Source organism: Allorhizobium undicola ORS 992 = ATCC 700741, from assembly GCF_000621665.1.
Lineage (GTDB): Bacteria > Pseudomonadota > Alphaproteobacteria > Rhizobiales > Rhizobiaceae > Allorhizobium > Allorhizobium undicola.
On sequence record NZ_JHXQ01000016.1, the window covers coordinates 1 to 56,355 of the forward strand.

Genomic DNA, 56,355 nt, shown 5'->3' on the forward strand with positions numbered 1-56,355 from the left:
GCCCGACGGGCGCAAGACCCACCATCTCAGACATTTCCTGCTCTCCAGGGAAATCAGTGCCGAGGCTTTCCTGCGGGTAGTCAGGGCGCACTGGACGATCGAAAACCAGTTACACTGGGTACTCGACGTAGCCTTCTGTGAAGATGCGGCCCGTAATCGCAAAGACAACGGCCCGCAAAACCTCTCTATCTTGCGAAAACTCGCACTCAACATCATCCGCCAGCACCCAGACAAAGCATCCATCCGACGAAAAATCAAAAAAGCGGGATGGGACGATCAGTTCCTCATCTCAATGATCGCTCATATGCAATAGCCCTGCCTCCAGGGGGGAGATCGGCAAGATCAAGGCCCTGCCTGAATTCCTGAAAAGGCCTTCATCACAAATAGTCGTTGAAGAATGGCGCTTTGTCCGCATTGCAATCTCCCCCCTTGAGGGGGAGATGCCTGGCAAGGCAGAGGGGGTAGGCCACGCCGCATTCTTCAGCGTCGTGTACTGTGCCCGCTTTTCCTGGAACCGCTCTAACTTTTTGTTTTTACGCATTTTCAGACGGAAAACCGGCTTCCACTTTTCCTGAAAATGCTCTAGCGGAAGCGGGCGAGCAGCCGGGTAAGGCCGGGCAGCGCCACCTGAAACAGAATGGCCCCCATGATGATGGCGCAGCCAATGGTCTGTGAAAAGGTGAGGCTTGCGCCAAGAAAGCTCATGGCGAAGATCAACGCCCAGACCGGTTCCAGGCACATGATGACACCGGCGCGTGCTGCTCCTGCCAGAACATTTCCGCGCAATTGCGCCACGAAACGCAGGCATGTTGCAAAGACCACGCTTGCCGCAAACCAGAACAGGCCGGAAAGCGGGATCATTTCCTGTGGCATCCTGTCCAGGGCAAAGGCGAAGGGCAGGCAGATGAGGCCTGTCATGGTGAGCTGGATGGCGCTGACGGCAATGGCGCCGTGATCGGCGGAATAGCGCCTGCCCAGCGTGACGCTGATGGCCCAGCACGCCGAGGCTATGGCAAACCAGATATGGCCGGGATCGACATGCGAATCAGGATTGAGAAACAGAAAGCCCAGACCGAACATGGCCAGCGCGATGGACCCCCACATGGCGCGGCTGACCGGCCAGCGATAGATGGCAAGCCCGAATACCGGCGCCAGAAGATTGCCGCAGGCGGTGATGAAGGCGCCAACGCCGGCATTATGCGTATGCTCAAGGCCAGTGATCCAGGCCATCATCGACAGCGACAACACCATGGCGGCGGGCAGAAGCGTGCGGGCGGCGCGCAAAAGCTGGCGTGAGGGGTGAATGCCGCCGAAAATGCCGAGAATGAGCCCGGCAGACAGAAACCTGAGTGCGATGAACAGGATGGGCGGCAGGCTGAGCACGGCCTTGGCGGAAAACAGCCAGCCCGTTCCCGCCAGAAAGGCGGCGGCCAGCATGAGAAGATCGCCCTTTCTCTGGGCAGATTTGGGCAAGGCGGGGGTCGCTGGCGGCATGGTTTCAAATCATGGGAGAGGGGCGCGCAAGCGCGCATGAACGTCTCTCATAAGCGGATTTGACCGGCGTTTCGCCCCTCATTCTTGCAGGGCTCGTAGGCACGAAATGCAAGGCTTGTTGTTTGCCCATGCGTTTTGGGGCTTGCGGGGCTGCCTCAGGCGCTTTATAGCGAGGGAATGAACAACAAGAGCGCATCCTTTGCTGGCTTCTATCCGTGCCTGCCGGTTTCGGCGGGTCGCGATGCCATGGCTCTTTCCTCGCTTCTTCTTCTCGGCCTTACTGGCGGTTGCCGGGTCCGTTGAGGAGCGCCCGGCGGCCGTTTTGCCGTCAGGCCATGTGCTCCTCGAAAGCCACCCCAAAAATCCGATAATGCCCATGGATGGGCGAGATTCGTCATTCGCAACGCGCTTTGCATCGGCTATAAGCCGGACGGATTTCAGTACGAGAAGAGACGCACCGATGAGCAGCACCAACGCGCCCGCAGCATCCGCCGCAAAGAGCAATGCCGGTATCAAGGGCATGGCCGATGCCAGCCTGAAATACCGCCCTTATCCGCAGGTGGATATTGCCGACCGCACCTGGCCTTCCAAAACCATTACCCAGGCGCCGATCTGGTGTTCTGTGGACCTGCGCGACGGCAACCAGTCGCTGGTCAACCCCATGGGGCATGATCGCAAGGCGCGCATGTTCCAGCTTCTGCTGGAAATGGGCTTCAAGGAAATCGAGATCGGCTTTCCTTCCGCCTCGCAGACCGATTTCGATTTTGCCCGCTGGTGTGTGGAGCAGGGCAATGTGCCGGAAGATGTTTCGCTGCAAGTGCTGGTGCAATGCCGTCCCGAGCTGATTACCCGCACTTTCGAGGCGCTGGAAGGCGCACACCGGCCCATTATCCATTTCTACAATTCAACCTCTGAATTGCAGCGCCGCGTGGTGTTCGGCAAGGATGTGGCGGGCATTCGCCAGATTGCCGTGGATGCCGCAAAAATGATTACCGACATGGCCGCCAAGGCGGGGGGCGGCTACCGCTTCGAATATTCACCGGAAAGCTTCACCGGCACCGAACTGGAGGTGGCGCTGGAGATCTGCAATGCCGTGATTGCCGAAGTGAAACCGACGGCGGATAACAAGCTGATCCTCAACCTGCCCTCCACAGTGGAAATGGCAACGCCCAACATCTATGCCGACCAGATCGAGTGGATGTGCCGCAATATCGACAACCGCGAAAACGTCATCATTTCGCTGCATCCCCACAATGACCGTGGCACCGGCATTGCCGCCACGGAACTTGGCCTGATGGCGGGCGCTGACCGCGTGGAAGGCACGCTGTTCGGCAATGGCGAGCGCACCGGCAATGTGGATGTGGTGACGCTGGCGCTGAACATGTACACGCAGGGTCTCGATCCCAGGCTCGATTGCACGAATATCGAGCGGATCAAGGAGGTCTATGAATATGCCAATGAAATGGTCATCCCCGAGCGTCACCCCTATGTTGGCGAGCTGGTTTATACCGCCTTCTCCGGCTCGCATCAGGATGCGATCAACAAGGGCATGAAGGCGATCAAAAAGGCCAATTCACCCGTGTGGGAAGTGCCTTACCTGCCGATCGATCCGCAGGATGTGGGCCGTTCCTACGAGGCGATCATCCGCATCAATTCCCAATCCGGCAAGGGCGGCATCGCCTATGTGCTGCAACAGGATTACGGCCTGAACCTGCCGCGTCCCTTGCAGGTGGAATTCCGCGAGGATATTCAGCGCATTACCGATGAGGAAGGCGTGGAGCTGCCCTCGAAGCGCATCTATGAGCGTTTCATCGAGCGTTATGTCGAGCAGTCGGATGCACCGCTGAAATTCGTCGATCACCATACCTATCCCGATACGGCCGTGAAGGGCCAGCGCATCATCGCCGCCGAAATCACCGACAAGGGCGAGATCAAGCGCATCGAAGGCAAGGGCACCGGCCCGATCGATGGTTTCGTGGATGCACTCTCGGCCTATCTGGGCTTTGAAATCTCGGTGCGCGATTATTCCGAACACTCGTTGCAGCATGGCTCCAATGCGGCGGCCATCGCCTATGTACAGCTTGACCATCCCGGCGGAACGCTGTTTGGCGCGGGCATCAACAAGAATATCGTCACGGCATCGCTGGAGGCCATCGTCTCTGCCGCCAACCGGGTTCTTGAAGAGCGCAAGGCTAAGTAAAGCGAGACAGACGTAGAAGCAGTTCGGGCGGCGATTTGCCGCCCGATTCATTATGAGCGTATTTGGTGTCTGGGAGCCAGGTGTTGAAGAATTTCGAGGATTTCCGCGCGGCCTTGCTCGGTCAAGGCATTTCGCATGTCTGGCGCGGTTATGGTTCTGCCATTTTTCTGGAGATCGGCCTGCTGGTGGCCAGCAAACGGCGCAGTGGCGAGCCCGGCGAGCCGCATGGAACGCTGACCATCATGATCCAGGGCGATTGGCGCATCGAGGACCGCACCACCATTATCTGCGGCAGCGGCGGCGAGGAGAAGCTCTGGCTTCAGACCGTGAAAGGCTTTGTCGGACGCTCGATTGCCGATGTGGCGCTTTGCGGCCGGCTGCCGGAACTGGCCGTGGACCTCGATGACGGCTTGCGCCTGCATTCCTTCTCCACCGTGCAGGGCCAGCCGGAATGGACGATTTTCAACAATCGCAAAGGCCGCGAGAACGCCGACTGGCTGTCGGTGGAAAACGGCGCGCTCGTGTGTCAGAGCGCGTGAGTGTTCTTCACCCCAACAGCGCCTGCTTGTGGCTGATGGTCACAGCCGTTCCCTCGCGGGAAAGGGCGTGACGCTCCCAGTCCAGGCTCCAGTCTCCGGCGCTGCCGGAAATGTGGAAAAGATTATAGGCGGCAATCGGCTTTTTGCCGCCCGCGCCCTGACTGGCGGAGGCGATGCCGATCACCGGCACGCGCCTGCCGCCTTTCTCTATCCAGTTCAGGGTGTTCAGATGGGTGTGGCCATGCAGCACGAGTTCTGCTCCCCCCAGCGAGATCGCGGCGGCAAAGCGGCGGATGCCGATCATGCGTTTGTGCTGGGCAGTTGCGCCGCGAATGGGCGGGTGGTGGATCATCACCACGCGGAAAAGCCCCTCGTCACCGGCCTTTTTCAACAGCTCCGCCGTTTCGCGGGCCTGGCGGGCGCTGAAAAAGCCTGTGGCCGAAAAAGGCGGTGTGGCAACGGAGGTGGAGCAGCCGATCAGCGCCACCGGACCACGGCGGCGAAAGGTTGGCCATAGCTTGAAGCCGCGCCGCCATGCAGAGGGATCGTCGTCGCCGCGCACATAATCATACCAGGCCTGCATGGCCTTTTCATGCGCGCCGGGCACATAGGCATCGTGATTGCCCGGCACAACGGAGGTGTCCAGCGGGCTGCCAAGATCATGCAGCCATTCCGCCGCCTTGGCGATTTCCAGCCCGGAGGCAAGATTGACGAGATCGCCCGTGACAGCAGTATGGTCGGGCGTCCTGGCCTTCATGTCGGCCACCAGCGTTTCCAGCGTGTTGGAGGCCATATGCTTGCGCCGGTGCCGGTGCCAGTTCACATAGCCGGTGATGCGCTTGGATGCCAGTTCGCGAAAGGTCAGCGACGGCAGGGGGCCAAGATGAATGTCGGAGATATGCGCAAGTGTGAACATTCGGCCCTTTGCCTTGGAGAGCATCTTGAAATCGCCCTGCTGGCGGGCAATCAGAACTGCGATATAAGCTTCAGCGAAAGAGCCAGCAAGCCGGATGAACACCCAATACAAAGATGAACCTTTAGGTTCCCTCAAAAAGCGCATGGTAAAGTTGCTGCACCTGTATTTTTCCGTGTCGCGGGGCATGACGCTGGGCGTGCGGGCCGCCTGTTTCGATGCATCGGGGCAGATTTTTCTGGTGCGCCATACCTATCTGCCCGGCTGGTATCTGCCCGGCGGCGGCGTGGAGCGCGGTGAAACGGTGGCTGAGGCGCTTGTCAAGGAATTGCGCGAGGAGGGCAATCTCGAAGCCCTCAACCCGCCGCAGCTTTTGAACATCTACCTCAACAGCCGTGCAACCAATCGCGATCACGTCGCCTTCTTTCGCGTCGAGGTGCGGCAGAGCGAACCCCGCCGCCCTGATCGGGAAATTGCCGAAAGCGGCTTCTTCCGGCTCGATGCCCTGCCGGACGGTGTGACCGCAGCGACCCGCCGCCGACTGGCGGAGCTTGCTGCTGGCGGACCTTATGCTGACCTCTGGTGATTAGAGCGTCTCCCGCCCATGCGGACTTTCCAGATCAAGCACCGGGCCAACGGGAATGATCCCGGTGGGGTTTATGGTCTTGTGGCTACCGTAATAATGCATCTTGATATGGGTGAAGTTGACCGTCTCCGCCACGCCCTTATGCTGATAGAGATCGCGCAGATAGGCGGAAAGCGCCGGATAGTCGGCAATGCGGCGGATATTGCATTTGAAGTGGCCGACATAGACGGCATCGAAGCGAATGAGCGTGGTGAAGAGCCGCCAGTCCGCTTCCGTCAGAGCTTTGCCGAAAAGGTAACGGCGGGTGGAAAGCCGGGTTTCCAGCTCGTCCAGCAGGGCGAAAAGCGGCGTTACAGCGCTTTCATAGGCGTCCTGCGTGGTGGCGAAGCCTGCCTTGTAGACGCCGTTGTTGACGCCATCATAGATGCGGGCATTCAGCGCGTCGATCTCCTCGCGCAGCGGTTCGGGGTAGAAATCGTCCCCGGAGCCGGTCAGGTGGTCGAAGGCGCTGTTGAACATGCGGATGATTTCCGCCGATTCATTGGAAACGATGGTGGCTTGCGCCTTGTCCCATAGCACCGGCACCGTCACGCGCCCTGAATAGAGCGGATCGGCCTTGGTATAGACCTGCCACAGGGTATCCAGGCCAGAGACATCATCGCCGGTTGCACCTTCGAAAGCGTCGAAGGTCCAGCCATGTTCCAGCATCAGCGGGTGAACCACCGAGACCGAAATCAACCTCTCCAGCTTTTTCAGCTTGCGGAAAATCAGCGTGCGATGCGCCCAGGGGCAGGCAAGCGACACATAGAGATGGTAACGGTCCGCCTCTGCCTTGAACCCGGCCTTGCCGCTTAGACCGGCACTGCCATCCGCCGTCAGCCAGTTGCGGAACTGCGAAGCGGAGCGCTGGAAATGCCCCTTGCTCGCCTTGGTGTCGTACCAGACATCCGTCCAGACGCCATCCACCAACATGCCCATCGTCCGATCCTTTCGCTTTTTTTTGAGCGCCGTGCGTTTTATCAAACGCACAAAGGACGCTGTAACGCTTTAAATCTGCTGCATAATTTTCACCTTAACTCGATTCCGATTTAAGGAATTATGCAGTAGAGCGCGGCTTGTCAGCCTCATGCAACGTGCTTGACGTTCTTGTATTAACGCATGTCGTTCTCGCAAAACCGCTGCACACTTTTGCACGACATGCTTCATTCCTGGAACTGCTTCATTTTACATACGATCAATGGTGCAAAAGGCGAGGGCGTATTTTCTGAACACTGCGTTTTTGCCGTAGACGCCGGAAAAATTTGTTGCTAAGCAAATCGCCAATCGATTTTGAGGCCTATTTCGCCATGATCATCCGGACCCTGCGACGACGCTGATGCTGAAAAGCCACTTTTCCGTGGCCGTTTACGCTCGCTCATCTCGCATAAGGTTCTGGCTTTCATGAACAAGCACGATCTGGTCTACCTCACCGAGGATGCGTCGCACGACGCCATTATCGAACTCATCAACGAAGAAGCCTTTGGTCCGGGCCGGTTCACCCGCTCTTCCGCCCGCATTCGCGAGCAGGGGCCGCATGACCGGTCGCTTTCCTTCATCTGCGCCGATGATGGTGAAACCATCGCCTCCGTACGGCTCACGCCGGTTACGGCAGGGTCCGTCAAGGGCCATCTGCTCGGTCCGCTGGCGGTGCGGCCCTCGCACAAGAACAAGGGCATTGGCCGGGAACTGGTGCGCATCGCCGTGGAGGCTGCGCGGCGCGCGGGCTCGCAAGCCGTGATCCTGGTGGGCGATCCGCCTTATTACAGCCAGCTCGGCTTCGAGAAGGTCGCCTGGAAGGCGCTTTCCTTTCCCGGCCCGACCGATCCCGGCCGGATACTGGTCTATCCCTTGGCGCCGGATGTCCATGCCCGCATCCACGGCGTCATTGGCTGGCGTGACCCGGCCGATGTGTCCGTCTTCGACGCCGTTGACGAAGACGAGGACTATGAGCCGATGCTACGTGTGGCCAATGGCTGATCGCATTCGTGTAATACTCGAAGATGCTGCTGCATAGTTCCTTGAACCGGAATCGATTCAAGGAACTATGCAGTAAATTTCCACAGCTTCACCGCCCCTCGCGCCACCACATGGCGGAAACGGCGAAGAGCAGAATGGCAAGCCCGCCGAAGCCCGCAAACAGCGGCAGGGTTTCAATGCCTTTCAGCACGCTTTCATTGGTCAGGCGAATGGTCAGGCGCTCATTGTCGGTGCTGCGCACCTCGCCGCGCACCGGCAGAATGTCGGGCAGGCGAAGGCTGCCGCTGCCATTGTCCAGCCGGGCGATCATGCCATGGGTGGCATCGGCCACCGGCTTCATCCTGTCCGCTGTCGAAATCATGCCCTTGAATTCCGGCGCATTGATCGTGCCGATATGGACGAGGGTGGAAAATTCGCCATTGGCGATGGTGAAAAGGCCGGTTTCGCTCATCTGCCGTTCCGCGGTAAAGCGGCCCGGCGCGCTCTGCGTCAGTGCAATTTCTTCACGCTTTCCGGAAGGGGAGGTCACGGTGGCGGGTCCGGGATTGTCGCCGATCGTCTGGCGGGTGATGATGAGGTTGCGGCCGGAGGCGCGCGCCGTCAGCGCTTCTTCCTCCAGTTCCGGCTCCTTCATCAGCCAATGGGCAATGCGGCGGTAAAGCGCCACATGCGGACCGCCGCCCTCGAAGCCGCGCGCCCACAGCCAGCCCTGATCGGACAACAGCATGGCGACGCGGCCCTTTTCCACCCGGTTCAGGATGAGAAGCGGATGGCCATCGGCGGCATTCATCACCGTTTCGCCCTGCGGCTGTTCCACATCGACGCTGCGGAACCAGCGGCCCCAATGCGGCGGCTCGCTGCCGGAGCCGTCGAGGTCGCGGGTCACGGGGTGTTTTTTGCCGATTTCCGACAGGCGCGGATAAAAGGCGCCTTCCAGCATATTGCCGGTGGGGGCGGCGGGCAGCACCTGTTCCAGCGGCGTCAGCGCAATCGAATCCTCGCCCGCATGTTCGGGACCGGCGGCAATCAGCAGTGCGCCGCCGTTTTTCACATATTCGGAGATGTAATCGTAATAGAGAATGGGCAGTACGCCGCGATGCTGGTAGCGGTCGAAAATGATCAGGTCGAAATCATTGATCTTTTCCACGAAGAGTTCGCGGGTGGGAAAGGCAATCAGCGACAATTCGTTGATCGGCGTGCCATCCTGCTTTTCCGGCGGGCGCAGAATGGTGAAATGCACGAGATCCACCGAGGCATCGGATTTCAGCAGATTGCGCCAGGCGCGTTCCCCGGCATGGGGTTCGCCCGATACCAGCAGCACGCGCAGGTTCTGGCGAATGCCGTCGATCTGGTGAATGGCCTTGTTGTTGATCGCGGTGATCTCGCCGGGCAGGGCAGAGACGGCAAATTCGAGAATATTGTTGCCACCACGCGGCACGGTGAAGCTGTAAGCCACATCGCGTCCCGGCACGGCCTGAATCGTGCCGTCATCCTCGCCGTTGATGCGCACCTGAATGGTGGCGGGCTGGGTGGAGGTGGCGACGCCTTCGTCAATCACCCTCAACGTCACCTGCTGGTCCTGCCCGACAATGCCGAAGCGCGGCCCGCGCACCACCTCGATGCGGCGGTCCACTTCGCCCGCCTTGCCGGTCAGCAGCGTATGGACGGGGGCATTGAAGCCCAGCGTGTTCACATTGCCCGGCACATCATGCACCTGACCGTCGGTGATGAAGATCGCCCCGCCGATGCGGGCGGGCGGCACATCGGAAATAGCCGAAGACAGCGCCTCGAACAGGCGGGTCGAAGGCGTGTCGCTGTCTTCCGGCGTCTTCGCCTCGACGATGCGCGGTTCGATGCCGGGAAATCTGGAGAGCCGGTCGCGGATGCCAGCCAGCGCCGCATCGGTTGTCGCGGTGCGGCCCGCCACGTCCTGCTGGCTCTGGCTGCGGTCCACTACCACCGGAACGATGGTGGAAAGCGCATCGCGATCTTCCATCTGAAACTGCGGATTGGCGAGTGCCGCAATCAGCGCCGCAAAGGCGGCAAGCCGAATGGCCGCGCCGCGCACGCCGCGCGACAAGCCGATAAAGGCAATGGCCAGCGCCAGAACCGCCAAAATCGCCAGCGCCCACCAGGGCAGGAAAGGGGAAAAGGACAGGGTCATTGGCCAAGCCTTTCCAGGAGCGCAGGCACATGCACCTGATCGGCCTTGTAGTTGCCGGTCAGCATATACATCATGATATTGACCCCGGCGCGGTAGGACATTTCCCGCTGGGTTTCATCCGGCGGCACGGTGGGCATTACCGGCAGGCCATTGCCATCCACCGCCCAGGCGGCCAGAAGATCGTTGCCGGTAATCATGATCGGCGTCACACCATCGCCTGAGGAGGAAACACCGCTCTTGCTGTTGCGCGCTTCCTGCCGCGCCTCGACCCACAGCGGACTGCCGCTATAGCGGCCCGGAAAGCTGCTGAGCAGATAGAAGGAGCGCGTCAGCACATGGTCCTTCGGCACCGGCTCCAGCGGCGGAATGTCGATATTGGCAAGGATTTGCCGCAGCCGCTCGCCATTGGCGCTCGCTCCGCCGCCGCCGCCAAAGCCCTGCAACTGGTCGCGCGTGTCGAACAACACTGTGCCGCCCGCACGCATATAGGCATCGATGCGGCTGATGGCGGCGGCACCCGGCATGGGGGCGCTCGCCGAAATCGGCCAGAAAATGATCGGATAAAGCGATAGCTCATCGCGGGAAATATCCACGCCCACAGGCGCGCCGGGCTCCAGCGTGGTGCGGAAGGTCAGAAATTCCGTCAGCCCTTGCAGGCCGCGCTCCGACAATTGATCGACATCGGCTTCCCCCGTCTTCACATAGGCAAGATGGGTGGTGTCGAGCCGGGAGAGAAGCTGGTCGTCACCGGGTCTGGCGTCATTGGCGCGGGCGTTGTCGGCGGGAGCGGCAAGCACCAGGCCAAGGCCGATCATGGCTGCCGTTGCGCCCCGCCTGCCGAGGCGGGCAAAGGCGCCACCCATGAAAAGCACGATCAGGCTGTCCAGTAACAGCAGCAACAGCGCAACGGTCAGAAGCGGCGGCTTCATCTCTACGGCAGTCTGGCCGGAAAGCGCCTCGCGCAGCAGGGGAACGCTGCCGCCATCGGTGGAAAGCGGTTTCAGTTCGGCATTGCGCGGCAAGAGGTTCAGGGCGGAATAGCCATCCTCGGAGCCATAAAGACCGGGGGGATTGTCGAAGCTTGCGGCCTGTGGCCGGCGGGGGCCAAGCTCCATGGGGCGAGCCATGGCGGTTTGCGCCGTCAAGGCGCCCTCTGCCGTCAAAAGCCGATAGGGCGGCAGGCTCGGCGCACTGACACCATTATTTTGCGCCACCGCGCCACCGGCATTGGCAAGCTGCACCACCCGGCGCAGCATTTCCACGAAATCACCGGTGATCGGCAGGTTCGACCATGTGGCCTCGGCGCTGACATGAAACAACACGATGCGCCCCGCGCCGGTGGTCTTTTCCGTCACCAGCGGCGTGCCATCGGCAAGGCTTGCCCAGGTGCGTTCGGCAAGGTCCGGCGTCGGTTCGGCCAAAACCTGCCGCTTGACCAGCACGTCCTTCGGCGCGGAAAGCCCGGCAAACGGGCCATTGGCCGGAAAATCCGCCAGCGGCTGCGGCTCGGCCCAGGAAAGCGCGCCGCCCAGTTCCCGTTCGCCCTGCCGCAGCGTCACCGGCACCAGCGGATCGCCTGCGGGGGCCGCCGCAAGGCGGGGGCCTGCGAAACGGATCAACATGCCGCCCTTGTTCAGCCATTGCTGCATGGGTTCATACATATCCTGCGGCAGGCGGCCAATATCGGCCATGATGATGGCCGAGGGGTTTTGCTGCAAAAGCTCCGGCAGGGAAATGGCCAGATCCTTCTCCTGCGGCTTGATGATGTCCGCATAGGGCTGCAATGCCCGCTCGATATAATAGAGCGGGGAAAGCAGCGGCTGGAATTCATTGCTGGCATCGCCGCTCAGCAGCGCCACGCGGCGGCGGCGGAAACCGTCATCCAGCAGATGCACGGTGCCCGCATTGGCAAGGCCGGGAATGCGGAGCCGGGCAAAATCATTGCGCAGTTCGAAGGGGGCGGCAATCTCCGCCGTCGCCGTTGTCGCTTCGGGCGCAAAGCTTGCCACGCCGGAGGCAAGCGGCCGTCCCTGCTGGTCCTGCGCGTCCACCGTTATCTGCTGCGGTATGCCTGCCGCAAGGCGGGAGACCTTGACGCTCAGGCTGTCGGCCTTGTTTTCGGCGCCGGTCAGCGCCAGCATCCTGCTGCCATCCTCGGCAATCAGCCGTATATCCTGCGGTGAAAGCTCCGAAAAATGCACCATCACCCGTTCATCCTCGCCGGAGGCGATGCCGTCGCTGATGAAAGCGATGGTGCCCGGCCTCGTTCCGGCAAAGGCGGCCTGAAGCGCGGTGAGGGCGCGCTCCCGATCCGGCGTCAGCGGGCGGGGATTGGCAGCCTCCAGCTTTTCGCGGGCGCTGGCGGGCGTTCCCGGCACGGCATCCTGCTGCTGCTCGGCGGTGAAGGCGAGCGAGACGGCGACGTTCTGCTTTTCGGCCTCGTCGATCAGCGTTTCGGCCATGGCCTTGCGGTTTGGCCAGTCGTTTGCGCTGGCCCAGCCATTGTCGATAACGAGTGCCAGCGGCCCGCCCGTCGCGATCGTGGTGCTGCGCGGATTGAGAACCGGTTCGGCCAGCGCCAGGATCACCAATGTCGCCATCAGCATCCGCAACAATGTCAGCCACCAGGGGCTTTTGGCGGGCGTTTCTTCCCGTTTGATCACGCGCGCCAGAATTTTCAGCGGCGGAAAAACCTCCTGCTGCGGGCGCGGCGGGGTGAGTTTCAGCAGCCACCAGATGGCCGGGAGCAGAACGAGCGCACCGAGAAGGGCCGGGCTGGCAAAGGCGAAGGCTCCCATCACGCCCCTCCGCGATGGGCGCGCTGCGGTGCGCCGGAAAGATGCATATGGACTTTTACCAGCGCTTCGGAAGCCAGCCTGTCGGTGAGATGGTGGGTAAAGCTCCAGCCAAGCCGCCGCAGACTGTCGCTCAGCGCCTCGCGCCTTGCAAAATAGGCCTTGCGATAGGCGTCTCGCACCGTTTCGGCGCGGCCTGAGGTCAGCTTTTCGCCGGATTCGGGATCGGTGAATTCGGTGCGGCCCACATAGGGAAAATCCTCTTCCGCCGGATCGGCCACTTCAATGACATGGCCGCGCAGGCCGCGCCGCGCCAAAGGCGAAAGCCGCTGCATGATCGCATCGGCATCGTCGAGAAAATCGCCGATCAGCACGAGGTCGCTGGCATTGCGGATCATGCGCGTATCCGGCAGGCCGCTTGTCTCGGGCGCATGAATGAGCGCGGTGGCCAGCCGCTCGGCGGCATTGCGGGCGGAAACCGGCTCCATGATGCCGGGGCAGCCGATGCGCTCGCCGGACCGCGCCAGAATATCCGCCAGCGCCAGCATCAGCACCAGGGCGCGGCTTTCCTTGGAAACGTTGCCGAGTTTGGATTTGAACATCATGGATGGGGAAAGATCGGCAAAGAGCCAGACGGTATGGGCCGCCTCCCATTCCCGGTCGCGGATATAGAGATGATCGTCGCGGGCCGAGCGGCGCCAGTCGATGCGGGAAAAGCTTTCGCCTTCGGCATAGGGGCGGAACTGCCAGAAATTTTCGCCGATGCCACGCTTGCGCCTGCCATGCCAGCCGGCAATGACGGTATTGGCAATGCGGCGTGCCTCCACCATGCAATCGGGAACGAGGGCGGCGCGCTGGCGTGCGCGCGCCAGCACGTCGCCTGTCGGCGTCCGCTCAACGATCTGTCCCAGTGCCGCCACGCTGAAGCCTTTCCTCACGCCTTTGCCTGCCGCACCAGCGCGGCAATCACGTCACGCACGCTCATGCCTTCGGCGCGGGCGGCAAAGGTCAGCGCCATGCGGTGTTCCAGCACGGGTTCGGCGAGCGCGTGGACGTCATCGATGGAAGGCGCAAGGCGGCCCTGGTAAAGGGCGCGCGCCCGCACCGTCAGCATGAGCGCCTGACCGGCGCGCGGGCCGGGGCCCCAGGCCACATGCTTGTCGGTCTCGGAATTGCCCTGGCCCGGACGGGCCGCGCGCACCAGCGCCAGAATGGCGTCCACCACCTTTTCGGAAACCGGCATCTGGCGAATGAGCCGCTGGATGCCGATCAGCCGTCCGGCATCCAGCACCGCATCGGCGCTGGCATCGGAAAGGCCGGTGGTTTCGAGAAGGATCTGCCGTTCGGCGGCAAGGTCGGGATAGTCCACATCCACTTGCAGCAGAAAACGGTCGAGCTGGGCTTCCGGCAGCGGATAGGTGCCTTCCTGTTCCAGCGGGTTCTGCGTGGCCAGAACATGAAAGGGCTGCGGCATGTCATAGCGCTGGCCAGCGACCGTGATGTGATATTCCTGCATGGCCTGTAACAGCGCCGATTGCGTGCGCGGGCTGGCGCGGTTGATCTCGTCGGCCATCAGCAATTGGCCGAAGACCGGACCCTTGACGAAGCGGAAGGAACGGCGGCCATGCTCGTCCTGATCCATGACTTCGGTGCCGAGAATATCGGAGGGCATGAGGTCCGGGGTGAACTGGATGCGGTTGGCATCGAGCCCCAGTGCCGATCCCAGCGTTGTCACCAGCTTGGTCTTGGCCAGACCCGGCACGCCGACGAGCAGGGCATGGCCACCGGATAAAATCGCCAGAAGCGTGGTTTCCACCACTTTTTCCTGGCCGAAAATGACCTTGGACACCTGGGTTCGAATGGTGGCAATGTCGGCAAGCGCCTGTTCGGCGGCGGCGATCATGGCCTTTTCGTCCAGTCCGGTGTCCGGGGTATTCATCATGCCCATCAAGGTCTCCTCGGCCAATCTGTGCCTAATCCAGCGCATCGAATCGTGATGTCCGGAGACGACATTATCCTTCATTGTAACTTATTGCGCTGCTTATGGCTGACAAGCGCGTTTCAAATGACTATCTCGTGACGGTAAGGTTAAAGGTGAAGCGGGTCACAATCATGGCAGGCGACAAGGATGAACGGGCGGTGGAGACCGGCGATCTGGCCGCGCTGATTGCCCGCGCCGCCGACCAGAAGGCGGGCGGCAAGGACGGTCTGCCGCCGGTGGAGCGCTGGAATCCGCCCTTTTGCGGTGAGATCGACATGGAAATCAAACGCGATGGGCGGTGGTTCTATCAAGGCTCGCCCATTGGCCGCCAGCCGCTGGTGCGGCTGTTTTCCACGGTGCTGCGCCGGGATGAGGATGGCGAAACCTATCTGGTGACACCTGTGGAAAAACTGCGCATCCGCGTGGAGGACGCCCATTTTCTGGCGGTGGAAATGACGGTAAGCGCAAGGCAAGGCGAGCCGGTGCTGACATTCCGCACCAATGTGGGCGATGTGGTGGAGGCGGGGCGGGACCATGCCTTACGCTTTGTGGTGAGCGCCGGCGATCAGGCGGTAAAGCCTTATCTTGCCGTGCGCGGCGGGCTGGTGGCGCTTCTGTCGCGGGCTGTGGCCCATGAATTGCTGGAGCAGGGGGAGATCATGACGGTGGAGGGGGCGGATATGTTCGTGATCCGCTCGGCGGGCGCGGTTTTCCCGGTGATGGCTGCTGATGAACTGGAGCGTCTCAGCCAATGACCAGCCTTGCCCTGCCGCATTTCACTGCTGAGGAATTTCGCCGCCGCGCCGCCCACCAGAAGGGCGGCCCGCTCACCGAGGCATGGCGGGAGCATGGTGATCATCTGCTGAATACCGACATGTTGTTGCAGCTCGAAACCATGCGGCTACGCGATGCCGCCGTGCTGGTGCCGGTGGTGGATGACGGGGCGGATGCGCGTATCATCCTCACCCAGCGCACCATGACGTTGCGCAAGCATTCCGGCCAGATCGCCTTTCCCGGCGGCGGCATAGACGAGGAAGATGCCAGCGCCGAGGATGCGGCCCTGCGCGAGGCGGAAGAAGAGATCGGCCTTGAGCGCCGTTTCGTCGAGCCGGTAGGCCGCCTGCCGCAATATCTGGCGGGAACCGGCTTTCGCATCACGCCCATTCTGTCCGTGGTGCAGCCTGGCTTTACGCTGAGGCCCAACCCGGACGAGGTGGCGGATGTGTTCGAGGTGCCGCTTTCCTTCCTGATGGACCCAAAAAACCACCGGCAGGAATCCAAGGTGTGGAATGGCGTCGTCCGCCATTTCTATGTCATGCCCTATCGGGAGCGCACCATATGGGGCGTGACGGCGGGCATTTTGCGTACATTATATGAAAGGCTTTATGCATGATCTCCGTTGCCGATCAGCCGTGGTTTACCGATGCCGCCTTGCAGAAGGTGCTGGCGCTTTTGAACAGCGACGGTGGCGAGGGGCGCGTGGTGGGCGGCGCGGTGCGCAACAGCCTGCTGGGCGAGCCGGTGAGCGATGTGGATATTGCCACCACGCTGACGCCGGATGTGGTGACGGCGCGCGCCATGGCCGCTGGCATCAAGGCGGTTCCGACCGGCATCGATCATGGCACGGTAACGCTGGTGGTGGAGGGCAGACCCTTCGAGGTGACAACGCTGCGCCGCGATGTGACGACCAATGGCCGCCATGCGCAAGTTGCTTTCGGCACGGACTGGCAGGCCGATGCCGAGCGGCGGGATTTCACCATCAATGCGCTTTACGCCGATGCGCAAGGCCAAGTGATCGATCTTGCCGGCGGGCTTGCCGATATTGAGAGCGGCACGCTGCGCTTTATCGGCGAGGCGCGTCAGCGCATTGCCGAAGATCATCTGCGCATTCTGCGCTTTTTCCGCTTTTTTGCCTGGTACGGGCGCGGCAGGCCGGATGCGGAGGGCTTGCGGGCCTGTGCCGCGGCGAAGGGCGATCTTGCCAGATTATCGGCGGAACGTGTGTGGTCGGAAATGAAGAAGCTTCTGACGGCACCCGATCCGGGCCGGGCACTGTTGTGGATGCGGCAGGTGGGGGTACTGACGGCTATCCTGCCGGAAACCGAGAAATGGGGCATAGACGCCATTCCCGGCCTGATTGCCACAGAAGAGGCGCTTGGCTGGAAGCCCGATCCGCTGCTGCGGCTTGCTGCCATCGTGCCGGACGATGCCGCACGGCTGAAGGCCATGGGCGAGCGGCTGAAACTGTCGCGGGCTGAAAGCGATGCGCTGAAGCAATTTGCCGAAGCGCCCCGGCCTGCCGAAGACCTTTCGGACATGGCGCTGGACCGCCTGTTATATACCCAAGGGGTGGAGGGTGTCGTGGCCCGGTTGAAGCTTGCGCTTGCCTCTGCCCGTGCCAGAGCGCAAGGCGATGTGAAAGCCATGCAGGCCGCAGGCGGTTACACGCGGCTGCTGGCAAGGGCGCAAGGGTTTGAGCGGCCCGCCTTTCCCCTGACGGGCGGGGATGTGATTTCGCTGGGCATTGCGCCCGGCCCTCAGGTGGGCAAGCTGCTTGCGGAACTGGAAGGGGAATGGCTAAAGGCCAATTTTGCCCTCAGCCGCGAAACGCTTCTGGCGCGGCTGAAGGAGAGATTACAGCGACGTGCGTTTTAACAAACGCACGTCGCTGTAACACTTTAAATCTGCTGCATAATTTTCACCTTAAATCGATTCCGATTTAAGGAATTATGCAGTAGAATAGGCAAGCTCCGGCAAGGGTGCCGCAGCGGCTTTGCTGTCAAATATGCGATGCTCTCAAAGGTCAGGCGGCCCGCTCATCGCGGGTTTCGCTGATTCGAGCCTTGATATTGTCCACCATGTTTTCGCGAATAACGGTTTCGCCATGGGCGGTGCGCATATGTTCGACGGCACGGCGCACGACTTCCGCTTCCTCGTTGGCGCGGGTGTGCCACTCGCAGCCGGGCACCAGCGAACCACATTCAAACTGTTTCATCGTTTCCTCCTCGGGGATCGTTGCCCGTTTCCCTGTTTTCCCGCTTTCGGGAAAACAGGCCCTCATGCCGCATCCGCTTCGGATGCGGCAGACAGACCTTTATGGTCCTTGTTATCCAACGCGGGGCGAATACGGCTTGTTCCGCCGTCTTGCCCGGTGCACGGCCTATTCGGGCATTGCCCAGGCATAAAAGACCGACGAGCTGGCATGGGCCATATTCCGGGGCGCGGCATGAACCGCATCATTGGCGGCCTGTTTTTCCGGGCGGTGATTGCCTGAGAGCCGCAATTTGGCCTGCTCGACAAAGTAGCAATGCGGCAGGTCCGCATCGCTGGTGGCTTTCAGTTCGTGGGCAAGGCGGTCGATCAATTCGGCGGTGTCGAGGGCGCGGTCCTGATGTCGAGGGTCTGCGAGGGACATGCTATGAGTGGTCATTGCTTCCTCCATCCTTGTGTCAACAGGATAGCACTGACCGGTTTTAATCCAATCTTAATTTTTTCACATCTGCTCACAAAGGTGAGTTTTAATCGCTTTTTCCGGTCACATTTGTATCAGTTCGGATCGACTGTCCAAATTCAGGGCGATAAGTGCTCGCTGCCTGGGCATTTTCTCAGGGCCAGCGCACCAGCGGCGGCAGCGATGACAGGATCGACTCGACATTGCCGCCGGTCTTCAATCCGAAGATGGTGCCGCGATCGTAGAGGAGGTTGAACTCGACATAGCGCCCGCGCCGCACGAGCTGTTCTTCGCGGTCTGCCTCATTAAAGTCCAGGTTGAAATTGTTGCGCACCAGCTGCGGATAGACCTCTGCAAAACAGCGGCCCACATCCTGCACGAAGGCGAAGTTGGGTGCCCACTGGTCAAGCTTTTCGCCCGCGTGAAGCCAGTCGAAGAAGATGCCGCCAATGCCGCGGGGCTCGTTGCGGTGGGGCAGGAAGAAATACTCGTCGCACCAGGCCTTGTAGCGGGGGTAATCGGCAATGGCCGGATGCGCATCGCAGGCCTTTTTCATGGCGGCGTGAAAGGCCTGGCTGTCGGGATCGTCCTGGATGCGGCGCCGGTCGAGAACCGGGGTGAGGTCGGCGCCGCCGCCAAACCATTGGCTTGTCGTCACCACCATGCGGGTATTCATGTGGACGGCCGGCACATTGGGATTGCAGGGATGGGCAATCAGCGAAATGCCGGAAGCCCAGAAGCGCGGATCCTCCTCCGCGCCGGGCATCTGCCTGCGAAATTCGGGGGAGAATTCACCATGCACGGTGGAGGTATGCACGCCGACCTTTTCGAAAACCCGGCCCTGCATCATCGACATGCGCCCGCCGCCGCCCTGGCCCCCGTCGCGCAGCCAGTCCTTTGCTTCGAAACGTCCGGGCTTGCGGTCGCTCAAAGGGCCGGACAGCGCGTCTTCCAGAGCCTCGAAGCTTGAACAGATCTGGTCTCTCAGGCTTTCGAACCAGCTTCTGGCCGTTGCCTTTCTGGCTTCGATGTCGTCGGGCAGGCCCTTGGGCAGAACGGGTCTTTGCATGGCGCTCTCTTCCTTTTCAGCGCATGTTTTATCCGGTCGTGACGAACCGGTGCTGCGCTGCCTGTGTTTGCCCTCTGCCATAGCAGAGCGGTGCGGCATTGGCCATCAAGGGCCGTGTATTTCAGAAGGAGGAAAAACCACGACTCCACATTGCCGGAGGATTTGTTATTCTGGCCGTGTGAAGAGGGAGCGCCATGCCTGGAAGGTTTCCGCCACCACCGCTTGAAGGCCTGAAACGGCAACTTGACCGCTCCCGAAGTGGTGGGCCCGGCGCTTCTGGCTTTGTGCGCCAGACCTTTCGTCTCAGCCGTGAGGAGGCCCGCGCCAAGGCGCGGGAATGGTTCGACAGCTACCCCAAGGCCGCCTATTGGACCGAGGTGGAGAGCTGGCGGCAGCTTGAAGGCGACACGATAGAATTCACCATGCGCAGGCTTTCCAGCGCCGACTGAGATTACAGCGCCGTGCGTTTTATCAAACGCCACAGTACACGACGCTAAGGTTTTGCGTGTGGCTTACCCCCCTCTGTCCTGCCGGACATCTCCCCCTCAAGGGGGGAGATCGGCAAGATCAAGGCCCTGCCTGAATTCCTGAAAAGGCCGTCATCACAAATAGTCTTTGAAGAATGGCGCTTTGTCCGTATTGCAATCTCCCCCCTTGAGGGGGAGATGCCTGGCAAGGCAGAGGGGGGGTAGGCCACGCCACATGCCTAAGCGTCGTGTACTGTGATCAAACGCACGAAGGACGCTGTAACACTTTAAATCTGCTGCATACTTTTCACCTTAAATCGATTCCTATTTAAGGAATTATGCAGTAGTCCCCGGAGGCGTTACCGCTTGCGCACGAACTCGGTTCGCAGCACCAGTCCCTTGATGGTGTCGTGGCGGCAGTCGATTTCCTCGGGATTGTCGGTGAGGCGGATGGAGCGGATCACGGTTCCCTGCTTCAGGGTCTGGCCCGCGCCCTTGACCTTCAGATCCTTCACCAGCACCACGCTGTCGCCATCGGCCAGCAGGTTTCCCGAAGCGTCATAGGCCGAAGCGGCCTTGGCCTTTTCGGCTGCCAGTTCCGAGGCTGGACGCCATTCACCGCTTGCCTCGTCATAAATATAGTCGTCGTCGCTCATGGTTTTTCCCTGTCCGTCAAAGCCTGCCCATATCGCATTCCAGCAATAAGGCAAGCCTGCCTGATATCGCGAGGCAAAGGTGCCGCATTACAGCGCCGTGCGTTTTATCAAACGCACCAAGGACGCTGTAACACTTTAAGTCTGCTGCATAATTCCTTAAATCGATTCCGATTTAAGGAATTATGCAGTATCTCCGGTAATCGCTAAAATGCAGCCAATTCGGTAAAGCCGCCCGCAATAAATGGTGGATAGGGTGGGGGATGATCGGCGGCCATGGGGTCTGTGGGCGCGCTTGTCAGGATAGGTCTGCATGGTTTCGGTTTCCGGTAATTCCACGGCTTCGTCGGCGTTGGCTCTGATGCGCGGCACTTCGGCGGCGGAACAAACGACGCTTTCCCGCGTGGCAACCGGAAAGAAGGTCGATAAAGCGGCCGATAACGCAGCCTACTGGTCCATAGCCACGACAATGAAGGCGGCCAATCTGTCGCTGTCCAGCGCCGAGGATGCCACCGCCATGTCGGCGGCCGTCAGCGATACGGCAGCCCTTGGGCTGGATCAGGCCAACGGCATTCTTTCCGAAATTCAGTCCAAACTCATCATGGCCAAGGCGGTCGGTTCCAACAAGCAGGCGATCAACGGTGAGATCTCGCAGTTGAAGGAGCAACTGACGCAGGTCACGCAATCGGCAAGCTTCAGCGGTCAGAACTGGCTGGCGTTGGGCGCAGGCGAGCGGCCAAAGGTCACGTCCATGGTCTCTTCCGTGGGCAGCGATGCCGATGGCAATCTGGAGGTCAATGTCACCGATTTCGACACCGCGCAAAGCACGCTGACCAGTGCAAACGACGCCTCGGACGGCATTTTAACCCGCAGCTATCTGGGTGTGACGCGCACCGGCAATGCCTATGAATATTATCTGCTGGATAGAGGCTCCACCACGCCCGCATCCTCCACGGCGAAGGAAATTGGTCTCGACGACCAGACCAGCAACGACGAAATCGACGGCATGATCGCAGCCGTCAACACCATGCGGTCAGGCGTGACCAATGCCGCCGCCGCCGTTGGCGCCACCAGCCGCACGATTTCCGCCAATACCGAGTTTTTGAACGATTTGCAGGATGTGAACCAGATCAGCATTGGCCGTATGGTGGACGCCGACATGGAGGAGGAGGCAACCCGGCTCAGTGCCCAGCAGGTGCAGTCTCGTCTGCAAACCATCGGGCTGAACATTGCCAACAGCCAGCAGAAAAGTCTCTCGCAACTCTTCCTGTAGAGCATTTCCAGGAAAAGTGTGTTCCGGTTTTCCGTCCGGAAATGCGGGAAAGCAAAAACCTAGAGCGCGTCCGGTGAACCTTTGTTCACCGGACGCGCTCTAGCTCGCTCGGCCAATGCCGTTTCATGTGCCGCCACCTGGCAGCAGCAGTTCGGCCATCAGGCCGTAATGGTTGGAGCCCATGGCGGAGGGCAGTCGCTCCAGCTTTTCCGCAGCCAGCGGCTGGCGAATGAAGATGTGATCGATGGCCACGCCGAGACGCCCGGCGGCAATGGGCCATGTCGCCGGTTCGATGCCCGCCGTCGTCAGCCCTGTGCGGGCAAGCAGGTTCTGCATGTCGGGGGCGAGAATGGAGGCGTTGAAATCGCCCGCCAGCAGCAGAGGCCCGTCGAAATCCTCCAGCACGTCGGCCAGTTCGTCGGTTTCCTCAATGTGGTAATCGTCGAAATAGGGCTTGCTGAGATGGGCGGCGACCAGACGCAGCGGCGCGCCATGGACTGAAATTTTCGCCATGGCGAAGCGGTCGCGCCTGAGATCGCTCAAGGTGCCGACGTAAATGTTCGTTAGCGGATATTTCGACAGCAGCATCAGGTCGCAGGTATCGGTGTGGATGCCGCAGCCGATGCGATAAGGGTAAATGTCTGTCAGCCGGTCGAGATGCTGGCCCACCGGCTCGGCCTCCATGACATAGGCAATGTCGGCGCCCGAGGCACGGATCATTTCGGCAATCGCGCGGCCATTTTCCAGATTGTCGCCCAGAACGTTGAAGGACATGACCTTCAACCGCTGGTAGGCCACGCCCCCGCCATTTGCCGGGGCGGGCGGCAGGTATATTGCAATCATCAGCAGGGCATGGGCGGTGATGGCAAGCGCCCCTGCAAGGTTGGTCCATGCCACGGCCAGCCTGATTTTACCGGCCCGCTGCGCAAGAAGGAGCAGGAAAAGCGCCACGGCGACCAGAAAGGCGCCAAGGTGCAATTGCAGGCTATGGAGAAAACCCGGCGGCCACAGGCCGGGCAGGGCGCGCAGCGCCACGCAACCGTATCCGGCCAGCAAAACCAGCCATAACCAATGCCGCATGACATTCTTCATTGGAAATCTCTTGATTTGCGCGCATCGCGCAGGCGCGGGGCGGGTGAGAGGTGTCTTGTTGCGATGCAATACATCATGCTGTTTCGGGTTGAACTTGTCATATGGCAAATCCGTGGCAGGCGGGCCTTGCCCCTCCAATCGGGGGGAATCGCCGCAGCCGCAGGCCGCAGCACTTGTTGATGCAGCGCAACATGCCGGAAAATCGCGGGTTTTCCCATATGTCGAATATCTAAATTTTTCCGCGACATGTTGCCTCTCATTGCATTGCAAGGCTGGACAATTTCAATACCTTGCGTAGAAATTGTCTGATCGGCGGAGAATCTGTGGCGCAAACATGGCGTTCAGGCTTTCCCGCGCGAAGGAGGAGTGCATCGTTACGCTGCGCTGGCGCCTGGAGGGGCGAGGCCGCCGCCTAACTTCAAGAGACCGTATGATCCATGTCAAATCCTGACCGGCTTTGGCCCTTTATACGGTAACGGTTTATCGCATGTTGATGCGAAGAGGATGGTATGACCGTGAGCGAACAAGAGACACATAGTGAGAGCCTGGGCGGGCCAACTCGCCGCGATTTTCTGTATCTGGCCACCGGCATGGCCGGGGCAGTCGGCGCCGTTGCCGTTGCCTGGCCTTTCATCGACCAGATGCGCCCCGATGCCTCGACGCTTGCGTTGGCTTCCATCGAGGTGGATGTCTCGGCGCTGCAACCCGGCATGTCGCTGACGGTCAAGTGGCGCGGCAAGCCGGTCTTCATCCGCAACCGCACCGACAAGGAAGTGGAAGAGGCCAAGGCCGTGCCGATTGCCGAACTCAAGGATCCGGTGGCGCGCAATGCCAATGGCGAAGAGGCGGCCCAGGCCACCGACCTTGCAAGGTCGGCAGGGCAGGGCAAGGAAAACTGGATCGTCATGATCGGGTCCTGCACGCATCTGGGCTGTGTGCCGCTTGGGCAGGCGGGTGAATATGGCGGGTGGTTCTGTCCCTGCCATGGCTCGGTCTATGATACGGCGGGCCGTATCCGCAAAGGTCCGGCGCCGGAAAACCTGCATATTCCGAACTACGCATTCACGTCCGATACTGTCATCAAGATCGGCTGAGGGGGACTTTCATGAGTGGGCATTCTTCGTACCAGCCATCGAACGGCGTGACACGGTGGATCGATTCGCGGCTTCCCTTGCCGCGCATGGTCTATGACAGTTTCATCGCCTATCCGGTTCCCCGCAACCTCAACTACGCCTACACCTTCGGCGCCATGCTGGCCGTCATGCTGGTGGTGCAGATCCTGACCGGCGTGGTGCTGGCCATGCATTACGCCGCCGATACCACCGTTGCCTTCACCTCGGTCGAAAAGATCATGCGTGACGTCAATCACGGCTGGCTGCTGCGCTATCTTCACGCCAATGGCGCGTCCTTCTTCTTCATCGCCGTTTACCTGCACATTGCCCGCGGGCTCTATTACGGTTCCTACAAGGCGCCGCGCGAAATTCTGTGGATGCTGGGCGTGGTGATCTTCCTGCTGATGATGGCAACCGCCTTCATGGGCTACGTGCTGCCCTGGGGGCAGATGTCCTTCTGGGGCGCCACCGTCATCACCGGCTTCTTCTCGGCCTTCCCCTGGGTTGGCGAGTGGATACAGACCTTCCTGCTGGGCGGCTTTGCCGTGGACCAGCCGACGCTGAACCGCTTCTTCTCGCTGCATTACCTGCTGCCTTTCATGATTACCGGCGTGGTCATCCTGCATGTGTGGGCGCTGCATGTGACGGGCCAGACCAACCCCACCGGCGTCGAGGTGAAGACCAAGACCGACACGGTGCCTTTCACGCCCTATGCCACGCTGAAGGATGCCTTCGGTGTCGTGATCTTCCTGATCGCCTATGCCTGGTTCGTGTTCTACATGCCGAACTTCCTGGGCCATCCGGATAATTACATCATGGCCGACCCGCTGAAGACCCCGGCGCATATCGTGCCGGAATGGTACTTCCTGCCCTTCTACGCCATGCTGCGCGCCATCACCTTCAATATCGGCCCGATCGATTCCAAGCTCGGCGGCGTGTTGACGATGTTCGGCTCCATCATCGTGCTGTTCTTCCTGCCGTGGCTGGACACGTCCAAGGTGCGTTCGGCCGTCTACCGTCCCTGGTACAAGCTGTTCTTCTGGCTGTTCGTGGCCGATTGCATCCTGCTGGGCTGGCTGGGCTCGCGTCAGCCGACCGATCTCTACACCACCATGGCGCAGTTCGGCACGCTCTACTATTTCGGTTTCTTCATCGTGATCATGCCGCTTCTCGGCCTGTTCGAAACGCCCCGGCGCATTCCGAACTCGATCACCGAAGCCGTTCTGGAAAAAGCAGGCAAGCCTGCGGCGCATCAAGTCTGACACGGCCAAGGCAGAGGATTACAGTTATGAAAAAGCTTGCAACAAGCATCCTTTCGCTGGCCTTTGCCACGGGTCTCGGTATCACCGGGGCCCTGGCTCAGGAACATGCCGAAGGCGAAACGCCGCATTACCCCATCCACAAGCCAAAGAATGTGGAATGGAGCTTTGGCGGCCCGTTCGGCAAATATGACAAGGGCCAATTGCAGCGCGGCCTGAAGGTCTACAAGGAAGTCTGCTCGGCCTGTCATTCCATGAAGCTCGTGTCCTTCCGCACGCTGGAGGGGCTGGGCTATTCCGAGGAGCAGGTGAAGGCCTTCGCCTCCGAATATGAAGTGCAGGATGGGCCGAACGGTTCGGGCGAAATGTTCACCCGCAAGGCGGTTCCTTCCGACCACTTCCCGTCGCCTTTCCCCAATCAGGAAGCGGCGGCTGCGGCCAATAACGGCGCGGCACCGCCGGACATGTCGCTGCTGGCCAAGGCACGCGGCATAGAGCGCGGTTTCCCGACCTTCATCTTCGACATCTTCACGCAATATCAGCAGGGCGGGCCGGACTATATCTACTCGCTCATCACCGGCTATCAGGATCCGCCGGCTGGCGTGACGGTGGCGGAAGGCACGCATTACAACCCTTATTTCGCAAATGCCGCAGCCCTTGCCATGGCCCCGCCGCTCAGCGATGGGCAGGTGACTTATGACGACGGCAGCCCACAGACGCTGGACCAGTATGCCAAGGACGTTGCCGCCTTCCTGATGTGGGCCGCAGAGCCGCATCTGGAAGAGCGCAAGCGCACCGGCTTCATGGTCATGGTGTTCCTGCTGATCTTCGCGGCCCTGGTCTACCTCACCAAGAAATCGGTCTATGCCAACAAGGAGCATTGATCGCTCCGGTCATGACGGTTCCAGAAAAGGCGGCTTGCGGGCCGCCTTTTTCTTTGCGGACACCTTTGTCGCGGCTGGCGAGATTTTCCTGGAAATGCCCTTGTTACGGCGTCCTTTGTGCGTTTAATAAACCCCGCAGCGCTATAGGGTGTTTGGATATTCGAGCCCTGATAGAAGGTCCGGCGCAATTTTTTTGAGAGTTTCCATTCATGTCCAGCATCGCCCACGAGCTTGCCTCCGCCATCCGCTCGATCAATGATTACCCCAAGCCGGGTATCATCTTTCGCGACATCACCACGCTGCTCGGCAATCCGCGTGCCTTTCGCCGCGCCGTGGACGAGCTGGTGCAGCCCTATGCCGGGCTGAAGATCGACAAGATCGCGGGCATGGAAGCGCGCGGCTTCATTCTGGGCGGGGCGGTGGCCCACCAGCTTTCCGCCGGTTTCGTGCCGATCCGCAAGAAGGGCAAGCTGCCGCATGATACGGTGCGCATCGCCTATAGTCTGGAATATGGCGTGGACGAGATGGAAATGCATGTCGATGCCGTCCAGCCTGGCGAAAAGGTCATTCTGGTCGATGACCTGATTGCCACCGGCGGCACGGCTGTCGGGGCGGTGCAACTCTTGCGCCAGATCGGCGCGGATGTGGTATCGGCCTGCTTCGTCATCGATCTTCCCGATCTTGGCGGCCGCAAGAAGCTGGAGGCGCTGGGCGTGGACGTGCGCACGCTGGTGGCCTTCGACGGGCATTGAGGGTTTGCGTCTGGACGTGTGATCAGGCCGGTGAATTCGGATCGAGCTCCAGCCCGATCATCCCGCCCGATTGCCGGTTCCACAAATCGGCATAAAGCCCGCCCAGCGCCAGCAGTTCGGCATGGCTGCCTTCCTCGATGATGCGGCCCTGATCGATCACCACCAGCCTGTCCAGCGCGGCAATGGTGGAGAGCCGGTGGGCAATGGCCAGCACGGTCTTGCCATGCATCAACCGGTCGAGATTGGACTGGATGGCGGCTTCCACCTCCGAATCGAGCGCGGAGGTGGCCTCGTCCAGCACCAGGATCGGCGCGTCCTTCAGCATCACGCGGGCAATGGCGATGCGCTGACGCTGGCCACCCGACAGTTTCACGCCCCTTTCGCCCACATGCGCATCAAAGCCTGTTCGTCCGCGCTGGTCCGAGAGGCGTTTTATGAAATCCAGCGCTTCGGCGCGGGCGGCAGCCGCCTGAAGCTGGGCATCATCCGCATCGGTGCGGCCAAACAGGATATTGTCGCGGATCGAGCGGTGCAGCAGGGATGTATCCTGCGTGACCATACCAATCGAAGCACGAAGGCTTTCCTGCGTAACAGTGCGAATATCCTGACCGTCTATGGTGATGTGGCCATCCTCGACATCGTAGAAGCGCAACAGCAGATTGACCAGCGTGGTCTTGCCCGCGCCGGATCGTCCGACAATGCCAAGCTTTTCACCGGGGCGGATGGTGAGGGAAAGGCGGTCAATGGCGCCCTTGCCCCTGCCATAGTGGAAGGAAACGTTTTCAAAACGGATAAGCGGGCCGGTGACAGTGAGTTTCGTGGCATCATCGCGGTCCTTGAGACCGATAGGCCGGGCAATCATTTCGGCTGAATTCTGGATGGTGCCGATATTGCGCATGATGCCGTTCAGCTGCGTCATCATGCGGTTGAGCAGCATGGTCAGCCGCAGCACCAGGCCTAAGGTGAAGGCGATGGCGCCAGCCGTCATGGCATCGGCAAACCACAAATCCATGCAGACCACGGCGACAACGGCGATCATCAACCCGGAAAGCAGCGCCAGCGACGACCGCACCCCGGTAATGAGCCGGGCAAAGGGGGTGAGGGCGGCCTGATAACGCTCGAAGCCCTCGCGAATATAATGGTCGTTTTGCTGTTCGCGGCCAAAGAGCTTGAGGGTCTGGATGTTGGAATAGCTGTCTACCAGCCTGCCGTTCAGGGCGGATGCGGCCTCCGCCGTCTCGCGGGCGTGGCGGCGAATGCGCGGCACGAAAAACCGCGCCAGAACCGCAAAGCCTGCAATCCAGACGCCAATGATGGCAGCCAGCCGCCAATCGAGCTGCGCCACCAGGGCCATGGTGGAAAGGGTATAGATCACCATGAACCACACCACCTGCAAAAGCGAGGTCAGCAGATCCCCGACGGCCTGCCCGCCGGACCAGACTTTCGAGACGATGCGTCCGGCAAAATCGTTCTGAAAAAAACCCAGCGATTGCCGCGCCACGTGAACATGGCTTTGCCAGCGGGCGAGATTGTAGAAATTCAGCACCACGACCTGCTCTTCCACCAGCGCGCCAAGCGCAATGACGCCAAGGCGCAGCACCAGCACGAAGGCGGCCATGGCGGCAAGCTCAAGCCCATGGGCTGCCAGCAGGTCATGCCAGCCGCCAGCCTTCGGAACGGTGGACAGAAGATCGACGAGACGGCCCGCAAACCAGAACAGGCCAGCCTCCACCATGGCCACCGCACCGCCGCACAGCGCCATCAGCACAAAGGCGGCCTTGGCCTGCGAGACATAAAACCACACAAAGCCGCCGAGGCTGGAGGGTGGTTGCAGGTTCGCCTTTTCGGTAAAGGGGTCAAGCCAGCTTTCGAACAGGCGAGCGATGCGATGCGTTATCATGCGGCGGAGCTTTCCTCCTGATCGGCCAGGAACCCGCCGGACTGGCGGTTCCACAGATCGGCATAGATGCCGCCGGTGGCGACGAGTTCGGCGTGGCTGCCGGTCTGGATGATTCTGCCCTTGTCCAGCACGATCAGCCGGTCCATCTCGGTGAGGGTGGACAGGCGGTGGGCAATGGCAATCACGGTCTTGCCTTCCATCAGGGCAAAGAGGCTTTCCTGAATGGCGGCTTCCACTTCCGAATCGAGCGCCGATGTCGCCTCGTCGAGAATGAGGATGGGCGCGTTTTTCAAAAACACCCGCGCAATGGCAATGCGCTGGCGCTGGCCGCCGGAAAGCTTGACGCCGCGTTCGCCCACTTGCGCATCCAGTCCCTTGCGGCCCTGCATATCCACGAGGTTTTCGATGAAGTCCCAGGCATTGGCGCGTTTTGCCGCTTCGATCACCTCGGCATCGCTGGCCTCCGGCCTGCCATAGGCAATGTTGTCGCGCAGCGAACGGTGCAGAAGCGAGGTATCCTGCGTGACGACACCGACCAGCGAACGCAGGCTATCCTGCGAGACGGTGGCGATGTTTTGCCCGTCTATGGTGATTGCGCCCATTTCCACGTCGTAGAACCGCAGCAAAAGGTTCATCAACGTGGTCTTGCCCGCGCCGGAACGGCCAACCAGCCCGACCTTTTCGCCCGCCTTGATGGTGAGGGAGAAGTCTTCGATCACGCCCCTTGCCTTGCCATAATGGAAGCGCACGGCGTCATAGGTGATTTCGCCGCGCGGAGCGGTGAGGCGGCGGGCGGCAGGCGCATCGACAATGTCATGCGGCTTGGTCATCATCTCCATGCCGTCATAGACCGTGCCGATATTTTCGAACAGGGCAGACACTTCCCACATGATCCATTGCGACATGCCGTTCACCCGCATGGCAAGGCCGATGGCAACGGCGATGGAGCCGACCTCGATGGAGGCATTGAGCCAGAACCAGATGGAAAGCCCGCCCACGGCAAACAACAACAGGCAGTTATTGCCATAGACGAGGATCTGGAACAGCGTCACCAGCCGCATCTGGCCATGCACGGAACCGAGAAACTCATCCATGGCGCCACGGGCATAGGCCTCTTCCCGGCCGGTATGGGAGAAAAGCTTCACGGTGGCGATGTTGGTATAGCTGTCCACCACCCGGCCGGTCATGGAGGAGCGGGCATCGGCCTGTTCGGCGGAAACCTTGCGCAGGCGCGGCACGAAAAAGGCGACAATGCCAATATAAAGCGCCAGCCATATCACGATGGGCACCACGAGGCGCATATCCGCCACTGCGACGATCACGATCATCGAGGTAAAATAGGTGGCGACATAGACAAAGACGTCCAGCACCTTCATGGCGGTTTCGCGCACGGCCAGCGCCGTCTGCATGACCTTGGTGGAAACCCGGCCCGCAAACTCATTGGCAAAAAACGTCATGGAGTGGCGCAGCAGATAGCGATGCATCTGCCAGCGGGCGATCATCGGAAAATTACCCATCAGCGTCTGGTGCATGACCAGCGAATTGAAACCGGCCACCAGCGGCAGGGCAATCAGCACCACGAAACCCATGGCGAAGAGTTTCCAGCCATCCGTTTGCAGAAAGGTGGCGCGGTCTGCATGGGAAAGCCATTCGACGATGTCGCCGAGAAAGCGAAACAACATGACCTCGCCCAGCGCAATCAGCGCGCTCATGCTGGCCATCAGCACAAGCCAGAAGGCGACAGGCCGTGTATAGTGCCACATGAAGGCCACAAGACCGGCGGGCGGCGTTTGCGGCTCTTCCTGCGGATAGGGATTTACGCGGTTTTCGAACCAGGAAAACATGATTTGCTCCAAGGTGCTGCCGCGATGATACCGACCGGCAACATGGTCTTCGCCGCAGCGAGCATTGCTGAACCCGGCAACGGCGTGGATTGTTTATACCTGCGTGAACATGGCAGGCTTGCGAAAGGATGATGGAATGGACGATGCCGCCTTCGCCCGAAGGCGGATCAAGCGTGGCGATGCCCGCTCAGGCTCGTCGCTGTCCGTAAGGGAACACCACGGCGGCGGGGATGCGTGTCCGGAACTTTGTCTTCATGGCAGCCTCCCTGATTGCGTGGTTGATAGAGGTTGCTTTCTATCTGCTTTTTCATCGCGATAAAAGGCACAATCGAAGCGGGAGGTTGGCAGCCGCCTCTTGTGGCATTTCTGCAACGCAGGTGAGGGCGGCGCGTTCCTATGTGCTTGCTGCGGCAAGATGGGCTTTCGGGTTTCATTTGACATTTGCGTGTCGCAATGTTGCACAGGCTTGCCCTTGTCACGATCTGCCGCGGAAACCCCATCATGTCCGATATTCGCATCGCGCTTTACCAACCCGATATTCCGGGCAATACCGGCACGATCCTGCGGCTTGCCGCCTGCCTTGGTTTCAAGGTGGATATTATCGAACCCGCAGGCTTCGTGTTGTCCGACAAGAACCTGCGCCGCGCCGGCATGGATTATCTGGCAAGTGTCGCCATGACCCGCCATGTCAACTGGGAGCAGTTCGAAGCATGGCGGCGGGGCGAGGGCAGGCGGCTGGTGCTGGCTTCCACCCGTGCCGCCGTGTCCTATGTGACATTCGGCTTCCGGCCTGATGACATATTGCTGTTTGGCCGCGAAAGCGCCGGCGTGCCGGAGGCGGTGCATGAGGGCGCCGATGCGCGCCTGCTCATTCCCATGGTTGCGGGCCAGCGCTCCATCAATGTGGCCATGTCCGCCGCCATGATGGCCGGTGAGGCCCTGCGCCAGACGGCGGGCTTTGCCGCATTATAAGGGGACAGCGGCGTCCCTGTTGCCGCAGGCTGGATATGGCTGAGGCTTTGTGCGAAAATGCCGCAGAGTGTCTTTCAGAATTGTCTGATTTTCCGGTTGCATATCTAGGCGTGTAATTTTATGCTGCGATGCAACATTACGTGGGAGAGAAGCATGTTCGATACGGCCTTCACCTTCGGTTTGACGCAGTTTGCCCGAAGCCTGTCCTTTCCGGAGCGTCTTCAGAACCGGCCCTTTCGCAACACGGCGCTGGAGCCCTTGCGCTGGCGCAATGCCGGGCTGGATGCCTTGTTCTACGACATCAAGGCTTTGACGGCAGAGGAAACCTTTTACATCAGCGACAGCCTTGCCGCCGAGGGGCTGATCATGATCGTGCCGCCAGCCGGGCAGGGCATGTTGACCATTTGCGAAAGCGTGGACGAATATGTGCTGCGCGGTGGCCGGCAGGTGCGCGCCCTTACCATTGCGGGCATTGGTGGTTCGGCCATCGGCGCTGCCGCCTTTGCCCGCAACGTCGCCAATGCGGTTGGCGGGCCGGTTGCGGCGGTTGTGTCCGGCTACGGCCTGGGCGACGTGATGACCGAGGCCATGGGCGGGCTGTTCTTCTTCGGGCCGCTCGGTTTCCTGCGCGGCAGTTTCGAAATGATCGACGACATGGTCGGGCGCCCGCAATTCGGCGTAAAACGCCAGCAGGCGGCCAAGGCCAGACCGGCGCGTTCCTGCCTTGAGAGCGATACCGTGGCGGCATTGCTGGCGCATGGCGAGCTTGGTTTCGATGTGATCGCCACCCATTCAAAGGGTAGCCGCACCTTGTCCGAAGCCATCGGTTCTCTGGTGGCGGACAAGGGAGCAGAAAGCCTCAAACGGCTGGAAAACAGCCTTTTTGTTACCTTTGGCGCGCGGATTTCCCTGCCGCCCCCGCTGGATCCCGCCATCGCTGTCATGGGGGAACTGGACTGGTATGGGGAGGTTAATTCCGGTCTCGGTGCCGGTGATCGCGCCCGCATTGCCCTGTGCGGACATTCCACCAATACCGATATGCCCTGCTCGCTTCGGGTGACGGAGCTGTTGCAGCCGCTTCTGGCGGGCCGTGCAAAGGCCGAAACGCCAAAGGTGCAGGATGTTCCTTTGCCGAAGGCGCCCGCCATTGCCGTTGTCGAGAAGGCCGCTGACCTTATCGAGGCATCATCCGTTGCAACGGCCGAGACGGTACAGCCGCCCTTGATGCCGCAGCCCGAGCCTGAGGCGCCGATGGCGGAAATGCAGACCGCTCCCCTTGCTGCAAGCCCCGTAGAGGCCGAGCTTTCCGCCGAAGCTTCCCTTGTGCCAGTGGAAGAGCCGGTGGCCCCGCCCGCCGCTTTGCCGCAGACGGACAATGCCATCAAGCGGCTGCTGAAACCCAAGGGCTCGGGCGCGCGCCCGGGCCGGCGGCGCTAGAGCATTTTCAGGAAAAGTGGAAACCGGTTTTCCGTCTGAAAATGCGTAAAAACAAATAGTTAGAGCGGTTCAATGTTTCCGTGAAACAATGAACCGCTCTAGATGTGGAGCTTTCAGGAAAAGTGTCGTCACGGTTTTCCGTTCGGCATCACGTCGCCGGTTCCTGCTCCAGAACTGAACTGGTGAAACGCAGCACGGGTTCGCCGTGCTGGTTTTCCGCCTCGGCGAGGCACATATTCATGCGCCAGCCGGGGCGGGAGTTCAGGGGGCGGGCTTCAAGTCCGGTGAGAAAATAGGTCAACTCGTCGCCCGCGAAAACCGGCTTGATCCAGGCCAGATCCCGGAAGCCGGGGGAGGGGCCGAGAAGGGGCGGCGTGCCGCCCTCGGCACGGATGGCGGTGCAGCGTTCCGTCCAGAAATCCAGAAAAGTCCGCATCCAGCCTGAAGCCGAATGCCAGCCCGAAGCACAGAGCGCGCCGAACACATAGTTTTTCGCCGCCTCGGCATCCAGGTGAAAGGGCTGGGGGTCGAAGCGCTGCGCAAAGGCAATGATGTCATGGGCGGGGAAGGCGCGGGTGCCAAGCGTGATTTTCTGCCCGACAGGAAAAAGGTCGAGCATGTTCACGGCGCATTCTCCGGGGTGGATTTTTGTCGGATCATCGAGGCGTTGCGGGCAACCAGCACGGTTTCACCCCTCTGATTCACCAGTTCGTGGCGGCATGTCACCATGCCGATGCCTGGGCGGGATTTGAGCGGGCGGGCGGCTTCCACTTCGCTGAAACCGCTCAATATGTCGCCCGCCAGCACCGGCCTTTTCCATTCCATGCTGTCAATGCCCGGCGCGCCCTGTCCGCTGGAGCGGCTGATATAGCTGTCGAACATCATGCGCATCAGCATGGCGCATGTGTGCCAGCCGGAAGCAGCCAGCCCGCCCAGAATGCTTGCCTCTCCGGCCTCGCGGGAAAGATGCATGGGCTGCGGGTCGAATTGCCGGGCAAAGTCGATGATGTCTTGCGCCGTCACCTCGAAAGGCCCCAGCGGCAGGCGAAGCCCCGGCGGAAAATCCTCATAATATAATGTGGCTTCCGCCATGCCCTTCTCCCGTTTTCAAGGCAAGGATCGCGCAAACCTGTGCAGCGGTTTTGCGATAACGACATGCGACAAACAATGACTTAAAGCGTCAGGCGCGAATCTGAAAGATCGCGACAGGCTTTAGAAGATCAGGTGTTGAAGCGGAAGTGGATCACGTCGCCGTCATGCACGACATATTCCTTGCCTTCATCGCGCGCCTTGCCCGCTTCCTTGGCGCCGACTTCGCCGTTGAACTGCACGAAATCATCATAGGCAATGGTGTTGGCGCGAATGAAGCCGCGTTCGAAATCGGAGTGGATGACGCCTGCGGCCTGCGGGGCCTTGGTGCCGCGCTTGATGGTCCAGGCGCGGCATTCCTTGGGGCCGACGGTGAAATAGGTGATGAGGTCAAGCAGCTTGTAGCCAGCGCGGATCAGGCGGTCGAGACCTGCTTCCGAAAGGCCAAGCTCCGAGAGGAATTCGGCCGATTCGTCATCGGGAAGCTGTGCGACTTCAGCCTCGATGGCGGCGGAAATCACCACGGTTTCCGCCCCTTGGGCTTTCGCCATTTCAGCGACGGCGGCGGTGTGGCTGTTGCCGGTGGCTGCATCGCCTTCGGCGACGTTGCACACATAAAGAACGGGGTGGGCGGTCAGCAGGTTCAGGCCCTGCAAAATGCGGATTTCTTCCGCGTCCAGCGTTTGCAGCAGGGTGCGCACGGGCTTGCCTTCATGCAGAAGCTTCAGCGAGGCTTCCATGATGGGCAGTTGCGCCATGGATTCCTTGTCCTTGCCGGTGGCGCGCTTGCGCGTCTGCTCGGTGCGCCGCTCCAGGCTTTCCAGATCGGCCAGCATCAGCTCGGTTTCGATCGTCTCGGCATCGGCCACGGGGTCGATCCGGCCTTCGACATGGGTGATGTCGGTATCTTCGAAACAGCGCAGGACATGCACCACGGCATCCACCTCGCGGATATTGGCGAGGAACTGGTTGCCAAGTCCTTCACCCTTGGAGGCGCCGCGCACCAGACCGGCAATATCCACGAAGGAAATGCGGGTGGGGATGATTTCCTTCGACTTGGCAATGTCGGCCAGCATCTTCATGCGCGGATCGGGCACGGCCACCTCGCCGGTGTTCGGCTCGATGGTGCAGAAGGGGTAGTTGGCCGCCTGGGCGGCTGCCGTCTTGGTCAGCGCGTTGAAGAGGGTGGATTTGCCGACATTCGGCAGGCCCACGATACCGCATTTGAAGCCCATGGTTTCATTCCGTCGCGTGCGAGATAATCTTTGCCTTGCCTATGGGGGAAGGGGCGGCGCGGGTCAAGGCTTGTCATGTATATTGCCCCTCATGCCAAGGGTCATTGAAAATGACGCTTGGAATGAGGGGCTTGGCATCAGACAGTTTTCTCCGGGCCGTTTGAGCCCTATATACCGGAAAATTTTCTATCGTGAGGTTCGCCATGCCGGGCAGGAACGTGGTTTTGAAGCCGAAGCCGGAAACGGCACAGAAACTGGACAGGCCGAAGCTCTACAAGGTTATCCTGAACAATGACGACTATACGCCACGCGAATTCGTGACCGTGGTGCTCAAGGCCGTCTTTCGCATGGGGGAGGAGACCGGCCGTCGTGTCATGCTTACGGCCCACCGCTTCGGTTCGGCGGTGGTGGTGGTCTGCCAGAAGGATATTGCCGAGACCAAGGCGAAGGAGGCAAACGACCTTGCCAAGGAGGCGGGCTTTCCGCTGCTCTTTACCGTAGAGCCCGAGGAATAAGCGCATTCGCGGCAGCTTTGGCGCAAAAACAGATGGCGAGCGGCAACGAGACACACATCATCCGTATTTTACCAAAAAAACACTCACGCTGTGATTGTTTGCCTGCTTTTATTAACCGAAAAATTATGTGCCCTGCACCATGATCGGCAGCATGAAAGCCGGCGGCCTTTCGCAATTTCAGAGCATCATTCGACCGGAGTGAAACGAGGATCGAAAGATTATGCTTCGAAAATAGTGGGTTAGAGACCCCCGCCCGGCAAGATGTTTTGTCACGAGGGGACTTTCCTGACATGAAGCGCCTGCCAATCAAAACCGCGATGCCCGGTATTTTCGGTATCATTCTGCTGTTGACCATGGTGGTTGGTGTCATGGCGATCCGTGGCCTGTCCATCACCTATTCGGCGACCGAGGACCTGGCGACCAACTGGATGCCGAGCATTGCCACGGTAAGTGCGCTCAACACCAGTATTTCCGATTTGCGAATTGCAGAAGGTGCAAGCCTTCTTGCCGCCGACAAGGCCGCTGCCACGCGGGCCGAAAAGGATATGGCTGCCGTGCTCGCCGATCTCAAGACCAATCAGAAGGTCTATGAGAAGCTGATTTCCTCCCCGGAAGAGCAGCAGATCTACGATGGATTTGCGAAAAGCTGGTCTTCCTATGCGGCATTGCACGATAATTTTGCAGCCCTCATCCAGGCCGGGCGCATGGATGAGGCCAATCTGCTCTACAAGGGGCAGATGCTGACCGTGTTCGACGTCATGTCGGATGTTCCCGACAAGCTTCTGGACCTGAACAACAAGGGCGGCGTGGACGCCTATACCGAAAGTGGCAGAACCTATCACACCACCGAAATCCTGACCTATACCGCCTTGGCATTGGTGGTTTTCGTGCTGATCGGTTCCACGGTCTTCGTGCTGAAATCCATCACAGGTCCAATTGGCCGCATTACCGCTGCCATGGCGGCTCTTGCAGGCGGCAATACGGCGGCGGCCATTCCCTTTTCCGGGCGTGCCGATGAAATCGGCGCCATGGCAGGTGCGGTCGAGGTTTTCCGTCAGGCCGCGCTCAACAATATTCGTCTGGAAGGCGAGGCTGCTGCCACGCAGGCCGCGCGGGCGGCCGAAGAGGCGGCAACCCGCCAGCGCAAGGAGGCAGAGGCGCGCAATCTGGCCTATGCGACCCAAAACCTTGCCGATGGCTTGCAGCATCTGGCCAGCGGCGACTTGACCTATCAGATCGCCCAGCCATTTGCCGAGGACTATGATGCCTTGCGGCAGGACTTTAATCGGTCCGTACAGCAGTTGGCGCAGACGCTGGGGCAGATTTCCAACGCCATTTCCACGGTGGATGACGGCACGCGGGAAATTTCAAGCGGCGCCAACGATCTTTCCAAGCGCACCGAACAGCAGGCGGCTGCCCTGGAAGAAACCGCAGCGGCGCTGGAAGAGATCACCTCGAACGTGCAGAATTCGGCCAAGCGCACCGATGAGGCCCGTGCCGTGGCCGGGCGCGCCAATGCAGCTGCCGCGCAATCGCTACAGGTGGTGGAGCGGGCGGAAAATGCCATGCGCAAGATCGAAAACAGCTCCCAGCAGATTTCCAACATTATCGGCGTGATCGACGAGATCGCTTTCCAGACCAACCTTCTGGCGCTCAATGCCGGTGTGGAAGCGGCGCGTGCCGGTGAAGCGGGCAAGGGCTTTGCGGTGGTTGCGCAGGAAGTGCGTGAGCTTGCCCAGCGTTCGGCCCAGGCGGCCAAGGAAATCAAGGCGCTGATCCAGAACTCCGCGACAGAGGTGGAGGAGGGCGTCAGCCTCGTGCAAGGCGCCAGCCAGGCCCTCAACACCATCGGCAGCTTCATCACCGAAATGAACGAGCATATGGAATCCATTGCCACGGCCGCACGCGAGCAGTCCACCGGCCTTACCCAGGTCAATGTGGCCGTGAACCAGATGGACCAGACCACGCAGCAAAACGCCGCCATGGTGGAAGAAAGCTCCGCCGCCGCCAGCACGCTGGCATCAACCGCTGGCAGGCTGCGCAGCCTTGTCGGCCAGTTCTCGCTCGGCTCTTCGCACCAGGCCGAGGCAAGCGGGCGTTATCAAAGCGCAAGAGCGGCTTGATACGGCTGGGGAGAGCGGTGGACGCGCACCGGCTCTCCCTTGCCGAATTTACAGGCACGGTTGCGGGATTTTCATCGGCGGATCTGGTAGCCGGTCTTGTTCTGGACAAAGCCGCAGCCTTCGTAAAAGCGATGGACTGCGGCATCGGTTCGGCCCGTCAGCAACATGGTCTTGTAGCAACCGGCTTCCCACGCAGCCTTGATGGCGTGGGTCACAACGGCCTTGCCGAATCCTCTGCCGCGATGGCTCGTGAGACAGACGACGTTTTCGATGATGGCGTAAGGGCGGGCATTGCGGGTGAGATTTGGAATAACATTCAATGTGGCCGTTGCGACGGCGCATTCACCATCCAGTCCCACAAAGACAGTCAGGCCCGGATGAGCCAGAAGGGCTGCAAAGGCGTGCCCGGCGATTTCTGAAGAAAGGCTGTCATCGTCGGGGTTGAGTTCGCGGTAGAGCGCAACAATCTCGCTGAGATCGCCGCTTTCAGCCGGTCGTATCCGAATCTCGGGGGCTGAGGGGGCAGAGTTCATGCCTGATCCTTCTTATCGCCGAACATTTTCTTCAGCATCTCGGCCATGGGGCCGGTTTCGGGCAGTTTGCGCGGCTGGGCGGAGTTGCGGGCCTGATGGATATGCGACTTTTGTGGCTTGGCGGATTTGGGCTTTTCTTCTTCCGCCTTGCCGCCTGTGGCCAGTGCCAGCTTGTTCATGAGCTGGCTTTCCTCGCCGCGCACCAGCATGTCGGCATTGCGCGCCAGCGCCTCGAGCATGGGGTCCAGCCATGCCTTGTCGGCCTTTGAAAAATCGCCCAGGACATGGTTCTGCACGCGCGCCTTATCGCCCGGATGGCCAATGCCAAGCCGCAGGCGGCGGTAATTCAGCCCGCAATGGGCATCCAGCGATTTGATGCCATTGTGCCCGCCATGGCCGCCGCCGGTCTTGATGCGGGCCTTGCCGGGGGCAAGATCCAGTTCGTCATAAATGGCAATCAGGCTTTCGGGGCCGAGCTTGTAGAAGCGCAGCGCTTCACCGACCGCTTCGCCGGACAGGTTCATATAGGTTTGCGGTTTGATCAGCAGCACCTTCTCGCCGGCAATCGTGCCGTCGGAAACCTCGCCTTTGAACTTTTTCGACCAGGGCGAAAAGCCATGGTCATCGTGGATGGCGTCCACCGCCATGAAACCGATATTGTGCCGGTTGGCCGCATATTGCGCGCCGGGATTGCCAAGGCCGGTAATGACAAGCATGAAAAGCATCCGCATCTGGTAAAGGCTGGCTTTCACCACCGCGAAACGGTCGCGATGTCAAGTGGGGCGAATGCCGCCCGCATGAGAGGCTGTCTTATTGCGGCAGCGTCATGTCATAGCGTTCAAGGATCTCGCGCTGGCGGCCATCCTTGATGATCTGGTCCAGATTGGCCTGCATTTTCTCGACGATCCCGTCCGGAACCGTGTTGTTGCAGGCGATGGAAAAGGTCTCCACCGAAAGAACGAGTTGCGCCTTCAGGGCAATGCCTTGACGCTGGAGCTTATAAAGCAGGCGTTCGGAAATCGGCATGAGGTCGATACGGCCGCTCTGGAGTTTCTTGAGGGTAAAGTCCAGATTGGCGGCGAGATCGATTCTGGCAAAGCCCAGCTTTTCCAGCGAGGTCTGCGTATAATCCTCGCGCTGGGTTCCGACGATGTAATTGCGTGCCTTTTCAATGGTATCGGCATCGACGGATGCGCTGGTGCGGCTGACGAGGAGGTTGCGATCCACCACCAGTGGCTCTATCCATTTGAACAATGCATCCCGTTCCGCGATATGGGCGGTGGTGAATACGCAGCCCATCGGCTCGTTTTCGGCAATGGCGTAAGCTCGCGCCCAAGGCATCATATCGACGCTGTAGCTCACGGGAATGCCCTGCATGATCAACCGCAGCTGATCATAGCTCACGCCTTTTATCTTGCCGTCCTCGAGATAGTTGTAAGGAAAGTAATCCTCAGTGGTGAAATGCAGGTGATCATTGGCCAGCGCGCCGAAAGGTGAGGCAACGAGGATCGCAGCGATGATTTGTCCGCACGTCATCCACTTGCGGAAAACCGCCCCGCAGGTTTCCCGGAAATGTTTGAGCGTGGTATTGCGTCTGGCAAGGGGTGTCGCGGCCTGTAAGGGGCCTGTGGGCTGGCGGCGTGACATGGCAATCAGGCCCGCAGCTTCATGCTGTCATTGTTCTTCATCTGCGCGCTCAACTCCTCGAAGGCCATAGGCTTTCCGAAGAGATAACCCTGTCCGTAATCCACGCCGATTGCCCGCAATTCCTGCCGCTGTATGTCGGTTTCTATGCCCTCGGCCACCACGGCGCACTTCATCTTGTGGGAAATGGCGGCGATGCCTTCGATCAACAGGCGGCTGCGCAGGCGCAATTCCTCGCTTTCGGCAGTGATGGCGCGGATGAAGGATTGATCGATCTTGATGATATTGACCGGGAAGCGGGTAAGGTAGCTGAGCGAGGAATAGCCGGTGCCGAAATCATCCAGTGCAATGCGGCAGCCGAACTGGCCAATCCTTCGGAGGATCATCTGGATTTGCGGGTTATCGCGCATCAGCGTTGCCTCGGTGATTTCGATGATGATGCGTGCCGGGTCGATGTTGAAAAGATGGACGGCGCTGGCAAGCCACACGGGCAGGCTGGCATCGATCTGCAAGGGTGAGAGATTGAGCGCCAGATAGGAGGCGGTATCGCCGGTGAGCTTCGAAAGCTCGGTAAAATGTTCCAGCGCCTTGCCGAAGACCTGCTTGCCGATTTCGTGGATGGCGCCCGTTTCCTCGGCCACCGTAATGATGTCCATGGGGGCGACAATGCCCTTGACGGGGTGGCGCAGGCGCATCAGGGCCTCGTAGCCGACCGTGCGGCCGCTGGAAAGGTCGGTGATGGGCTGGAGATAGGCGTCGAACCAGTCGCGTTTCAGGGCCTGCTCGGTCATCTCCTCGATTTCGGCGCGCCGCCGGGCTGAGCTGCCAATGGTGTCATCGAAGATGCGCAGACCGTTCTTGCCGTCGCGCTTGCGATTATACATGGCCATATCGGCTTTTTGCAGCAATTCGGCGGCCGTTTGCGCATGGTGCGGATAAAGCGCAATGCCGATGCTGGCGCTGAGCCGGGTTGCCGCGCCCTTGATGACGAAGGGCGTTTCGAAAATGCCGCATATGCGGGCGGCAGCCAGTTCGGCGGCTGTTTCCGCATCGTCGGAGCGCAGCAGAATGGCAAACTCGTCACCGCCGATGCGGGCGGCAACCGAGCCTTCGGGAAGTTGCGGCAGGATCATGCCCACCAGCCGGCGCAGGGCCATGTCGCCCGCCTGATGGCCGAGATTGTCGTTGATCCATTTGAAGCGGTCGAGATCCACGAAAAGGCAGGCCAGCGTGCCGCCTTCGCGGTTTGTGGCGGCAATTTCGGCCTCCAGCGCCTGCTCGAAGCCCTGACGGTTGATGAGGCCGGTCAGATGGTCGGTTATCGCCTGCTGCCGGTTCAGCGCCTCCGATTGCTTGAGGGCGGTTATGTCGGTCATGACGCTCAGTGAAAGCGTGGCGCTGCCTTCCTGCGGCAGGCGGCTCGATTCGACGATCAGCACATCCATGATGCGGCCGTCGGCACAGGCAAATTTCGTCGTGCATTCGCGCCGCTGGGTTGCGCTGTCATCGGTGGTTCGGGCCTTGAGAAAGGTGCAGCGCTCCTCCTGCGGCAGGAAGGTGCTGAAGGCAAGGCCGATCACGTCCTGGCGGCGGTAGCCGGTGGCCAGCAGCCAGTAATCGCTGACACTGGTGATCCTGTCCTTCCTGTCCAGCGAAAACAGCATGGCAGGCGTCAGATTGTAAATGTCCGTCGCCAGCCTGTGGGCGTTTTTCAGCTCGTTTTCCTCGGCTTGCAGCTTCATCTGCATGGCGTTGAAGCTTTGGGCGAGCCGCCCCATCTCGTCATTGGACTCCCAGTCAACGGCGTGGCGCGAGCCAAGACGCCGCGTGGCCTCTATGGCGGCGGTCAGGCGCAGCAACGGCTTCATCACGATAAGCCGGTTGCCGATGATGGCGGCCAGCAGAATGATGATGACCGCCAGCAGAAAGATCCCCATGAAGATCATTTCCGTGTTGCGCAGCCCGTCCAGCATTCCCTTCTTCTGGTAGTAGACGGTAATGCGGCCAACGTCCTTGGGGCCTTCCTCGTGGAGGTAGAAAATGGGCCGGCTGACCTGGAGCATATTGCTCCTGTCGGCCTTGAGGGGGATTTGAATATCGATGCCGTCGGTCACATCCTTGACTTCCACGCCATCCACATTGCTGCTGGAAACAAGCGTGGCGGCGATCTGGTAGACGCTTTCGGAATCGAAATCCCACAAGGGCTTGGCCAGCGCCTGGGCATTGGCTTCCACCACCATGGCAATGGCGTTTTCACGCCGGGAGGCGGCGCGCTCGGTGGAAAATGCCAGAAGCAAAACGAAAAGCGGGATGATGCAACTGAAAACGGTTCCACCGACAATGGCCAGAAAACGCTTCTCCACCGAGGGGCTCATGGGCAAAGTCCCCGCACGCAAGGGTCATTGGCGCGCCTGGCGACCGTCTTTGTCCGGTTGCAGGACCTGGCCGCTTGCCAACATGCCTGGCCGACAGGATTCATTCCGCTTACCCCTCATTTTTACGGAATGTCGTGCAGGCTTGCCGCAAACCCGCATGGCATCCGATCCGAGACGCTTCCGGCAGGAAATGACCATGTTTCCCCCGTACATCTTTCGAGATTTTCCAAGGATCATGCCACCTATATCTTAATGCAGGTTGAATCCCTCACCCGCGCCGGTGGTGATTTACTGCATAATTCCTTAAATCGGAATCGATTTAAGGTAAAAATTATGCAGCAGCTTTAAAGTGTTACAGCGTCCTTCGTGCGTTTGATAAAACGCACGGCGCTGTAGAGGCGTAATCCTGTCGATCCTCGTTTCGCTCCGGTCGGATCATGCTCCATGGCACAGCAAGGGCAGTGGCGCCGCCGTGGCAGGACGGCAACAAAAAACCCGCCACGAGGGCGGGTTTTCCAGAGGCTTTGCCTCATGTCACGCTGGCGAAATTACTCGCTTGCAGCTTCTTCTTCAACGCCTGCTGCCGGAGCAACGATGGTGGCGATGGTGAAGTCGCGGTCAGCGATGACCGGCGAGGTGCCGGCCGGCAGCTTGACTGCGGAAATGTGAACGCTGTCGCCAACCTTCAGGCCAGCCAGATCGACCGTGATGAATTCCGGAATGTTGGAGGCCGGAACGTGCAGCTCGACTTCGTGACGAACGATGTTGAGAACGGCGCCGGTCTTGATGGCGGACTTCTCTTCGTTTTCGAAGTGAACCGGAACGGCAACCGTGACTTCGCTGTTGGCGGAGACGCGCAGCAGATCGACATGCATGGTGAAATCGCGAACGCGATCGAGCTGGTAGTCCTTCGGCAGAACACGGATCTTCTGGCCGTCGAGGTCGATAACGGCAACCGTGGTCATGAAACCGCCAGCGTGGATACGCTTGGTGACTTCATTGGTGTTCAGCGCGATGGCGATGGGGGCCTGCTTGTCACCATAGATGACAGCCGGAATCAAACCGTTGCGGCGAAGTTCACGGGAGGACCCCTTACCAACCCGTTCGCGTGCGACGGCCTTGAGCTCGTAAGATGCGTGGCTCATGGCTATTCCTTTCAAAGTTACTGGAGAGCCCGGAGCCGATGGCCTTGCGCCCGACCCGGACTTGAAGCAATGAAATGTCATGGCTTCATCCGCGTTGCCTCCAAGGGTGTCTGCGCGGACGCGCGGCTCATAGCGCACATAGCCTGCAAACGCAAGTCTTCCGCCCGTTTCCGGTCGCCCAAAGTCTCGATTGCCAGATGAACGCCAAGGGTTCATGATGGTTGAGGATGTCGTCTGCTTTGGGAGGAGCAAATGAACGTCGCACACAAGCATTCAGACAAGGTCTATTCCGTGGCGCTGGAGGGCTCGCGCGCTGCCAGTTCGCCCATTGCCGCCTCATGGCGGCGATGTCTCGACCTTCACCACCTGACGCCGGATGAGCGCCGCCAGCCCCAGACGCTGGAGGAGGCGGAATTCAAACGCGCGCGGGAACGCGGCGCCCACCTGCTCAGCGCCAGTACCGAGGAGATCGACCGGCTGTTTGCTACGGTTGGTCGCTCGGGTTGCTGCCTGGTGCTGGCGGACATGCATGGCGTGGTGCTGGAGCGGCGGGGCGTGGCGGGCGACGACAAGGATTTCCATCGTCTTGGCCTTTGGCAGCAGGCGGTGTGGAGCGAGGCCAGCGCCGGCACCAATGGCATCGGCACGGCCCTTGCCGACGAACGGGCAGTGACGGTTCACCGGGAGCAGCATTTTCTGTCGGCCAATATTGCGCTGAGCTGCGCGACGGCGCCTATCCGCGATCATCTGGGGCAGGTGACGGCGGCGCTGGATATTTCCACCTGCCGCAATGACGTGTCGGAACTGACGCTTTCCATGCTCTCCCAGGCCGTGCGCGATGCCGCGCTGCGGGTGGAGACCAACCTGTTCCGGCTTGCTTTCCCCAAGGCGCGCATCGTCATGCTGTCCCATGCCGGTTCGCCTTCGGCCCTGTTGGCGGTGGATCGGGACGATCTTATTCTTGGGGCAACGCGCACGGCCCGCCAGATCCTGCATATCGACGATCAGGCCATTGCCCGCGGCCTGCCTGCCGCCGATGCCCTGGAGGAGCAGGGCAGGGTGGAGGGTGAGGACCTTCTCGATGCCGAGCGTGCCGCACTTCGCCGGGTTCTGTCGCGCACGGGCGGCAATGTCTCACAGGCGGCGCAGGTGTTGGGCATCAGCCGCGCCACCCTGCATCGCAAGATGAAGCGGCTGGATTTGCATTGACGGCTTTTGCCGCCTGTGTCGCAAGGATGCGACACTGTGCGATGCGGTATCGAACCGGGCCACTGGTCAAAGGGCGGGTTCGGCGGGATCATCTTCTCAAGGTTCTGGAGGGAACCCCCTGATGCGGCTTGGCCGCTCATGCATCCATGGGAGGAAAATCATGAACATTCAGGTTCAGACAATTGCCAGCAGTCCGTTCAAGCTGAAATACGGAAATTTCATTGGCGGGGAATGGCGCGAGCCGGTTGGCGGGCGCTATTTCGACAATACGACGCCTGTGACCGGCGGCAAGCTGTGCGAGGTGGCCCGTTCCGATGAGCGCGACATCAACCTTGCGCTGGATGCAGCCCATGCGGCCAAGGACCAGTGGGGCCGCACTTCCGCCACCGAGCGCGCCAACATGCTGAACCGGATTGCCGACCGCATGGAAAGCAATCTCGAGCTTCTGGCGCGGGCGGAAACCTGGGATAACGGCAAGCCGCTGCGCGAGACCATGGCTGCCGATATTCCGCTGGCCATCGACCATTTCCGCTATTTCGCCGCCTGCGTGCGTTCGCAGGAAGGCTCGATCGGCGAAATCGACCACGACACCGTGGCCTATCACTTCCATGAGCCGCTGGGCGTGGTCGGCCAGATCATTCCTTGGAATTTCCCGATTCTCATGGCGGCATGGAAGCTGGCGCCAGCGCTGGCGGCGGGCAATTGCGTGGTTCTCAAGCCCGCCGAACAGACGCCGTCTTCCATTCTCGTCTGGGCCGAACTGATTGCCGACCTTTTGCCCGCGGGCGTGCTGAATATCGTCAATGGTTTCGGCCTGGAAGCAGGCAAGCCTCTTGCGTCCAGTCCGCGCATCGCCAAGATCGCCTTTACGGGGGAAACCTCCACCGGGCGGCTCATCATGCAATATGCCAGCCAGAACCTCATTCCCGTCACGCTTGAACTGGGCGGCAAATCGCCGAACATCTTCTTTGCCGACGTGATGAACGAGGATGACGATTATCTGGACAAGGCACTGGAAGGCTTTGCCATGTTCGCCCTCAATCAGGGCGAGGTCTGCACCTGCCCCAGCCGCGCGCTGGTGCATGAAAAGATCTATGACCGCTTCATGGAAAAGGCCGTAAAGCGCGTGGAGGCGGTGATCCAGGGGCATCCGCTGGAAATGTCCACGATGATCGGCGCGCAGGCTTCCAGCGAGCAGCTTGAAAAAATTCTCTCCTATATCGACATCGGCAAGCAGGAAGGGGCCGAAGTGCTGACCGGCGGCTATCGCAACGAGTTGCCGGGCGATCTTGCGGGCGGCTATTACGTCAAGCCCACCGTGTTTCGCGGGCACAACAAGATGCGCATCTTCCAGGAGGAAATCTTCGGGCCGGTGGTGTCCGTCACCACCTTCAAGGACGAGGCCGAGGCGCTCGCCATTGCCAACGACACGCTCTACGGCCTCGGGGCCGGTGTATGGAGCCGGGACGCCAATACCTGCTACCGCTTCGGGCGCAATATTCAGGCAGGCCGCGTCTGGACCAATTGCTACCACGCCTATCCGGCCCATGCGGCCTTCGGCGGTTACAAGCAATCGGGCATTGGCCGCGAAACGCACAAGATGATGCTCGATCACTACCAGCAGACCAAGAACATGCTGGTCAGCTACAGCCCCAAGGCGCTGGGATTCTTCTAAGCATTTCCAGGAAAAGTGTCATTACGGTTTTCCGTTCGGAAATGCGTGAAAGGAAATGAGCATTTCCAGGAAAAGTGTCATTACGGTTTTCCGTTCGGAAATGCGTGGAACGAGAACCGCTATGAGCCTTGTCTGAAACCGGGCCGAAGACCGCTTTAAGGTTTTCGGCCCTTATTTGTTAGAGCGGTACATTGTTTCACGGAAACGCTGAACCACTCTAACTATTTTTTTACGCATTTTCGGACGGAAAACCGGTTCCCACTTTTCCTGAAAATGCTTTAGGTCTTGCAGGAGGAATTCATGGAAGAAGAAACACCGCGCGTGATTGCCACGGATGCGGCCATTCGGCTGATCCGGGAAATCCGGCAGGATTATCCGCAAATCCTGTTTCACCAGTCGGGCGGCTGTTGCGACGGGTCATCTCCCATGTGCTATCCTGCCGACGACTATATTGTCGGCGATACGGATGTGAAGCTTGGCGAGATCGACGGCGTGCCCTTCTATATTCACCAGAGCCAGTATGAAGTGTGGAAGCATACGCAATTGATTATCGATGTCGTGGCCGGGCGCGGCGGCATGTTTTCGCTGGATAATGGACGCGAGAAGCGCTTTCTCACCCGTTCCAGACTGTTCGATGGGGTGATCTGCCCGTTGCCGGCAAAGTAGGCGCCTGTCTGCTCAAAACCGAAAGCAAGATGCGCAAAAATGTGCAGCGATCTTGCTGTAAAACGCTATACTTCAGCCAGCCCCGCCTGATGCCAGGCGTGATCCATGATCGACAGTTTCGTGGTTTGGGCGCGCGCATAGGCCATGCGAAAATCATTGGAAACCCAAAGCACCGAACGTCCGCGCACGCCCTGCCAGCCAATGGTTCCCATCTGTTCGGCTTCCAGCAGCTTGCGCGTCAGGTGGGTGCGCGACAGGTGAAAGGTTTCCGCCATGGTCTGAATGGAAATAATGGCGGTTGGAACCTCAGCCGTTCCCGCCACGGTGGGAACGGTGTTGGCAATCATCCAGTCAATGACGACATTGCCATTGTTGAGCCAGATGAACGGCTTGAAGATTGCAGGCTGTTGCAGCAGCTCCGGCGTGACAAGAAAGGCATCGGCAATGATGGGGTGCATTTTCGCAAGGACACCGATTGGATCGGCATGAAATGTCGCCAGCCGCGTGCCGCCATCGAAATCATCCAGCGTCTGGAGATGGTTGAGCAGCCAGCCAGCCACGGTCGTCAGCGTCAGTTCGGAGGGCACGAGGGGGCGGCTGCGCCGGTCCTCGCAACTGATCTGCTGGACAATGTTGTAGGCCTCAAGCTCTTTGAGAAAAGAATCTGCGGTGTTGCGGCTTGCCACGCCCAGTTCTTCGATCTTTTCGAAAAAGCGGGCCGAAAGAATGAAGCCCTTTTCGAAGTAAATCTTCAGCGCGATATGCGCCAGCAGCCACTTCTGATGGCTGGCGAAAACACGCCCCATATGCGGGCGCTCCTGAAAGCGGGTCAGAAAGCCGAGCGCCTGCCTGCGGATCAGGTCGTGCAGCCTCGGATCACTTAGCATGTCAAGTGGGGTCAATGGCATGGAAACAAATCGGTTTTTGCAAAGAGGTTAAGACACCTGCCGCTGCGGCGTTGCAGCCCCAAGCGCCATTTTCAGGTCTATCCCAAATTTGTGCATAAGTGATATAGGAAATGTGAAATTGATAACCATAAATAAAGTGGTGGTTAATCTGTCGCGTTAGCGTCAAGCTGAGTAATTTGTTTTAATGCATAATATTTATTGTATTGTATTTATTTAAATTCAGTAAATATATCAGTTCGTTAGGTTTCGGCTTTGTGGAAATTTCTGACAGGTTCGCAAGTTTTCGGCAGACTTTGCCCGTCATTTGCGTCCAACCTTGCCTGTGCAGGCCATCGCATTTGTAGCAATTGATACACGCCCTCTATCATGGCATCGAAGATGCGAACGCATCCTCGCCTTGAAGGTCTGGCATCCGGGCAAAACAAAAGGCGGGCGCATTGGGATGCACCCGCCTTGTTGCGTCACTCGCGTTTTTGCAATCAGTCGAACAGGCTGGAAACCGAGGCCTCGGCGCTGGTGCGGTTGATTGCCTCGCCCAGAAGCGTGGCGGTGCTGAGCACGCGGATATTGTGCGCCGACTGGACTGCGGTGGTCGGCTGGATGGAGTCGGTAATCACCAGTTCGCGCAGCTTGGAGGAGGTTACGCGGGTGACGGCGCCGCCCGAAAGAACGCCGTGGGTGATATAGGCTGTTACGCTGGTCGCGCCCTTTTTCAGCAGCGCCTCTGCGGCATTGCACAGCGTGCCGCCGGAATCGACAATATCGTCGATCAGGATGCAATCCTTGCCTTCCACGTCGCCGATAATATTCATCACCTCCGACTCGCCGGGCCGGTCACGGCGCTTGTCCACGATGGCCAGCAGACAGTCCAGCCGCTTGGCCAGCGAGCGGGCGCGCACCACGCCGCCAACGTCGGGAGAAACGACCATGACATTTTCAAGGTTGTAATGGTCCTTGACGTCGCGCGCCAGCAGCGGCGCGGCATAGAGATTGTCGGTCGGAATATCGAAGAAGCCCTGGATCTGCCCGGCGTGAAGGTCCAGCGTCAGCACCCTGTCGGCGCCAGCCTCGGTGATGAGATTGGCCACCAGCTTGGCGGAGATGGGTGTGCGCGGACCGGGTTTACGGTCCTGCCGGGCATAACCGAAATAGGGGATGACCGCCGTGATGCGCCGCGCCGAGGACCGGCGGAAGGCATCGATCATGATAAGCAGTTCCATCAGGTGGTCATTGGTCGGAAAGGACGTGGACTGAACCACGAAAACGTCTTCGCCGCGGACATTCTCCTGGATTTCCACGAAGATTTCCTGATCGGCAAAGCGGCGGACGCTGGCCTTTCCAAGGGGAACATTGAGATACTTGCAGATTGCTTCAGCCAATTGCCGGTTTGAATTACCTGCGAAGACCTTCATGTTTTCCCGCCTGTCCCGTGTTGCTGCCATTTCGGGGACTGCCCCTTGCGCGTGCAGCAATAAACACAATCGGCGGCGATCTTCCGTCATGTCCGGTTGCCGCCGCGTTGCGCGCTTTTTACCGCCCTTGCCCCTGAATGCAAGTGGTTTGCTAGGGGAATGAATGAATTTCGTAAACGCGGACCGATTTTGCCCTGCGGCGGTGGAAAAACCCAGGGCCGCCGCCTTTGCCGTCAACTCCGGTGCTGCCTTGCAAAGGCTGCGTAATCCTCGATGGTGCGCGTGGCGATAAGCTGCATGATGGAGGCCGGAACGGCTTCCCATGGGTCCGATGCCTTGCCCGGAATGGCCTGCTGTCCCTGAATGCGATGCACACGGTTGCCCGCGCCATCCAGCACATCCCAGACGTAGCTGATATTGATGCTGGCGCCATCCTGCATGGCGGAGAGATAGCCCTTCAGCACATAGGCGCCGGGTTGATCGGCGCTGAGCTGGATCTTGAGGCCCTTGGCTTCGGCATCGGCGGCAAGGTGGCGGGCCAGCGGCCGCAACGCGCTTTCCGGCGCTCCGATGATCGGCAGGAAGCGCAAGGTGGCAGGATCGGCTGGCGGTAGTGCGGCCTGCTGCGGCTCTTGTGGCGGGCCTGGAGCGGCCGCAGTCGCCTGTTGTGTTTCTGACCCGGCGGCGGGAGGTACCGTCTCTGCGCTTTCCCTATGCGGTTTGAGCGCGCGTCGGCGCGGTGCGGCCTCATCCCTGACCGGCTGGTCGAGGGGTTGCGAGGCTGCCGGATTATAGCCTTGCTGCAAGGCGGAAGCCTGCGCCTCCAGCGTGTCGTTTGGCGTGGAAGCGAATGCGCCGCTTTCCACCGGCTCCAGCGTATCCTCCTGCACGGGCGGATTTGCATAGGCCTGCGCGAAACTTTGCCGACGCACGGGTCCGCCGCCCGGAACCTCTTCCGGCGGCACGGGATAGTGGTCGTTTTGCCGCATGGCCGTCTGCATGTCGGCTTCGGTCAACGGGCTGCTGGAAATGGAGCCGCTGGTGCCCACATCCACCTGTGGGGTCAAGGTCTCATAGGTGTTGCAGCCCGAAAGGGCGGCAAGCGTGATGGCCATGGCAGAGCGGAAAAATCGCATCGGCAGGCTCCCTGCAAAGATGGAAACCATCAGCACGCGCCCCGATGCTGATGGTCATCGCGCAAGCCTTGCACAAAACAGTTAAATATTTAGTCCATGGCCGGACGGAAAACCTCCATACACTTTTCTTGGGCCATGGCTTTTTGCACGCATGGCCGGACGGAAAACCGTTACACACTTTTCCTGGCCATGCTTTTTTGCACGCATGGCCGGACGGAAAACCGCTATACACTTTTCCTGGCCATGCTTTTGCCTGCCATGCTTATCGCCGCAGCAAATCCACCCCATGCCGTGAAAGGCTGCGGGGGCCTGCGTCCGTGGTCAGATAGGATTGGCCAAGCGTCATGGCGGCGTTGCGCTCGCTGTCCAGAATGATGACATGCAGGAAAAGCGACATGTTGGGCAGGATGGCTTGCGGGTTGCCCGCCATGAAAAGCTGATGCTCCATCCATGACGGCGCAAAGCGCGCGCCCAGCGAATAGCCGCAGACATTCAGCCGGTGGCGGGTCATGCCCGCCTCGTCGAGGCTGCGGGCCAGCGCGTCGAAAATCTCGCCGAAGGTGTGGCCCGGCTTCAGCCGCGCTTCCATGTCCTGAAGTGTTGCGGTGCAGGCGTCGTAAAGCTCCATGTGCCGGGGGCCGGGCTCGCCGATCAGCACGGTGCGCATCATCGCGGCGTGGTAATGCGCGCTCACGCCTGCCCATTCCAGCGTCAGTTGATCCTGCGCCTGCAAAATGCGCCGGCCGGATTTGTAACGGCAGAGCAGGGCCTCTTCGCCTGAGCCGATGATGAAATTATTGGCCGGATAATCCCCTCCACCGGCCAGAACCGCGCCTTGCAGAGCGGCCAGAATGGCGGCCTCGTCCGCACCGGCGGCCACCAGCGGCAGGGCCGCCTCCAGCGCGTCGTCTGCAAGCAATGCCGCCCGTTCGATATGGCGGATTTCCGCCTCGCTCTTGATGAGCCGCAAATCGCTGACGATGGTAGAGGCATCGATCAACTCGCCGAAACTGACCAACTGGTTGTCGATCAGCCTTGCCGTCCGGCCTGTCATGCCGTGGGTATCGTATTCGATACCCAGACGGCAGCCGAGAAGGTCCATGTCCACCAGCAGGTTTTTCAGATCCATGCTCGGGTCTGCATTGCTGCGATCCACCCAGACCAGAATATTTTCGATGGTGGATGTCAGCCGCGCCTGCCGCAAATCGGCGGCGCGGGTCAAAAGCGCCATGCTGCCATCGGCCTTCACCACCAGCGACTGGAAGAAGCAATAGCCAAACGTGTCATATCCCGTCAGCCAATACATGCTTTCCTGGGCGAACAGCAGCAGCGCGTCGAGCTTTTCCTCGCGCATCCGGGCCTTGAGCCGCTCCAGTCGCGCGGCAAATTCTTCACGGGGGAAATGCAGCGTCATGATGCCTCCTTGACTGGAGCAAAACGGTTATATGGTTTTGTCCGTTTGCGGAAACTGGCCCGCTCACGGCCTTTCCTGAAGCGCGATGGCCGAAATCTGGCGCCCGTAATCGGGCTCGGCGGCATGGGTCGTGCGGCGATAGGAATAGAAGCGCTGCGGATCCGCATAGGTGCACAGGCCAAGACTATCGGCGGCAATACCGGCCCGTGTCAACCGTTGCGCGGTAAAGGCGGGCAGGTCGAACCAGGCGTGGCCGGGCTTTTCCGACGGGCGGAAAAAGCTTTCATAGCCCGCATCCTCAGCCACGAAACGCTCCACGAATTCCGGTCCCACCTCATAGGCGTTGCCGCTGATCGAGGGCCCAAGCGTGGCCCTGATCCTGCCGCGCTCGGCCCCCAGCCGGATCATGGCGTCTATGGTGTTTTCCAGAATGCCCGTCAGCGCGCCTTTCCAGCCCGCATGGGCAGCGCCAATAACGCCCGCTTCCGGATCGGCAAACAGGATAGGCCCGCAATCGGCGGAAAGCACGCCGAGAACGAGGCCCGGACGGTTCGTAACCATGGCGTCGGCCTTTGGCCGCTCTGCCTCGAATGGAGCCGTGACCGTCACGACATCCGGCGAATGAACCTGATGCACGGTGACGAGGCGATCTGTACCAAGCCCGAACCATTGCGCCACGCGCTGCCGGTTCTCGTTCACATGCTCGGGACGGTCGTTAGAGCCAGTGCCCACATTCAGCCCGGCGTAAATCCCTTCCGATACGCCACCCTGCCGGGTGAAGAAGCCGTGCCGCAAGCCTGCCGTTCCGGCCTGTTCAAGCAAGGGACTGATAAGGGGGGAGACAGCCATGGCAAAATCCTTCACTGCGGTAACAATGACTGCGTCATCACGCCCTGCGTCGTGCAGTGTTACCAGATTCGTCGTCCGCGACGAAAACCGCACACCAGTTTCCGTGGGCCGGAGACATCACTCTCCGGCGCGGAACGGCTGCAAGGCAAGCGCCGGGCTTGAAACGGCCAGAACCTTGAAAAGTTCACCCATGCAGCCTTCGCCAGCGCCGGCCAGCCGTTGCACGGCATCCGTCAGTTCGCGTTGCACGGCCTGCTCCTTGCCGCGTCCCAATGCGCCGGCGCGATCCTCGATGCCCAGCCCCACCAGAAAATCGCCCTGCCGCAGGCAGCCGTTCACATGCACCCCCGCCGCCATGGCGGTGCGGGCCAGATCCTCGAAATCGACATGGCTGGTCAGGTCGGCCAGGCCGGGATGGGCCAGCGGCGGATCGAAGCCATGGTTTTTGATGGCCTGCAAGGTATCGCCAAAGCCGGTGGAGATGTGGCCGTAATCGATAATCAGCGCCGTGCCGCCTTCATGCTTCAGGCGCTCGCACATGGCCTGCATCACGGCCTGTCGCGCCGGGGCGATCTCGAAGATCGTGCCGTCGGGCGGTGTGCCGCTGCCCGGCGGCAGCAATGCGGGATCCAGCCCGGCGACGCCGGTGGTAAAGGTCAGTTCGTCATCGATGCCGAGGCTGACCATGCGCTCGCGAAAGCCTGCGCCGGTCTTGACGAATTGCCGGATAGGAATGGCGTCGAACAACTCGTTCGCGACCACCAGCGCAAAACCGGGCGGCACCTCATCGAAGCTCGAATGCCAGGAAATCTTTTCGATATGGCTTTCCAGCGTCTCATGCTGCACGTCCCGCAGCCGCTGGCTGGTTTCCACCAGATGCACGGTGCAATCCCGGTAAAGATCGGGAGCAAGCCGGGCGATCACCCGCAGCATGTCGCTCATCATGGTGCCGCGGCCGGGGCCAACCTCGGCCAGCCGCACCGGGGCGGGCAGGCCATGGCGCTGCCAGGCGTGGACGACGAAAACGCCGATCATCTCACCGAAAAGCTGGCTGATTTCCGGGGCGGTGATGAAATCGCCGCCCGTGCCGAAGGGTTCGCGGGTCTTGTAATAACCGTGTTCGGGATCGGCCAGACACAAGGCGAAATAATCCGTCACGCTGAGCGGGCCATTCATCCGAATGATCGCCTTGATTTTTTCCGCGAGCGGAGTGGACATGGTTCCCTGCTCCCCGTTCATATCGTCTTTACCGCCCGCTGTGCCCGCAGGATGGCCCAGAGGCCGAGTGCGAACATGGGTGTGGACAGAACCATGCCCATCGTCAACCAGTTTCCGGCAAGATAGCCCAGTTGCGCGTCGGGTTCGCGGAAGAATTCCACGAAAATGCGCGCCAATGCATAACCGCAGATGAAAATGCCGCTTACGGTGCCCGGCGCTTTCAGAAGCCCGCCCCTGCGCCCGGCCAGTTGCACGACCGCAAACAGCACAATGCCTTCCAGCGCTGCCTCGTAAAGCTGGCTCGGATGGCGGGAAAAGGGGCCGCCGCCCGGAAAAACCATGGCCCAGGCCACATCCGTGGGGCGGCCCCACAATTCACCATTGATGAAATTGGCGATGCGGCCGAAGAACAGCCCGATCGGGGCAACGCTGGCCACGATGTCGAAAAGCGGCCATGTGGGCAGGGCGTGCTTGCGGGCAAACAGAAGCATGGCAAGGGTCGCGCCCGTCAGCCCGCCGTGAAACGACATGCCGCCATTCCACACCTGAAGCGCCAGAAGCGGATTGGCCAGAACCGGATCGAGATCGTAAAACAGCACATAGCCGATGCGCCCGCCCAGCACGATGCCGACGGCTGCCCAGACGAGGAAGTCGTCGAGATGCCGGTCCGTAATCGCAATGCTGTTTCCCGGCCATAGCTCGGGCCTGGCGATCATACGCCGGGCTACCCACCAGCCCAGCAGAATTCCGGCCACATAGGCCAGCCCATACCAGCGAATGGCAAGCGGACCCAGCGAGACGGCCACCGGATCAATCTCGGGATAGGCCAGAAGAGCGAAATAATTGGCGAGTGTCGTCAAGGTCATGCTTTCATGTGTTTGGCGGAAAATGGCCGTGCCTGCCGCACCGGTCAAGATGAATCTCGGTTCCATGCGCACAAGCGGCCCGTCATCCGCATTTTTTTGCTTGCAACGGGCCTGTGCAGTGCCTACCTCCAAAACAGGTTATTTGAAGACCTCGAAAGCACAAACAGATGGAGCATGACGATGAGCGCCGGCAGCAACCGTTTCATGGATGAGTTCGCCAAGCTGATGACGGATGCCGCTGGCGCCGCGCAGGGGGTGCGCAAGGAGATGGAACAGGCCTTTCATGCCCAGGCGGAGCGCTGGCTCAACAGCCTCGACGTGGTGCGCCGCGAGGAGTTCGACGTGATGCGGGAGATGGCCACCCGCGCGCTTGACGAAAACGAGGCGCTGAAGGCGCGGATCGAGGCGCTGGAGGCCAGGCTGTCCGGCAAGGCTGACTGATTACGCTTCTTTCGGGTCTCGCGGATTTTTCGCGTAATCGCGCCTGCAAATCAATAATCACGTTGAAAGACGGCCGCAGGTCTTGCGGCCGTTTTTGTTTTGATTCGAAAGACTTACCCACAGGGGTACCGTGGTGGTTCGGCCGGGCTGTTAACGATTTTTTATCCACATGTGGAGATTGCCAAAAAACCGAGTTGGCAGAGTCGGTTAAGCCAGGATGGCAAAGTGATCTCCAAAGCCCTGTCCACAGTCACGGGGACCAAAACGGGACTTCGGGGCTGGCGCAGACCCCCTCCCGCTATACACTGATTTTAAATGATGATTCGAAGCGGCCCGGCAAGTTTCGGGCAGGGTGCCTGCGGGTATTCTGGGGGTGACGGGCATCATTCCAAGCGTGTTTTCCGGTCAGTGCGTTGGTTTCGTCGATGCTTCGTCGCGTTCATCGTCTCACTCGATCCGGATCGAAAAGGTGCTGCATGAGGCTCATGGAACTGGAATTTGAACGTCACTCCAACCCGGTCGATATGATCGAGTTCGTTGCTTCCAGCAACGACTGGTCCTTCGAGCGCTCCGGCGAGGACGAAATCGCCATGACCGTGGATGGGCGCTGGGCCTCTTATCAGGTTTCCTTTTCCTGGATGGAAAGCTGCGAGGCGCTGCATCTGGCCTGCGCCTTCGATCTCAAGGTGCCGGACATCAAGGCCAATGAAATCCTCAAGCTTCTGTCGCTGGTCAATGGTCAGGTTCTGATGGGTCATTTCGATCTCTGGCGGCAGGAGGATGTGGTGATCTTCCGCCAGTCACTGCTTCTGGCCGGGGGAGCGGAAGCCACCAACCAGCAGGTCGAAGTGTTGCTGTCCTCGGCGGTCGAGGCGTGTGAGGCCTATTATCAGGCTTTCCAGTTTGTCGTCTGGTCCGGCATCGATGCCAAGTCGGCATTGGAAGCGGCGCTGTTCGAAACGGTTGGCGAGGCATGAGCGGCATGGCGGGCAGGATCGTACTGGTTGGCGCAGGCAATATGGGTGGCGCCATGCTGACCGGCTGGCTCA

54 protein-coding genes (1 of these 54 only partly in view) are annotated in these 56,355 nt (G+C 60.2%); 25 read left to right on the forward strand and 29 right to left on the reverse strand.

Annotated features, from left to right (window positions below; all coding sequences use genetic code 11):
• Positions 1 to 313: ISAs1 family transposase (locus T424_RS21015; protein WP_037067729.1), on the forward strand; the 313-nt coding region annotated here is incomplete at its 5' end.
• Between the two features lie 269 nt (positions 314 to 582).
• On the opposite strand, the gene T424_RS0113845 is transcribed toward T424_RS21015, so the two are convergent.
• Complete coding sequence (locus T424_RS0113845) at positions 583 to 1,494, reverse strand: DMT family transporter (protein WP_027488264.1); 912 nt, start codon at positions 1,492 to 1,494, stop codon at positions 583 to 585.
• A 177-nt stretch (positions 1,495 to 1,671) separates the two neighbouring features.
• Here T424_RS0113845 and T424_RS23160 point away from each other — a divergent pair, with 177 nt between their 5' ends.
• The 3 genes from T424_RS23160 to T424_RS21795 all read left to right on the forward strand — a co-directional run bounded on the left by T424_RS23160 (position 1,672) and on the right by T424_RS21795 (position 4,233).
• On the forward strand, positions 1,672 to 1,797 hold the full coding sequence (locus T424_RS23160) for a hypothetical protein (protein WP_269076439.1): 126 nt from the start codon (positions 1,672 to 1,674) through the stop codon (positions 1,795 to 1,797).
• 157 nt (positions 1,798 to 1,954) lie between these two features.
• The gene (gene leuA, locus T424_RS0113855) at positions 1,955 to 3,694 is read left to right on the forward strand and encodes a 2-isopropylmalate synthase (RefSeq protein ID WP_051558983.1); all 1,740 of its coding nucleotides are present in this window, start codon (positions 1,955 to 1,957) and stop codon (positions 3,692 to 3,694) included.
• A gap of 65 nt (positions 3,695 to 3,759) precedes the next feature.
• Positions 3,760 to 4,233 (forward strand): hypothetical protein, encoded by a 474-nt coding sequence (locus tag T424_RS21795; protein ID WP_154664912.1) that lies wholly within the window; start codon positions 3,760 to 3,762, stop codon positions 4,231 to 4,233.
• Positions 4,234 to 4,240: 7 nt separating this feature from the next.
• On the opposite strand, the gene T424_RS0113865 is transcribed toward T424_RS21795, so the two are convergent.
• Positions 4,241 to 5,149 carry a metallophosphoesterase family protein gene (locus tag T424_RS0113865; protein WP_027488266.1) on the reverse strand — a complete coding sequence of 303 codons (909 nt, stop codon included), beginning with the start codon at positions 5,147 to 5,149 and terminating at the stop codon, positions 4,241 to 4,243.
• A 142-nt stretch (positions 5,150 to 5,291) separates the two neighbouring features.
• Here T424_RS0113865 and T424_RS0113870 point away from each other — a divergent pair, with 142 nt between their 5' ends.
• Positions 5,292 to 5,732 (forward strand): NUDIX domain-containing protein, encoded by a 441-nt coding sequence (locus T424_RS0113870; RefSeq protein ID WP_037067733.1) that lies wholly within the window; start codon positions 5,292 to 5,294, stop codon positions 5,730 to 5,732.
• Here the strand turns inward: T424_RS0113870 and T424_RS0113875 are convergent, their stop codons facing one another.
• Entirely contained in the window at positions 5,733 to 6,710 is a 978-nt protein-coding gene (locus T424_RS0113875) for a glutathione S-transferase family protein (RefSeq protein ID WP_027488268.1), read from the reverse strand.
• A gap of 462 nt (positions 6,711 to 7,172) precedes the next feature.
• On the opposite strand from T424_RS0113875, the gene T424_RS0113880 reads away from it, so the two are divergent.
• Entirely contained in the window at positions 7,173 to 7,748 is a 576-nt protein-coding gene (locus T424_RS0113880; protein WP_027488269.1) for a GNAT family N-acetyltransferase, read from the forward strand.
• Between the two features lie 88 nt (positions 7,749 to 7,836).
• Here the strand turns inward: T424_RS0113880 and T424_RS0113885 are convergent, their stop codons facing one another.
• The 4 genes from T424_RS0113885 to T424_RS0113900 are packed head-to-tail and all read right to left on the reverse strand — an operon-like array spanning position 7,837 to position 14,655.
• The gene (locus T424_RS0113885) at positions 7,837 to 9,912 is read right to left on the reverse strand and encodes a membrane protein (protein WP_027488270.1); all 2,076 of its coding nucleotides are present in this window, start codon (positions 9,910 to 9,912) and stop codon (positions 7,837 to 7,839) included.
• Positions 9,909 to 12,710 carry a DUF4159 domain-containing protein gene (locus tag T424_RS0113890; RefSeq protein WP_027488271.1) on the reverse strand — a complete coding sequence of 934 codons (2,802 nt, stop codon included), beginning with the start codon at positions 12,708 to 12,710 and terminating at the stop codon, positions 9,909 to 9,911. The genes T424_RS0113885 and T424_RS0113890 overlap by 4 nt, the downstream gene beginning before the upstream one ends.
• Positions 12,710 to 13,627, reverse strand: coding sequence for a DUF58 domain-containing protein (locus T424_RS0113895; protein WP_027488272.1), 918 nt, complete (start codon positions 13,625 to 13,627; stop codon positions 12,710 to 12,712). Before T424_RS0113895 ends, T424_RS0113890 begins: the two co-directional genes overlap by 1 nt.
• Positions 13,628 to 13,641: 14 nt before the next feature.
• Positions 13,642 to 14,655, reverse strand: coding sequence for an AAA family ATPase (locus T424_RS0113900; RefSeq protein WP_027488273.1), 1,014 nt, complete (start codon positions 14,653 to 14,655; stop codon positions 13,642 to 13,644).
• Between the two features lie 164 nt (positions 14,656 to 14,819).
• Here T424_RS0113900 and T424_RS0113905 point away from each other — a divergent pair, with 164 nt between their 5' ends.
• From T424_RS0113905 to T424_RS0113915, 3 genes are read left to right on the forward strand one after another with little or no spacing between them, the layout of a single operon-like run.
• Complete coding sequence (locus T424_RS0113905; protein ID WP_027488274.1) at positions 14,820 to 15,443, forward strand: DUF1285 domain-containing protein; 624 nt, start codon at positions 14,820 to 14,822, stop codon at positions 15,441 to 15,443.
• The gene (locus T424_RS0113910) at positions 15,440 to 16,081 is read left to right on the forward strand and encodes a CoA pyrophosphatase (RefSeq protein WP_027488275.1); all 642 of its coding nucleotides are present in this window, start codon (positions 15,440 to 15,442) and stop codon (positions 16,079 to 16,081) included. Before T424_RS0113905 ends, T424_RS0113910 begins: the two co-directional genes overlap by 4 nt.
• Positions 16,078 to 17,343 carry a CCA tRNA nucleotidyltransferase gene (locus tag T424_RS0113915; protein WP_027488276.1) on the forward strand — a complete coding sequence of 422 codons (1,266 nt, stop codon included), beginning with the start codon at positions 16,078 to 16,080 and terminating at the stop codon, positions 17,341 to 17,343. The genes T424_RS0113910 and T424_RS0113915 overlap by 4 nt, the downstream gene beginning before the upstream one ends.
• A gap of 148 nt (positions 17,344 to 17,491) precedes the next feature.
• Here the strand turns inward: T424_RS0113915 and T424_RS0113920 are convergent, their stop codons facing one another.
• From T424_RS0113920 to hemF, 3 genes are all read right to left on the reverse strand, one after another.
• Positions 17,492 to 17,683: a DUF1059 domain-containing protein gene (locus T424_RS0113920; RefSeq protein ID WP_027488277.1), complete on the reverse strand. Its 192-nt coding sequence runs from the start codon at positions 17,681 to 17,683 to the stop codon at positions 17,492 to 17,494.
• A 165-nt stretch (positions 17,684 to 17,848) separates the two neighbouring features.
• Entirely contained in the window at positions 17,849 to 18,118 is a 270-nt protein-coding gene (locus tag T424_RS0113930) for a hypothetical protein (protein WP_027488278.1), read from the reverse strand.
• A 175-nt stretch (positions 18,119 to 18,293) separates the two neighbouring features.
• Positions 18,294 to 19,208, reverse strand: a complete 915-nt coding sequence (gene hemF / locus T424_RS0113935) for an oxygen-dependent coproporphyrinogen oxidase (protein WP_027488279.1) — start codon at positions 19,206 to 19,208, stop codon at positions 18,294 to 18,296.
• A gap of 194 nt (positions 19,209 to 19,402) precedes the next feature.
• Here hemF and T424_RS0113940 point away from each other — a divergent pair, with 194 nt between their 5' ends.
• Positions 19,403 to 19,657: a DNA polymerase family A protein gene (locus tag T424_RS0113940; RefSeq protein ID WP_027488280.1), complete on the forward strand. Its 255-nt coding sequence runs from the start codon at positions 19,403 to 19,405 to the stop codon at positions 19,655 to 19,657.
• A 377-nt stretch (positions 19,658 to 20,034) separates the two neighbouring features.
• Here the strand turns inward: T424_RS0113940 and T424_RS0113945 are convergent, their stop codons facing one another.
• The gene (locus tag T424_RS0113945; protein ID WP_027488281.1) at positions 20,035 to 20,331 is read right to left on the reverse strand and encodes an alkylphosphonate utilization protein; all 297 of its coding nucleotides are present in this window, start codon (positions 20,329 to 20,331) and stop codon (positions 20,035 to 20,037) included.
• A gap of 310 nt (positions 20,332 to 20,641) precedes the next feature.
• Here T424_RS0113945 and T424_RS0113950 point away from each other — a divergent pair, with 310 nt between their 5' ends.
• A complete protein-coding gene (locus tag T424_RS0113950; protein ID WP_027488282.1) occupies positions 20,642 to 21,601 on the forward strand; it encodes a flagellin N-terminal helical domain-containing protein in 960 nt (319 codons plus the stop codon).
• Between the two features lie 123 nt (positions 21,602 to 21,724).
• Here T424_RS0113950 and T424_RS0113955 read toward each other — a convergent pair whose 3' ends face one another.
• Positions 21,725 to 22,693 (reverse strand): endonuclease/exonuclease/phosphatase family protein, encoded by a 969-nt coding sequence (locus T424_RS0113955; protein WP_051558986.1) that lies wholly within the window; start codon positions 22,691 to 22,693, stop codon positions 21,725 to 21,727.
• Positions 22,694 to 23,208: 515 nt separating this feature from the next.
• Between T424_RS0113955 and petA the strand changes: the two genes are divergently transcribed.
• The 4 genes from petA (at position 23,209) to T424_RS0113975 (ending at position 26,700) form a co-directional block, all read left to right on the forward strand.
• Entirely contained in the window at positions 23,209 to 23,787 is a 579-nt protein-coding gene (gene petA / locus T424_RS0113960; RefSeq protein ID WP_027488284.1) for a ubiquinol-cytochrome c reductase iron-sulfur subunit, read from the forward strand.
• An 11-nt stretch (positions 23,788 to 23,798) separates the two neighbouring features.
• Positions 23,799 to 25,067, forward strand: coding sequence for a cytochrome b (locus T424_RS0113965; protein WP_027488285.1), 1,269 nt, complete (start codon positions 23,799 to 23,801; stop codon positions 25,065 to 25,067).
• Between the two features lie 26 nt (positions 25,068 to 25,093).
• Entirely contained in the window at positions 25,094 to 25,948 is an 855-nt protein-coding gene (locus tag T424_RS0113970) for a cytochrome c1 (RefSeq protein ID WP_027488286.1), read from the forward strand.
• 209 nt (positions 25,949 to 26,157) lie between these two features.
• Positions 26,158 to 26,700: an adenine phosphoribosyltransferase gene (locus tag T424_RS0113975; RefSeq protein WP_027488287.1), complete on the forward strand. Its 543-nt coding sequence runs from the start codon at positions 26,158 to 26,160 to the stop codon at positions 26,698 to 26,700.
• 22 nt (positions 26,701 to 26,722) lie between these two features.
• Here T424_RS0113975 and T424_RS0113980 read toward each other — a convergent pair whose 3' ends face one another.
• Together T424_RS0113980 and T424_RS0113985 are read right to left on the reverse strand one after the other, a co-directional pair.
• Entirely contained in the window at positions 26,723 to 28,600 is a 1,878-nt protein-coding gene (locus tag T424_RS0113980; RefSeq protein WP_027488288.1) for an ABC transporter ATP-binding protein, read from the reverse strand.
• Entirely contained in the window at positions 28,597 to 30,444 is a 1,848-nt protein-coding gene (locus T424_RS0113985; protein ID WP_027488289.1) for an ABC transporter ATP-binding protein, read from the reverse strand. The genes T424_RS0113980 and T424_RS0113985 overlap by 4 nt, the downstream gene beginning before the upstream one ends.
• 501 nt (positions 30,445 to 30,945) lie before the next feature.
• Here T424_RS0113985 and T424_RS0113990 point away from each other — a divergent pair.
• Together T424_RS0113990 and T424_RS21025 are read left to right on the forward strand one after the other, a co-directional pair.
• Entirely contained in the window at positions 30,946 to 31,416 is a 471-nt protein-coding gene (locus tag T424_RS0113990) for a tRNA (cytidine(34)-2'-O)-methyltransferase (protein WP_027488290.1), read from the forward strand.
• Positions 31,417 to 31,569: 153 nt separating this feature from the next.
• Complete coding sequence (locus tag T424_RS21025; protein WP_051558987.1) at positions 31,570 to 32,853, forward strand: hypothetical protein; 1,284 nt, start codon at positions 31,570 to 31,572, stop codon at positions 32,851 to 32,853.
• Positions 32,854 to 33,001: 148 nt separating this feature from the next.
• On the opposite strand, the gene T424_RS0114000 is transcribed toward T424_RS21025, so the two are convergent.
• The 3 genes from T424_RS0114000 to ychF form a co-directional block, all read right to left on the reverse strand.
• Positions 33,002 to 33,478: a MaoC family dehydratase gene (locus T424_RS0114000; protein ID WP_027488291.1), complete on the reverse strand. Its 477-nt coding sequence runs from the start codon at positions 33,476 to 33,478 to the stop codon at positions 33,002 to 33,004.
• The gene (locus tag T424_RS0114005; RefSeq protein ID WP_027488292.1) at positions 33,475 to 33,945 is read right to left on the reverse strand and encodes a MaoC family dehydratase; all 471 of its coding nucleotides are present in this window, start codon (positions 33,943 to 33,945) and stop codon (positions 33,475 to 33,477) included. Before T424_RS0114005 ends, T424_RS0114000 begins: the two co-directional genes overlap by 4 nt.
• A gap of 128 nt (positions 33,946 to 34,073) precedes the next feature.
• Positions 34,074 to 35,177 (reverse strand): redox-regulated ATPase YchF, encoded by a 1,104-nt coding sequence (gene ychF, locus T424_RS0114010; protein WP_027488293.1) that lies wholly within the window; start codon positions 35,175 to 35,177, stop codon positions 34,074 to 34,076.
• Positions 35,178 to 35,380: 203 nt separating this feature from the next.
• On the opposite strand from ychF, the gene clpS reads away from it, so the two are divergent.
• Together clpS and T424_RS21030 are read left to right on the forward strand one after the other, a co-directional pair.
• On the forward strand, positions 35,381 to 35,692 hold the full coding sequence (gene clpS, locus T424_RS0114015) for an ATP-dependent Clp protease adapter ClpS (RefSeq protein ID WP_027488294.1): 312 nt from the start codon (positions 35,381 to 35,383) through the stop codon (positions 35,690 to 35,692).
• Between the two features lie 290 nt (positions 35,693 to 35,982).
• The gene (locus tag T424_RS21030; RefSeq protein ID WP_037067739.1) at positions 35,983 to 37,815 is read left to right on the forward strand and encodes a methyl-accepting chemotaxis protein; all 1,833 of its coding nucleotides are present in this window, start codon (positions 35,983 to 35,985) and stop codon (positions 37,813 to 37,815) included.
• A 71-nt stretch (positions 37,816 to 37,886) separates the two neighbouring features.
• Here T424_RS21030 and T424_RS0114025 read toward each other — a convergent pair whose 3' ends face one another.
• The 5 genes from T424_RS0114025 to T424_RS0114045 form a co-directional block, all read right to left on the reverse strand.
• Complete coding sequence (locus tag T424_RS0114025) at positions 37,887 to 38,348, reverse strand: GNAT family N-acetyltransferase (RefSeq protein WP_027488295.1); 462 nt, start codon at positions 38,346 to 38,348, stop codon at positions 37,887 to 37,889.
• Positions 38,345 to 39,064, reverse strand: a complete 720-nt coding sequence (gene pth / locus T424_RS0114030) for an aminoacyl-tRNA hydrolase (RefSeq protein WP_027488296.1) — start codon at positions 39,062 to 39,064, stop codon at positions 38,345 to 38,347. The genes T424_RS0114025 and pth overlap by 4 nt, the downstream gene beginning before the upstream one ends.
• 94 nt (positions 39,065 to 39,158) lie before the next feature.
• Complete coding sequence (locus T424_RS0114035; RefSeq protein WP_245269565.1) at positions 39,159 to 39,995, reverse strand: substrate-binding periplasmic protein; 837 nt, start codon at positions 39,993 to 39,995, stop codon at positions 39,159 to 39,161.
• Between the two features lie 5 nt (positions 39,996 to 40,000).
• Entirely contained in the window at positions 40,001 to 42,367 is a 2,367-nt protein-coding gene (locus T424_RS0114040) for a putative bifunctional diguanylate cyclase/phosphodiesterase (protein ID WP_027488298.1), read from the reverse strand.
• Positions 42,368 to 42,915: 548 nt separating this feature from the next.
• The gene (locus T424_RS0114045; protein ID WP_027488299.1) at positions 42,916 to 43,512 is read right to left on the reverse strand and encodes a 50S ribosomal protein L25/general stress protein Ctc; all 597 of its coding nucleotides are present in this window, start codon (positions 43,510 to 43,512) and stop codon (positions 42,916 to 42,918) included.
• 252 nt (positions 43,513 to 43,764) lie between these two features.
• Between T424_RS0114045 and T424_RS0114050 the strand changes: the two genes are divergently transcribed.
• From T424_RS0114050 to T424_RS0114060, 3 genes are all read left to right on the forward strand, one after another.
• Complete coding sequence (locus T424_RS0114050) at positions 43,765 to 44,721, forward strand: helix-turn-helix domain-containing protein (RefSeq protein ID WP_027488300.1); 957 nt, start codon at positions 43,765 to 43,767, stop codon at positions 44,719 to 44,721.
• Between the two features lie 160 nt (positions 44,722 to 44,881).
• Entirely contained in the window at positions 44,882 to 46,396 is a 1,515-nt protein-coding gene (gene adh / locus T424_RS0114055) for an aldehyde dehydrogenase (protein WP_027488301.1), read from the forward strand.
• 300 nt (positions 46,397 to 46,696) lie between these two features.
• Positions 46,697 to 47,062, forward strand: a complete 366-nt coding sequence (locus T424_RS0114060; RefSeq protein ID WP_027488302.1) for a DUF779 domain-containing protein — start codon at positions 46,697 to 46,699, stop codon at positions 47,060 to 47,062.
• A gap of 65 nt (positions 47,063 to 47,127) precedes the next feature.
• Here T424_RS0114060 and T424_RS0114065 read toward each other — a convergent pair whose 3' ends face one another.
• From T424_RS0114065 to lgt, 7 genes are all read right to left on the reverse strand, one after another.
• Complete coding sequence (locus T424_RS0114065; protein WP_154664913.1) at positions 47,128 to 47,949, reverse strand: thioredoxin domain-containing protein; 822 nt, start codon at positions 47,947 to 47,949, stop codon at positions 47,128 to 47,130.
• A gap of 500 nt (positions 47,950 to 48,449) precedes the next feature.
• Entirely contained in the window at positions 48,450 to 49,382 is a 933-nt protein-coding gene (locus T424_RS0114070; RefSeq protein ID WP_027488304.1) for a ribose-phosphate pyrophosphokinase, read from the reverse strand.
• A gap of 233 nt (positions 49,383 to 49,615) precedes the next feature.
• Positions 49,616 to 50,518 (reverse strand): hypothetical protein, encoded by a 903-nt coding sequence (locus tag T424_RS0114075; protein ID WP_037067768.1) that lies wholly within the window; start codon positions 50,516 to 50,518, stop codon positions 49,616 to 49,618.
• Between the two features lie 262 nt (positions 50,519 to 50,780).
• Positions 50,781 to 51,932 carry a M24 family metallopeptidase gene (locus T424_RS0114080; RefSeq protein WP_027488306.1) on the reverse strand — a complete coding sequence of 384 codons (1,152 nt, stop codon included), beginning with the start codon at positions 51,930 to 51,932 and terminating at the stop codon, positions 50,781 to 50,783.
• A 63-nt stretch (positions 51,933 to 51,995) separates the two neighbouring features.
• The gene (gene pgeF / locus T424_RS0114085) at positions 51,996 to 52,781 is read right to left on the reverse strand and encodes a peptidoglycan editing factor PgeF (RefSeq protein WP_037067770.1); all 786 of its coding nucleotides are present in this window, start codon (positions 52,779 to 52,781) and stop codon (positions 51,996 to 51,998) included.
• 117 nt (positions 52,782 to 52,898) lie between these two features.
• Positions 52,899 to 53,999 (reverse strand): class I SAM-dependent methyltransferase, encoded by a 1,101-nt coding sequence (locus T424_RS0114090; RefSeq protein WP_027488308.1) that lies wholly within the window; start codon positions 53,997 to 53,999, stop codon positions 52,899 to 52,901.
• A 17-nt stretch (positions 54,000 to 54,016) separates the two neighbouring features.
• Complete coding sequence (lgt, locus tag T424_RS0114095; RefSeq protein WP_027488309.1) at positions 54,017 to 54,859, reverse strand: prolipoprotein diacylglyceryl transferase; 843 nt, start codon at positions 54,857 to 54,859, stop codon at positions 54,017 to 54,019.
• A 186-nt stretch (positions 54,860 to 55,045) separates the two neighbouring features.
• Between lgt and T424_RS0114100 the strand changes: the two genes are divergently transcribed.
• The 3 genes from T424_RS0114100 to proC form a co-directional block, all read left to right on the forward strand.
• Positions 55,046 to 55,306: an accessory factor UbiK family protein gene (locus T424_RS0114100; RefSeq protein WP_027488310.1), complete on the forward strand. Its 261-nt coding sequence runs from the start codon at positions 55,046 to 55,048 to the stop codon at positions 55,304 to 55,306.
• Positions 55,307 to 55,782: 476 nt separating this feature from the next.
• Positions 55,783 to 56,283: a type III secretion system chaperone family protein gene (locus T424_RS0114105; protein WP_027488311.1), complete on the forward strand. Its 501-nt coding sequence runs from the start codon at positions 55,783 to 55,785 to the stop codon at positions 56,281 to 56,283.
• Positions 56,280 to 56,355, forward strand: the 5' portion of a protein-coding gene (gene proC, locus T424_RS0114110; protein ID WP_027488312.1) for a pyrroline-5-carboxylate reductase. 740 nt of this gene lie beyond the right edge of the window; the window shows 76 of its 816 coding nt (coding positions 1–76); it begins with the start codon at positions 56,280 to 56,282; its stop codon lies off the right edge, out of view. Before T424_RS0114105 ends, proC begins: the two co-directional genes overlap by 4 nt.

Coding starts and splice junctions, on each gene's coding strand:
- T424_RS0113950 (WP_027488282.1), top strand. CDS start 20,642: ATGGTTTCGGTTTCCGGTAATTCCACGGCTTCGTCGGCGTTGGCTCTG.
- T424_RS0113915 (WP_027488276.1), top strand. CDS start 16,078: ATGATCTCCGTTGCCGATCAGCCGTGGTTTACCGATGCCGCCTTGCAG.
- ychF (WP_027488293.1), bottom strand. CDS start 35,177: ATGGGCTTCAAATGCGGTATCGTGGGCCTGCCGAATGTCGGCAAATCC.
- T424_RS0114040 (WP_027488298.1), bottom strand. CDS start 42,367: ATGAGCCCCTCGGTGGAGAAGCGTTTTCTGGCCATTGTCGGTGGAACC.
- T424_RS0114005 (WP_027488292.1), bottom strand. CDS start 33,945: ATGGCGGAAGCCACATTATATTATGAGGATTTTCCGCCGGGGCTTCGC.
- T424_RS0114045 (WP_027488299.1), bottom strand. CDS start 43,512: ATGAGCCACGCATCTTACGAGCTCAAGGCCGTCGCACGCGAACGGGTT.
- T424_RS0113870 (WP_037067733.1), top strand. CDS start 5,292: ATGGTAAAGTTGCTGCACCTGTATTTTTCCGTGTCGCGGGGCATGACG.
- T424_RS0113880 (WP_027488269.1), top strand. CDS start 7,173: ATGAACAAGCACGATCTGGTCTACCTCACCGAGGATGCGTCGCACGAC.
- pth (WP_027488296.1), bottom strand. CDS start 39,064: ATGCTTGTCATTACCGGCCTTGGCAATCCCGGCGCGCAATATGCGGCC.
- leuA (WP_051558983.1), top strand. CDS start 1,955: ATGAGCAGCACCAACGCGCCCGCAGCATCCGCCGCAAAGAGCAATGCC.
- T424_RS0113885 (WP_027488270.1), bottom strand. CDS start 9,912: ATGACCCTGTCCTTTTCCCCTTTCCTGCCCTGGTGGGCGCTGGCGATT.
- clpS (WP_027488294.1), top strand. CDS start 35,381: ATGCCGGGCAGGAACGTGGTTTTGAAGCCGAAGCCGGAAACGGCACAG.
- T424_RS21030 (WP_037067739.1), top strand. CDS start 35,983: ATGAAGCGCCTGCCAATCAAAACCGCGATGCCCGGTATTTTCGGTATC.
- T424_RS0113900 (WP_027488273.1), bottom strand. CDS start 14,655: ATGGGCATGATGAATACCCCGGACACCGGACTGGACGAAAAGGCCATG.
- T424_RS0114060 (WP_027488302.1), top strand. CDS start 46,697: ATGGAAGAAGAAACACCGCGCGTGATTGCCACGGATGCGGCCATTCGG.
- T424_RS0113990 (WP_027488290.1), top strand. CDS start 30,946: ATGTCCGATATTCGCATCGCGCTTTACCAACCCGATATTCCGGGCAAT.
- T424_RS21025 (WP_051558987.1), top strand. CDS start 31,570: ATGTTCGATACGGCCTTCACCTTCGGTTTGACGCAGTTTGCCCGAAGC.
- T424_RS0114035 (WP_245269565.1), bottom strand. CDS start 39,995: ATGTCACGCCGCCAGCCCACAGGCCCCTTACAGGCCGCGACACCCCTT.
- T424_RS0114100 (WP_027488310.1), top strand. CDS start 55,046: ATGAGCGCCGGCAGCAACCGTTTCATGGATGAGTTCGCCAAGCTGATG.
- T424_RS0113865 (WP_027488266.1), bottom strand. CDS start 5,149: ATGTTCACACTTGCGCATATCTCCGACATTCATCTTGGCCCCCTGCCG.
- T424_RS0114070 (WP_027488304.1), bottom strand. CDS start 49,382: ATGAAGGTCTTCGCAGGTAATTCAAACCGGCAATTGGCTGAAGCAATC.
- T424_RS0113980 (WP_027488288.1), bottom strand. CDS start 28,600: ATGATAACGCATCGCATCGCTCGCCTGTTCGAAAGCTGGCTTGACCCC.
- T424_RS0113975 (WP_027488287.1), top strand. CDS start 26,158: ATGTCCAGCATCGCCCACGAGCTTGCCTCCGCCATCCGCTCGATCAAT.
- T424_RS0113985 (WP_027488289.1), bottom strand. CDS start 30,444: ATGTTTTCCTGGTTCGAAAACCGCGTAAATCCCTATCCGCAGGAAGAG.
- T424_RS0113930 (WP_027488278.1), bottom strand. CDS start 18,118: ATGACCACTCATAGCATGTCCCTCGCAGACCCTCGACATCAGGACCGC.
- T424_RS0113875 (WP_027488268.1), bottom strand. CDS start 6,710: ATGGGCATGTTGGTGGATGGCGTCTGGACGGATGTCTGGTACGACACC.
- T424_RS0114105 (WP_027488311.1), top strand. CDS start 55,783: ATGAGGCTCATGGAACTGGAATTTGAACGTCACTCCAACCCGGTCGAT.
- T424_RS0113945 (WP_027488281.1), bottom strand. CDS start 20,331: ATGAGCGACGACGACTATATTTATGACGAGGCAAGCGGTGAATGGCGT.
- hemF (WP_027488279.1), bottom strand. CDS start 19,208: ATGCAAAGACCCGTTCTGCCCAAGGGCCTGCCCGACGACATCGAAGCC.
- T424_RS0114025 (WP_027488295.1), bottom strand. CDS start 38,348: ATGAACTCTGCCCCCTCAGCCCCCGAGATTCGGATACGACCGGCTGAA.
- T424_RS0114090 (WP_027488308.1), bottom strand. CDS start 53,999: ATGTCCACTCCGCTCGCGGAAAAAATCAAGGCGATCATTCGGATGAAT.
- T424_RS0114075 (WP_037067768.1), bottom strand. CDS start 50,518: ATGCGATTTTTCCGCTCTGCCATGGCCATCACGCTTGCCGCCCTTTCG.
- T424_RS0113845 (WP_027488264.1), bottom strand. CDS start 1,494: ATGCCGCCAGCGACCCCCGCCTTGCCCAAATCTGCCCAGAGAAAGGGC.
- T424_RS0114080 (WP_027488306.1), bottom strand. CDS start 51,932: ATGACGCTGCATTTCCCCCGTGAAGAATTTGCCGCGCGACTGGAGCGG.
- adh (WP_027488301.1), top strand. CDS start 44,882: ATGAACATTCAGGTTCAGACAATTGCCAGCAGTCCGTTCAAGCTGAAA.
- T424_RS0113970 (WP_027488286.1), top strand. CDS start 25,094: ATGAAAAAGCTTGCAACAAGCATCCTTTCGCTGGCCTTTGCCACGGGT.
- T424_RS0113940 (WP_027488280.1), top strand. CDS start 19,403: ATGCCTGGAAGGTTTCCGCCACCACCGCTTGAAGGCCTGAAACGGCAA.
- T424_RS0114065 (WP_154664913.1), bottom strand. CDS start 47,949: ATGCTAAGTGATCCGAGGCTGCACGACCTGATCCGCAGGCAGGCGCTC.
- T424_RS0113910 (WP_027488275.1), top strand. CDS start 15,440: ATGACCAGCCTTGCCCTGCCGCATTTCACTGCTGAGGAATTTCGCCGC.
- T424_RS23160 (WP_269076439.1), top strand. CDS start 1,672: ATGAACAACAAGAGCGCATCCTTTGCTGGCTTCTATCCGTGCCTGCCG.
- T424_RS0113965 (WP_027488285.1), top strand. CDS start 23,799: ATGAGTGGGCATTCTTCGTACCAGCCATCGAACGGCGTGACACGGTGG.
- pgeF (WP_037067770.1), bottom strand. CDS start 52,781: ATGGCTGTCTCCCCCCTTATCAGTCCCTTGCTTGAACAGGCCGGAACG.
- T424_RS0114050 (WP_027488300.1), top strand. CDS start 43,765: ATGAACGTCGCACACAAGCATTCAGACAAGGTCTATTCCGTGGCGCTG.
- T424_RS0113890 (WP_027488271.1), bottom strand. CDS start 12,710: ATGGGAGCCTTCGCCTTTGCCAGCCCGGCCCTTCTCGGTGCGCTCGTT.
- T424_RS0113920 (WP_027488277.1), bottom strand. CDS start 17,683: ATGAAACAGTTTGAATGTGGTTCGCTGGTGCCCGGCTGCGAGTGGCAC.
- T424_RS0113955 (WP_051558986.1), bottom strand. CDS start 22,693: ATGAAGAATGTCATGCGGCATTGGTTATGGCTGGTTTTGCTGGCCGGA.
- T424_RS0113905 (WP_027488274.1), top strand. CDS start 14,820: ATGGCAGGCGACAAGGATGAACGGGCGGTGGAGACCGGCGATCTGGCC.